Origin of the sequence: [Anoxybacillus] calidus (assembly GCF_013760845.1) — a bacterium.
GTDB lineage: Bacteria > Bacillota > Bacilli > Bacillales > Anoxybacillaceae > Paranoxybacillus > Paranoxybacillus calidus.
Genome location: NZ_JACDUU010000007.1, coordinates 1 through 57,671, shown reverse-complemented (window position 1 = coordinate 57,671; position 57,671 = coordinate 1). Strand labels below are relative to the sequence as shown.

At 40.7% G+C, this 57,671-nt stretch carries 52 protein-coding genes, 1 rRNA gene, 1 pseudogene and 1 riboswitch (1 of these 55 running past the window's edge); of the genes and pseudogenes, 12 read left to right on the top strand and 42 right to left on the bottom strand.

Features of this window, described 5'->3' with window-relative positions; genetic code table 11:
* A protein-coding gene (locus HNQ85_RS13605) for a VC0807 family protein (RefSeq protein ID WP_181538270.1) crosses the window boundary here: on the top strand, nt 1-110 show its end. It extends 541 nt beyond the left edge of the window; 110 of the gene's 651 nt are visible here — the last part of the coding sequence; its start codon lies beyond the left edge, outside the window; it ends in the stop codon at nt 108-110.
* 647 nt (nt 111-757) lie between these two features.
* Nucleotides 758-4,294 (top strand): bifunctional diguanylate cyclase/phosphodiesterase, encoded by a 3,537-nt coding sequence (locus HNQ85_RS13600; RefSeq protein ID WP_220129236.1) that lies wholly within the window; start codon nt 758-760, stop codon nt 4,292-4,294.
* 149 nt (nt 4,295-4,443) lie between these two features.
* Here HNQ85_RS13600 and HNQ85_RS13595 read toward each other — a convergent pair whose 3' ends face one another.
* From HNQ85_RS13595 to HNQ85_RS13525, 15 genes and pseudogenes are all read right to left on the bottom strand, one after another.
* A complete protein-coding gene (locus HNQ85_RS13595; RefSeq protein ID WP_181538268.1) occupies nt 4,444-4,884 on the bottom strand; it encodes a DUF2935 domain-containing protein in 441 nt (146 codons plus the stop codon).
* A gap of 313 nt (nt 4,885-5,197) precedes the next feature.
* Nucleotides 5,198-6,316 (bottom strand): nitric oxide synthase oxygenase, encoded by a 1,119-nt coding sequence (locus HNQ85_RS13590; RefSeq protein WP_181538267.1) that lies wholly within the window; start codon nt 6,314-6,316, stop codon nt 5,198-5,200.
* A gap of 162 nt (nt 6,317-6,478) precedes the next feature.
* Nucleotides 6,479-6,905, bottom strand: a pseudogene (locus tag HNQ85_RS13585) (alanine:cation symporter family protein); the annotation flags it as partial.
* 101 nt (nt 6,906-7,006) lie between these two features.
* Complete coding sequence (locus HNQ85_RS13580) at nt 7,007-8,269, bottom strand: MFS transporter (RefSeq protein ID WP_181538266.1); 1,263 nt, start codon at nt 8,267-8,269, stop codon at nt 7,007-7,009.
* A gap of 89 nt (nt 8,270-8,358) precedes the next feature.
* Complete coding sequence (mutT, locus tag HNQ85_RS13575) at nt 8,359-8,754, bottom strand: 8-oxo-dGTP diphosphatase MutT (protein WP_181538265.1); 396 nt, start codon at nt 8,752-8,754, stop codon at nt 8,359-8,361.
* 453 nt (nt 8,755-9,207) lie between these two features.
* Nucleotides 9,208-10,605, bottom strand: a complete 1,398-nt coding sequence (rlmD, locus tag HNQ85_RS13570; protein WP_181538264.1) for a 23S rRNA (uracil(1939)-C(5))-methyltransferase RlmD — start codon at nt 10,603-10,605, stop codon at nt 9,208-9,210.
* Between the two features lie 76 nt (nt 10,606-10,681).
* Nucleotides 10,682-11,608, bottom strand: coding sequence for a diacylglycerol kinase (locus HNQ85_RS13565; RefSeq protein ID WP_181538263.1), 927 nt, complete (start codon nt 11,606-11,608; stop codon nt 10,682-10,684).
* 205 nt (nt 11,609-11,813) lie between these two features.
* The gene (locus HNQ85_RS13560) at nt 11,814-12,731 is read right to left on the bottom strand and encodes a LiaF transmembrane domain-containing protein (protein ID WP_181538262.1); all 918 of its coding nucleotides are present in this window, start codon (nt 12,729-12,731) and stop codon (nt 11,814-11,816) included.
* Complete coding sequence (locus HNQ85_RS13555; protein WP_181538261.1) at nt 12,728-13,807, bottom strand: hypothetical protein; 1,080 nt, start codon at nt 13,805-13,807, stop codon at nt 12,728-12,730. Before HNQ85_RS13555 ends, HNQ85_RS13560 begins: the two co-directional genes overlap by 4 nt.
* The gene (locus HNQ85_RS13550; protein ID WP_181538260.1) at nt 13,804-14,256 is read right to left on the bottom strand and encodes an anti-sigma factor family protein; all 453 of its coding nucleotides are present in this window, start codon (nt 14,254-14,256) and stop codon (nt 13,804-13,806) included. Before HNQ85_RS13550 ends, HNQ85_RS13555 begins: the two co-directional genes overlap by 4 nt.
* Nucleotides 14,253-14,816: an RNA polymerase sigma factor gene (locus HNQ85_RS13545; RefSeq protein WP_181538259.1), complete on the bottom strand. Its 564-nt coding sequence runs from the start codon at nt 14,814-14,816 to the stop codon at nt 14,253-14,255. Before HNQ85_RS13545 ends, HNQ85_RS13550 begins: the two co-directional genes overlap by 4 nt.
* Nucleotides 14,817-15,064: 248 nt before the next feature.
* Entirely contained in the window at nt 15,065-15,379 is a 315-nt protein-coding gene (locus HNQ85_RS13540) for a hypothetical protein (protein WP_181538258.1), read from the bottom strand.
* Nucleotides 15,380-15,600: 221 nt separating this feature from the next.
* The gene (locus HNQ85_RS13535) at nt 15,601-17,169 is read right to left on the bottom strand and encodes an IS200/IS605 family accessory protein TnpB-related protein (RefSeq protein ID WP_181538257.1); all 1,569 of its coding nucleotides are present in this window, start codon (nt 17,167-17,169) and stop codon (nt 15,601-15,603) included.
* A gap of 543 nt (nt 17,170-17,712) precedes the next feature.
* Complete coding sequence (locus tag HNQ85_RS13530) at nt 17,713-19,236, bottom strand: flotillin family protein (RefSeq protein ID WP_181538256.1); 1,524 nt, start codon at nt 19,234-19,236, stop codon at nt 17,713-17,715.
* Nucleotides 19,237-19,238: 2 nt separating this feature from the next.
* Complete coding sequence (locus tag HNQ85_RS13525) at nt 19,239-19,790, bottom strand: hypothetical protein (protein ID WP_181538255.1); 552 nt, start codon at nt 19,788-19,790, stop codon at nt 19,239-19,241.
* Between the two features lie 593 nt (nt 19,791-20,383).
* Between HNQ85_RS13525 and HNQ85_RS13520 the strand changes: the two genes are divergently transcribed.
* Together HNQ85_RS13520 and HNQ85_RS13515 are read left to right on the top strand one after the other, a co-directional pair.
* Nucleotides 20,384-21,055: a hypothetical protein gene (locus HNQ85_RS13520; protein WP_181538254.1), complete on the top strand. Its 672-nt coding sequence runs from the start codon at nt 20,384-20,386 to the stop codon at nt 21,053-21,055.
* Between the two features lie 182 nt (nt 21,056-21,237).
* Nucleotides 21,238-21,645 carry a KH domain-containing protein gene (locus HNQ85_RS13515; RefSeq protein ID WP_181538253.1) on the top strand — a complete coding sequence of 136 codons (408 nt, stop codon included), beginning with the start codon at nt 21,238-21,240 and terminating at the stop codon, nt 21,643-21,645.
* Between the two features lie 217 nt (nt 21,646-21,862).
* Here HNQ85_RS13515 and HNQ85_RS13510 read toward each other — a convergent pair whose 3' ends face one another.
* Nucleotides 21,863-23,086, bottom strand: a complete 1,224-nt coding sequence (locus HNQ85_RS13510; RefSeq protein ID WP_181538252.1) for a S1C family serine protease — start codon at nt 23,084-23,086, stop codon at nt 21,863-21,865.
* Nucleotides 23,087-23,267: 181 nt separating this feature from the next.
* Here HNQ85_RS13510 and HNQ85_RS13505 point away from each other — a divergent pair, with 181 nt between their 5' ends.
* From HNQ85_RS13505 to HNQ85_RS13490, 4 genes are all read left to right on the top strand, one after another.
* Nucleotides 23,268-23,930, top strand: a complete 663-nt coding sequence (locus HNQ85_RS13505) for a response regulator transcription factor (protein ID WP_181538251.1) — start codon at nt 23,268-23,270, stop codon at nt 23,928-23,930.
* Nucleotides 23,931-23,964: 34 nt separating this feature from the next.
* Complete coding sequence (locus HNQ85_RS13500; protein WP_409994138.1) at nt 23,965-25,302, top strand: sensor histidine kinase; 1,338 nt, start codon at nt 23,965-23,967, stop codon at nt 25,300-25,302.
* Nucleotides 25,303-25,465: 163 nt separating this feature from the next.
* Entirely contained in the window at nt 25,466-25,996 is a 531-nt protein-coding gene (locus HNQ85_RS13495; protein ID WP_181538249.1) for a hypothetical protein, read from the top strand.
* Nucleotides 25,996-26,646, top strand: coding sequence for a PspA/IM30 family protein (locus HNQ85_RS13490; RefSeq protein ID WP_181538248.1), 651 nt, complete (start codon nt 25,996-25,998; stop codon nt 26,644-26,646). The genes HNQ85_RS13495 and HNQ85_RS13490 overlap by 1 nt, the downstream gene beginning before the upstream one ends.
* Before the next feature lie 130 nt (nt 26,647-26,776).
* On the opposite strand, the gene HNQ85_RS13485 is transcribed toward HNQ85_RS13490, so the two are convergent.
* The 5 genes from HNQ85_RS13485 to HNQ85_RS13465 form a co-directional block, all read right to left on the bottom strand.
* Nucleotides 26,777-26,950, bottom strand: coding sequence for a hypothetical protein (locus HNQ85_RS13485; RefSeq protein ID WP_181538247.1), 174 nt, complete (start codon nt 26,948-26,950; stop codon nt 26,777-26,779).
* A gap of 674 nt (nt 26,951-27,624) precedes the next feature.
* Nucleotides 27,625-29,055, bottom strand: a complete 1,431-nt coding sequence (gene gatB / locus HNQ85_RS13480; protein ID WP_181538246.1) for an Asp-tRNA(Asn)/Glu-tRNA(Gln) amidotransferase subunit GatB — start codon at nt 29,053-29,055, stop codon at nt 27,625-27,627.
* Between the two features lie 13 nt (nt 29,056-29,068).
* Nucleotides 29,069-30,526 (bottom strand): Asp-tRNA(Asn)/Glu-tRNA(Gln) amidotransferase subunit GatA, encoded by a 1,458-nt coding sequence (gatA, locus tag HNQ85_RS13475; RefSeq protein ID WP_181538245.1) that lies wholly within the window; start codon nt 30,524-30,526, stop codon nt 29,069-29,071.
* Between the two features lie 14 nt (nt 30,527-30,540).
* On the bottom strand, nt 30,541-30,831 hold the full coding sequence (gene gatC, locus HNQ85_RS13470; protein ID WP_181538244.1) for an Asp-tRNA(Asn)/Glu-tRNA(Gln) amidotransferase subunit GatC: 291 nt from the start codon (nt 30,829-30,831) through the stop codon (nt 30,541-30,543).
* 153 nt (nt 30,832-30,984) lie between these two features.
* Nucleotides 30,985-31,428 (bottom strand): Lrp/AsnC family transcriptional regulator, encoded by a 444-nt coding sequence (locus HNQ85_RS13465; protein WP_181538243.1) that lies wholly within the window; start codon nt 31,426-31,428, stop codon nt 30,985-30,987.
* A gap of 127 nt (nt 31,429-31,555) precedes the next feature.
* On the opposite strand from HNQ85_RS13465, the gene HNQ85_RS13460 reads away from it, so the two are divergent.
* Entirely contained in the window at nt 31,556-32,026 is a 471-nt protein-coding gene (locus tag HNQ85_RS13460) for a carboxymuconolactone decarboxylase family protein (protein WP_181538242.1), read from the top strand.
* 53 nt (nt 32,027-32,079) lie between these two features.
* Here HNQ85_RS13460 and pruA read toward each other — a convergent pair whose 3' ends face one another.
* The 8 genes from pruA to HNQ85_RS13420 form a co-directional block, all read right to left on the bottom strand.
* Nucleotides 32,080-33,627, bottom strand: coding sequence for an L-glutamate gamma-semialdehyde dehydrogenase (gene pruA, locus HNQ85_RS13455; protein ID WP_181538241.1), 1,548 nt, complete (start codon nt 33,625-33,627; stop codon nt 32,080-32,082).
* A 95-nt stretch (nt 33,628-33,722) separates the two neighbouring features.
* Complete coding sequence (locus HNQ85_RS13450) at nt 33,723-34,889, bottom strand: CamS family sex pheromone protein (protein ID WP_181538240.1); 1,167 nt, start codon at nt 34,887-34,889, stop codon at nt 33,723-33,725.
* Nucleotides 34,890-34,901: 12 nt separating this feature from the next.
* Nucleotides 34,902-36,905 (bottom strand): NAD-dependent DNA ligase LigA, encoded by a 2,004-nt coding sequence (ligA, locus tag HNQ85_RS13445; RefSeq protein WP_409994136.1) that lies wholly within the window; start codon nt 36,903-36,905, stop codon nt 34,902-34,904.
* A 16-nt stretch (nt 36,906-36,921) separates the two neighbouring features.
* Nucleotides 36,922-39,123, bottom strand: coding sequence for a DNA helicase PcrA (gene pcrA, locus HNQ85_RS13440; protein ID WP_181538238.1), 2,202 nt, complete (start codon nt 39,121-39,123; stop codon nt 36,922-36,924).
* 63 nt (nt 39,124-39,186) lie between these two features.
* A complete protein-coding gene (gene pcrB, locus HNQ85_RS13435) occupies nt 39,187-39,873 on the bottom strand; it encodes a heptaprenylglyceryl phosphate synthase (RefSeq protein ID WP_181538237.1) in 687 nt (228 codons plus the stop codon).
* Nucleotides 39,874-39,986: 113 nt separating this feature from the next.
* On the bottom strand, nt 39,987-40,301 hold the full coding sequence (locus HNQ85_RS13430) for a YerC/YecD family TrpR-related protein (RefSeq protein WP_181538236.1): 315 nt from the start codon (nt 40,299-40,301) through the stop codon (nt 39,987-39,989).
* A gap of 31 nt (nt 40,302-40,332) precedes the next feature.
* A complete protein-coding gene (locus HNQ85_RS13425; protein ID WP_181538400.1) occupies nt 40,333-41,355 on the bottom strand; it encodes a DUF3048 domain-containing protein in 1,023 nt (340 codons plus the stop codon).
* A gap of 37 nt (nt 41,356-41,392) precedes the next feature.
* Complete coding sequence (locus tag HNQ85_RS13420) at nt 41,393-43,135, bottom strand: adenine deaminase C-terminal domain-containing protein (RefSeq protein ID WP_181538235.1); 1,743 nt, start codon at nt 43,133-43,135, stop codon at nt 41,393-41,395.
* 110 nt (nt 43,136-43,245) lie between these two features.
* Here HNQ85_RS13420 and HNQ85_RS13415 point away from each other — a divergent pair, with 110 nt between their 5' ends.
* Both HNQ85_RS13415 and HNQ85_RS17965 read left to right on the top strand, forming a co-directional pair.
* A complete protein-coding gene (locus tag HNQ85_RS13415; RefSeq protein ID WP_181538234.1) occupies nt 43,246-43,494 on the top strand; it encodes a YgaP family membrane protein in 249 nt (82 codons plus the stop codon).
* Between the two features lie 204 nt (nt 43,495-43,698).
* Nucleotides 43,699-43,803 (top strand): EYxxD motif small membrane protein, encoded by a 105-nt coding sequence (locus tag HNQ85_RS17965; RefSeq protein WP_343046516.1) that lies wholly within the window; start codon nt 43,699-43,701, stop codon nt 43,801-43,803.
* Here the strand turns inward: HNQ85_RS17965 and purD are convergent.
* The 12 genes from purD to purE all read right to left on the bottom strand — a co-directional run bounded on the left by purD (nt 43,781) and on the right by purE (nt 56,560).
* Entirely contained in the window at nt 43,781-45,049 is a 1,269-nt protein-coding gene (gene purD, locus HNQ85_RS13410; protein ID WP_181538233.1) for a phosphoribosylamine--glycine ligase, read from the bottom strand. The genes HNQ85_RS17965 and purD overlap by 23 nt on opposite strands.
* Before the next feature lie 15 nt (nt 45,050-45,064).
* Nucleotides 45,065-46,594, bottom strand: a complete 1,530-nt coding sequence (purH, locus tag HNQ85_RS13405; RefSeq protein WP_181538232.1) for a bifunctional phosphoribosylaminoimidazolecarboxamide formyltransferase/IMP cyclohydrolase — start codon at nt 46,592-46,594, stop codon at nt 45,065-45,067.
* Nucleotides 46,595-46,608: 14 nt separating this feature from the next.
* The gene (gene purN, locus HNQ85_RS13400; protein ID WP_181538231.1) at nt 46,609-47,178 is read right to left on the bottom strand and encodes a phosphoribosylglycinamide formyltransferase; all 570 of its coding nucleotides are present in this window, start codon (nt 47,176-47,178) and stop codon (nt 46,609-46,611) included.
* Nucleotides 47,175-48,215 (bottom strand): phosphoribosylformylglycinamidine cyclo-ligase, encoded by a 1,041-nt coding sequence (gene purM, locus HNQ85_RS13395; RefSeq protein ID WP_181538230.1) that lies wholly within the window; start codon nt 48,213-48,215, stop codon nt 47,175-47,177. Before purM ends, purN begins: the two co-directional genes overlap by 4 nt.
* A gap of 39 nt (nt 48,216-48,254) precedes the next feature.
* Nucleotides 48,255-49,643, bottom strand: coding sequence for an amidophosphoribosyltransferase (gene purF / locus HNQ85_RS13390; RefSeq protein ID WP_181538229.1), 1,389 nt, complete (start codon nt 49,641-49,643; stop codon nt 48,255-48,257).
* Complete coding sequence (gene purL, locus HNQ85_RS13385; protein ID WP_181538228.1) at nt 49,619-51,847, bottom strand: phosphoribosylformylglycinamidine synthase subunit PurL; 2,229 nt, start codon at nt 51,845-51,847, stop codon at nt 49,619-49,621. Before purL ends, purF begins: the two co-directional genes overlap by 25 nt.
* Nucleotides 51,831-52,517: a phosphoribosylformylglycinamidine synthase subunit PurQ gene (gene purQ / locus HNQ85_RS13380; protein WP_181538227.1), complete on the bottom strand. Its 687-nt coding sequence runs from the start codon at nt 52,515-52,517 to the stop codon at nt 51,831-51,833. The genes purL and purQ overlap by 17 nt, the downstream gene beginning before the upstream one ends.
* The gene (gene purS / locus HNQ85_RS13375; RefSeq protein WP_181538226.1) at nt 52,514-52,768 is read right to left on the bottom strand and encodes a phosphoribosylformylglycinamidine synthase subunit PurS; all 255 of its coding nucleotides are present in this window, start codon (nt 52,766-52,768) and stop codon (nt 52,514-52,516) included. The genes purQ and purS overlap by 4 nt, the downstream gene beginning before the upstream one ends.
* Nucleotides 52,756-53,484: a phosphoribosylaminoimidazolesuccinocarboxamide synthase gene (gene purC, locus HNQ85_RS13370; RefSeq protein WP_181538225.1), complete on the bottom strand. Its 729-nt coding sequence runs from the start codon at nt 53,482-53,484 to the stop codon at nt 52,756-52,758. Before purC ends, purS begins: the two co-directional genes overlap by 13 nt.
* A gap of 160 nt (nt 53,485-53,644) precedes the next feature.
* Nucleotides 53,645-54,937, bottom strand: coding sequence for an adenylosuccinate lyase (gene purB / locus HNQ85_RS13365; RefSeq protein WP_181538224.1), 1,293 nt, complete (start codon nt 54,935-54,937; stop codon nt 53,645-53,647).
* Entirely contained in the window at nt 54,934-56,079 is a 1,146-nt protein-coding gene (purK, locus tag HNQ85_RS13360; protein WP_181538223.1) for a 5-(carboxyamino)imidazole ribonucleotide synthase, read from the bottom strand. Before purK ends, purB begins: the two co-directional genes overlap by 4 nt.
* Nucleotides 56,072-56,560, bottom strand: a complete 489-nt coding sequence (purE, locus tag HNQ85_RS13355) for a 5-(carboxyamino)imidazole ribonucleotide mutase (RefSeq protein ID WP_181538222.1) — start codon at nt 56,558-56,560, stop codon at nt 56,072-56,074. Before purE ends, purK begins: the two co-directional genes overlap by 8 nt.
* A gap of 105 nt (nt 56,561-56,665) precedes the next feature.
* Nucleotides 56,666-56,767: riboswitch (purine riboswitch) on the bottom strand.
* Nucleotides 56,768-56,926: 159 nt separating this feature from the next.
* Here purE and HNQ85_RS13350 point away from each other — a divergent pair.
* On the top strand, nt 56,927-57,382 hold the full coding sequence (locus tag HNQ85_RS13350; RefSeq protein ID WP_181538221.1) for an Hsp20/alpha crystallin family protein: 456 nt from the start codon (nt 56,927-56,929) through the stop codon (nt 57,380-57,382).
* Between the two features lie 194 nt (nt 57,383-57,576).
* Here HNQ85_RS13350 and rrf read toward each other — a convergent pair.
* Nucleotides 57,577-57,671 (bottom strand): 5S ribosomal RNA (gene rrf / locus HNQ85_RS13345); the annotation flags it as partial.

Sequence of the window (57,671 nt, the reverse complement as noted above, 5' to 3'; positions counted from 1 at the left end):
GGATGATGGCTGGTATCACCGTTGTTGGTTATTCATATATCTCAAAGATTATTAATCAATCGCCAGAGTTAATTGAGAAGGTAAAAAATGAATTAAACATCGCCAAATGAAGGGAACGCCTTTTGAGCAACCTATTTCCCTTCTTCATCACCATATCGTTGAATGAACCTCATTTTCGCTCTACCTAAAAATAAGCATATATCTAGTACAATAAACAAACGTAGAACATATCCCTATTTCCATTTCGAACATTTTTGTTCCACATACGATTTTGAAGAAAAGCTCTTAAATACTTCTAATAGACTTTTTTATACTGACGGCAATATTTAATGACCTACCTTCCGGATGTAACATCTTAAATGCCTCTAACTCACCTTCTGTAAACACTTTTTTATTCCGATCGACATCCCCCTCTAATCATTTATAACTACACCTCTTTGAAAAAACTCATCTACTCCCCGTGCACTTGCAATGATCATAAAAGCCGGGACAACGATACTAGGAACTTATGTCCCTCTTATTTATCAATTAAACTCATATATGTTGTATCTAAATCATTTTTTCCTATCAATTTCTTCATGAGTTTTCATCATCAAGTTTTTATAGAAATTTTTTGATGAATAATCAAATATTACCTATTTTTCGACATTTCATGACATTTCTTGGACATCTGATGACAAGTTTATTGTTTCTCTTCCATCTAGAGACATATAATGGATTTGTTATTTTATCCTTATTAGGTGGTGTTATCATAGAAGTGTTGCAGCTTAAATTTGAACCAGCCGTTGCTATTTTATCGATTACGATTTCTATATTAGGTTCATATACATCATTACAATTAGCAACTAGGTTACTTGATCAACCGCGAAAATGGAACACGTTAATCATTAGTGCCTTTTGTATGGGACTTGGAATTTGGTCGATGCATTTTACCAGCATGCTTTCTATTAAAATAAATGGTAGCGTTCATTCGTATAATTGGTTTTTAATGCTTTTTTCGTTTATCTCTGCTATTATCGGCAGCATTCTCGCCTATTCTTATATATTTTTTTGTAAAAACTCCCCATATCGTTACATTGTAAGCGGCTTATTACTAGGGATTAGCATTGCTGTGATGCATTATACGGGCATGAAAGCGATGAAAGATCATTTCATGATTACTTATAAAGCTTCTTGGCTCGCTGCATCGATTGGAATTAGTATGCTTTTAGCGATTCTTTCTATGTATGTATTTCAATACTTTCAAACAAAACATAAGTTCACCAATCCAATAAAATTAACAGCCGCTATCATAATGGGATTTGCCATATCAGGGATACAGTATACAGCCATGATGGCAACAAACCTTGATCAACTTCCTACTCTTCATCATGCTAGTGCTGGAATCAGTCAAAAGGAAATTTTTATCTTAGTTGCAAGTATCACCATCTTCTTTCTAGGGCTTATTCTTATTCGCTCATTTATTGAAGAAAGCGAACACACAAGGCAGCTCAAGATTGAAGAAGCTAAGTATCAATCTCTTTTTTTTAATAATCCTGACGGCATTATCTCCTTTGATGCAGCAGGAAACTTTATAAACTGTAATAGCAAGTTTGAAACGCTTCTTGGATATAGCATTTCTGATTTAATCGAAAAAAATTTTTTATCATATATAGAGGAAGAGGACCAGAAAATAGCCTGGAATAACTTTCAAGACGCTCTTAAAGGCAAAGGAAACGAATGCGTGGTTAAAGCTATCCATAAGGACGGCCATACAAGGGTTCTTAAAATCAAAAATATCCCGATCAGCATCGATCATAAAGTAGAAGGGCTTTATTCAGTGATTCAAGATATAACAGATAAATATACTATAGCCGAGGACTTACGCCGGACACATGAAAAACTTCAGTCATTTTTTCAAAGCACGTCCGATGCGATTAACATTACTGACTTAAACAGTATGATCCGATATGTAAACCCGGCATTTGAAACAATGTTTGGCTGGACAAAAGACGAACTCATCGGAAAAAAACTTCCCATTATCCCTTCTTCATGGAGAGAAACGAGCCATATTCTAGAAAGAAAACTTTTAAATGGAGAGCATATTACGAATGTGGAAACCAAACTGCAACGAAAAGATGGGATGCTCATCGATGTGAGCCTCTCCATATCGCCTCTTAAAAATGAAAAAGGCGACATTGAAGGATTCGTTGCGATTACTAGAGATATTAGCGAAAGAAAACAATTTGAGAAAACGTTGCAAGAAAACAAAGAGAAATATAAGCTCGTTACCGAGAATATGAGCGATTTAGTCAGCTTATTAAACATTGAAGGAGTTTTTGAATACGTCTCTCCTTCTTATGAAAAAATATTGGGTTATCCAAGCCATGTTTTGCAAGGTAAATCAGCTTTTGAACTCATTCATCCAAATGATTTTGACCAAATCATGAATTTGTTTAATGAATTCATTAAAACAAAGAAAGCGGTAACTGCACGCTTTCGTTACCGTCATAGTAATGATTACTACATTATTACTGAATCACATACCGTCCCTCTTTTTGACGAAAAGGGCAACCTGCAACATATATTAGTGACTTCAAAAGATATAGGTGAAAAGGTAAAAGCAGAACAAGCACTGCAGGAGAGCGAACAAAAATTCCGCTTAATCACCGAACATTCATCAGATTTGATTCGTATTGTAGACGAAGCTGGAATCATTCAATATGCGTCTCCATCCCATAAAACAATTCTAGGATATGAACCGGAAGAACTTGAAGGGAAATCGTTATTGCTCATTCTCCATCCTGACGATATTCCAGTCGTTCAAAAACGGCTCAAACAACTCCGCCATAAAAAGAAAGAACGTGATTCATTGGAATATCGAGCTAGAACAAAACACGGAAGTTATATTTGGATAGAATCGCATACCACATCGATATTTGATGAAAACGGCCAATTCCTCCATTATATTGCTGTAGCGCGGGATATTTCCGAGCAGAAAGCATATGAAGAAAAATTAGAACAAATGGCGTTTTATGATGGACTGACAGGAGTAGCGAACAGAAGATTTTTCCAAGAGCAATTAGTCAAGCAAATTGAACAAGCTAAACAAAATAATACCCGCTTTGCTTTAGTGTATTTAGACTGCGACCGCTTTAAATGGGTGAATGATGTTCTCGGGCATGACGTCGGAGATGAACTTTTGCAACACTTTGTCACACGATTAAAAACATGCTTATCAGAATCCGACATCATTGGCCGTTGGGGCGGCGATGAATTCACTGTTCTTTTATCCCGCGTTCAATCAAAAGAAGAAGCAGCGAGAGCAGTACAACAAATTATTCAAAGCATGCAAGTTCCATGGAACATTAAAAATTATGAATTCATCATGACTTCTTCCATTGGAATTGCCTTTTATCCGGAGGATGGACAAACGGTCGAAGAGCTCCTTTCTCACGCCGACCAAGCATTATATCAAGCCAAAACCGAAGGGAGAAATAAGTTTTATTTTTATGAAAAAACGTTGACCGAACAAATGCAACGGTTAATCTTACTAGAAAACCACTTAAAGAATGCATTAGAACAAAAAGCATTTCATTTAGTCTATCAACCGCAAGTCCAGCTGGGAACAGGAAAACTAATCGGGGTAGAAGCGCTGCTGCGTTACACCCATCCAACTTTAGGGGCTATATCGCCAATGGAGTTTATTCCTATTTGTGAGCGGTTAAATATGATTGATAAAATAACCGAATGGGTTTTACAAGAAGCAGCTAGACAACTTAAAGACTGGAAAGAAAAAGGGCTCCATATTCGAATGGCTGTGAATATCTCGCCATTAAACCTTGAAAATAAAACTTTTATCGACAAACTAATCGCCATGTTTGAAAAAAATCATTGTGATTTACATAACCTTGAATTAGAGTTAACAGAAACAGCATTAGCCAAAAATATTGAAGAAGTGAGTAAAGTGTTGGAGACACTGAGGAAAATTGGTGTTCGCATCGCTTTAGACGATTTCGGCTCAGGTTATTCTTCATTAGTGTATTTTAAAGATTTCCCTATTGATAAAATTAAAGTTGACCGCTCATTTGTAAAAGAAATTCCAAAAAAAGAACGAGACATTGCAATTATTGATAGTATTCTTTTATTGTCCAAACGGCTAGGTATCGAAGTGATTTGTGAAGGAGTCGAAACAGAAGAACAGGCTTCTTATTTACAAATGCTCGGCTGCGAATATGCACAAGGATATTACTTCAGCCGCCCGCTAACAAAAGACGAATTAGAAAATAAATATATCGCAGCAACCACAAAATAAACTAAGCAAAAGAAGCTGTCCCAAAGCAAGTGTCAGCCCCCACAACGAACAATGGATAAAAACACTATATATTGTGATAATTGGGGCCAGACACTTATGGACCAGCTTCTTTTTATTCTATCGAGAATACCCCTAGTATATCCGTTTCTTCAACATGATATATGAGGTTTACGATATAACAATGCTTGAGCAATCCCTACAAAATATTCCGATTCACGGATGATATGGTTTAATACAACCTTCGCCGTTGAATTTTTACTTACCGCTGCGCTTTCTGTTTTAATTTGTTGGCATAGCTTAATAAAATCTAAACTTTGCTGTAAGCAGTAGGATATAAGTTGCAACACTTGTTGATACAGCTGAGCTGGAATATAATAAGAGGACCGAATGACCGATTCAATATAACGAACGACTTGTTGATGTGTCGCAGAAAGGACTTCTTCCCATTTTTTCAACGCTTCGACGAACGGTTCTTCTAATCCAGCGACAAGCTCCCGAATCACAACCGTATGCTCTTCTTCTTGATGTTTCCAAAACTCCGCTTCATCCAAAATCCTTAACGGCATTTGCTCACCGTAATAAAACTGCATTCTTATCTTCTCCCCGTTATTTTTTCATTTCAATATCATATGGGGCTGAAAAACGAAATATGATGCTTTCTTCAAAAATAAAAAACCCTTGTTTCGTGAATCATCAGGAGATGTTCCGCTGCTGTTTTAACAAATATACTCTTGCTTCATACGGCTTTAACGTAAATATTTGATGATAGCTCGTTCAATCATTTTATGAGGCAGCATTCTACTTTCTATTATTTCCTTTGTTTCCATCATCATAAAAAATATTTGCTGCCATTTCCTCTAACCCAAAAAACTTTTTCACTCATTTTAAAAAGCGACACCTATGTTAGGCATCGCTTTTTCTATCATTTATTTCATAAGGCCGCTCCTGATAAAAATAATTTGGCGTAACCGTTGTGTTGTCATAATTTTTATGGAAAATGTGAGTAGTCGCTGGAGAAACAGGCGGTATGAGCCATGTCCAGTCCCCTGTTACGTGGCGGCAAGCTTGTTGTTCTTTTTGTTCAAACAGCTTAAATTGCTGCGCTGCCGTATGATGATCAACAATGCTGACACCTGCTTTTTTATAAGAATGCAGCACAGCAATATTTAATTCAATTAATGCTTTATCTTTCCAAAGCGTTGCGTTCGTACTCATGTCTAATCCCATGCAGGAGGCGATTTTCGGAAGCATATTGTAACGATCATCATCAGCAAAATTTCGCGCACCAATCTCTGTTTCCATATACCAGCCGTTAAAAGGGGCTGCTGTATAACGAATGCCGCCAATTTCTAAACTCATATCAGAAATAATCGGAACTGCATACCATTTTAATTGCAAATCTTTAAACCACGAAAACTCAGGATGTTCAATTGGCACTTCCAAAATCAGATCTTTCGGGATTTCAAACCATTTCGGCTTCTTCCCCTTTATCTGAATCACTAAAGGCAAAATATCAAAATGCGTTCTATCCCCTTTCCATCCCATCTGCTCGCATGCTTTCGTGAAAGAAATCGAAGAAGAGTCTCCTATCACACCGTGTTCTGTTTCATACCCCGCATAGCGAATCAGTTGATGGTTCCAAATTCGCACGTTCTCTCTACCCTTTTCAACCGGTTTAAACACCGTAATGGCTGGACGTATTTTCCCTTTATTTGTGGCAAACTCAATATGTTGCAGTAAACTCTCAAAAATTTCTTCCTCTGTCTCTAAATGTCTGGCATCAAAAACATGCAGTGTCTGCCAAAACAAGCGGCCAATGCAGCGGTTGCTGTTACGCCAAGCCATTCTCGCCCCATACTCTAATTCTTCGTAAGTATGCTTATAAAAACCATTTGCTTCAATTTCTTTTTTTATTTCTTGCAATCTTCGTTCAAGATCCACAGTACTTTTACCTAATTCCTTATAGCAGTTCCTAATAAATATTTCTGCTTTCTTCCACAATTGTTCCCTGTTGTTCAACATATTTCCCTCAATTCTGTCAAGGTTGTTCTAACATCCATCTTAATTGAAATCAAACTTAAAACGTTGTATATAGTTTGACAATTTTGTTAAGGAAAAAATTTAAGATATATAAAAAAGCAGAAACCTTTAATCGGTTCCTGCTTTTTAAAAGTCTATTCCATATTAAGAAACCCATTCTTCATCTTTCTTAAATTCATTTACCCAGTAGTCGGCGTTTTTCATACCTAATTTAACAGAATCAAATACCGGGTTAATCCCTTGTTTCCTTCTGCTCCTCGTCATCTTTTAACGCTTTTAGCAACGGTTTAGCAAGAATGACAATCGCAATAACATTTAACCAAACCATGATACCTAAACCAACATCACCTAATGCCCATGCAAGACTGGCTGTTTTTACTGATCCATAAAACGTGGCACCGAGCATCACGATTTTTAAAGCAAGCATCGGCCATTCGCGGGTTAAGTAAGCAATATTCGTTTCTGCAATGTAATAATAGGCCATAATCGTCGTAAACGCGAAGAAACATAATGCAATAGCTCCAAAACCAGGGAAAATGGTCTCAATTGCCGCTTGTGTATAAGCAAGGCCAGGCCAGATCTATTTTTTTAATTTTTCCAATTTGAAACTTTTACAGCGTTATTTTTCCGTCGAATCCTTTTGCTTCATGCCAATACTAATGAAGCAAACAGCTACGATGGGATTGCCTTCTCTTTCGTTTCTATTGTAAAACCAAACGCTTCCGGCTTCACTTCATCAGTTTTTGGTAAACTCCGCAACATTGGTATGATCAGCCAATAGAGAGAAATAAATAGCATGCCAAACGCTGGAATGGCCAATACGTGCGTACTCCCCCATTGGACTGCAAGCGTACCTGCTAGAAACGAAGCAAGCGGCATTGCACCAACACATATGCTTCCGACAACAGTGATGACGCGGGTAAAATAACGGCTCGGAACAATGCTTTGCATTAATGCTGAAAATAATACATTTGTGCCGCCAATCGGCATGAGTGACAAAGCGAATAGCACAACACTTACATACACATTTGGCACATATACAGCCGCTTCCCACAATACCGCCGTCAAGAAAAACATGAACACGACGACTTTCCCAAATGGAAAACGCTGAAATACCGGAGCGAATAACGAACCGATAAGCATACCAATCGACAATGACGCCAAATAAAATCCATACATCGCCGCCCCGCCGCGTTCGTCCGCATAATCGGGCAATACTGCTGTTACCATCCCAAACGCAAAATTCGCGACAACACTTCCAAGAACTACTATAATAAGCGACGAGCGAAACACAAGTCCTACACCTTCCTTTAAATCACGAACATACTTTTTGAATGATTGCTCTGCTTTGTCTTCATTTAACCGCTTAACTGGTAAACGAAGCGAGATAAAGCAAAGCATCGCTGCGATGAAAATAATGGAATCTACCCATAAAATCGTTGCTGCACCAACCCCGGTAATTAATAAGCCGCCAAATGTCGAAAACACAAACTCCATTCCGTGAAAAGCAAACGAGAACGCCGTATTTCCTTTCACAAGCTGCTCTTTCTCCAGTAACATCGGCAATAATGCAGATTGAATGGGAAAGACTAGTTGATTAATGAGCGCAAGTAACGGCATGATCACAAGAATCATCCATACCGATAAAAGGTCAAACAAGTCAGCAATCGGAATCAATAAAACACCCCCGGCCTGAAGCATTTGCGTGCCGACTAATGTTTTTTTCACCGGTAATTTCTCAACAATCGGTCCAAGGAACATTTGCAAAGCGTTCGGGAGCATCACTAAAAATCCGGCTAAGCCCGTATAAAATGTAGAACCTCCCATTTTATGAACAAGCCACATTGCTGCCACTATGTATAAACTATCTCCCGCATTGGCAAGCAGCCTGCCGATAAACAACTTTACAAAATTTGAATTATGCCAAATTGACATCTCCTTCTCTCCTATTCCTTTAATCGTTTCCAGCAGTGGGGGTCTGACCCCCACTATATTAACGCATTAATACGTTAATGTGACGGGGGTCAGACCCCTTTTAATAATGCCTCTACGGTTGGAATGTCAGCAGGTGCCCATTCAAGGGAGTGTAAGTTTCGAATCGGTACCCATTTTAATTCTGCATGTTCTTTCGCTTTCGGCTCTCCTTCAACGATTTTCGCTTTATATGTAAGCAAATGAACAATGATATTCGGATATTCATGATGAACTTCTTTCATTTTTTCATACACTTCAATGGTACAGCCTAATTCCTCATGAATTTCTCTCACCAATGTTTCCTCAGGATTTTCTCCTTCTTCCATCTTTCCGCCCGGGAACTCCCAAAAATTAGGCAGTGACATTTCCGGAGAACGCAGTGCACACAAGATTTCATTTTGCTCGTTATAAATCACCGCACCAACCACACGAACGGTTTTCTTCACTACATCTCGCCCTCTCATTCCTATATTTTCCAAACTTATTTTATCAAACAGTAGAACATGAAGAAATGAAAACGAGAAATGAATAACTAACAAATTCCTATTCATACTTAAAAGTTCCTAGAAGGACCAGTGAATCATGAGCATTGACAAGCATATGACAAAAATAAGCCCATTATCTCAGATCATTTTGGTGCGGAGATTGAATGTAGAAGGGGTATAAACATAAAGGCTGATCACCTCTCGCGCAACCATCATATATAGTACCCGTGTTATATATATGATGGTTGTGGATTCTGACACTTCGCTTGAGGGTCAGCCTATTTTTTGTAAATATATTCAACAAAATCCTCTAGCTACATTCCTTGTTTCGAAATTTCTACCTATTAAATTGAATGGCTAAATTGGTAACTACCATGCTTAAACTTAACGTTCGTTTCCATTTCATTAAAACCCTTACGAACCAAAACAACTTGTCTCTTCTTTCAACACCAGCTTCGCGACGTTTTCAACATGATTTGTATGCGGAAACATGTCCACTGGCTGCACTTCAATTGTCTTATACCCGCCATCTTCGAGAATTCGTAAATCCCTTGCCAATGTCGCCGGGTTACATGATACATACACGACGCGCTTAGGTTTCATGGCAATGATCGTTTGCAGCAAGGCTTCGTCGCAGCCTTTGCGCGGCGGGTCGACGACGATACAGTCAGCTTGGATACCTTGTTCATACCATTTTGGAATGACGACTTCTGCTTCACCGACGGCAAATTCGGCGTTGTCAATACCGTTAAGCTTGGCGTTGCGTTTGGCGTCTTCAATCGCTTCCGGCACAACTTCTACACCGTATACTTTTTTCGCTTTCTTCGCTAAAAAGAGCGAAATCGTACCGATGCCGCAGTAAGCGTCAATGACTGTTTCTTCACCTGTTAACTGTGCATATTCTAGCGCCTTTTCATATAGCACTTTCGTCTGTTCTGGATTGACTTGATAGAAGGAACGAGCCGAGATTGCGAATTTGATATCACCGATGTAATCGTAAATGTATTCGGCTCCCCACAACACTTTCGTCTCATCACCCATAATGACGTTCGTCCGTTTCGGATTGATGTTTTGGATGATGGACTTCACGTTTGGGACGTTTTCGATAATTTCTTGAACAATTTTCTTTTTATGAGGTAAATCTTCCGTGCGCGTAATGAGAACGACCATTACCTCTTTTGTCACTGCTCCATAACGCGCCATAATATGACGAAGCACACCTTTATGTGTTTCTTCATTGTATGCTTTCACACCATATTTTTCACAAATCTTTTTCACCGTTTGTACAACAACATCGTTCATTCCCTGCTGGATGAGACAGGCTTCCATATTGATGATTTCATGGCTGCGCTGCTGGTAGAAGCCAGCAACAAGTCCCCCTTCGCGCTCGCCAACCGGCACTTGCGCTTTATTGCGATAGCGCCACGGATTACCCATACCAAGCACAGGATGAACAATGACGTCTTCAATCTTCCCGATACGCGCGAGCACTTCTTTCACATGTTTATGTTTTGCCTTTAACTGTCCTTCATAGCTTAAGTGCTGAAGTTGGCATCCGCCGCATTGTTTATAAATCGGACACGGCGCATCCACGCGATCCGGGCTCGGTTCATATAGTTCAATTAAGCGGCCATAGCCGTAGCCTTTTTTCACTTTGATCACTTTAATTTTCGCCTTTTCCCCAGGCAGTCCGTTGGCAACGAAAATCGGAAACCCGTCGATTTTCGCAACACCAGCACCGTCATGTGTTAAATCTTCAAAAGTCACGTCATAGTATTCATTTTTCGCAACTGGAGCTTCTACTTTTGTCATCGTTCCTACTTCCTTTTCGTAAAAATGCTGCACTGATTGTATCATACAATTGCTTTAGACACAAAAAGAGAACAGGTTACTGCCCTGCTCTCATTTGTCTTGCTTTTTCTTTCGGTACAAATACTTCAAGGTGTTGATACAAGTTGACGAACTCGCCAGGCAATAGTCCGCCGTACTCGCCATCTAAATTAAGCTGGATTTTGTTTGGCGAGGTGACTTTGATGCGGTTGGCCTTCGTATAAATTAAATGTGGATCGTTAATGTGCTCACCTCTTGCGGCAAGCGTTGCAATGCGAATAAATTCGGCAAGATTGGTTTTCTTTAAAATAATTAAATCAAACATGCCATCATTTAACGAAGAATCGGGTGCCAATTTTTCGAATCCACCAACAGAATTCGTAAGCGAAACTAAGAATAACATAATTTCGCCTTCATATACTTTGCCGTCATACTCAATACACGCCTCGGTCGCTTTAATTGACGGCAATATTTCAATTCCTTTTAAATAATATGCCAGCTGTCCAAGCATCGTTTTTAATTTGCTTGGTACTTCATACGTTAACTCAGTTAAGCGACCGCCTCCGGCAATATTGATAAAGTAATGTGTTCTACCTTCATTTGTAACACAGCCAATGTCGATTGGCACGGCTTCACCGTTGACAATGACATCGCATGCCCCTTCAATTGTGCGCGGTACACCAATCGCCCGGGCAAAATCATTCGTCGTGCCAACCGGAATAATACCGAGTTTTGGGCGATATTCTTGATCAGCAATTCCATTCACTACTTCGTTAATTGTACCATCTCCACCAGCGGCGATAACAAGGTCAAATTCACGCTCTACGGCTGCTCTTGCAGCTTTCGTTGCATCCCCCGCCCCTGTTGTCGCATGGCAAGATGTTTCATAACCCGCCTGCTCCAGCTGAATTAATACATCAGGCAAATGCTTTTTAAATATTTCGCGTCCTGATGTTGGATTATAAATAATTCTTGCTCTTTTCATATCCCCATCATCCTATTTGTTATAAGATAAGTTACCATACCTTTTCCACTATTTAACATAATATCGAAACGAAAAGGTTGTTGCAATTTTTTCGTCTTATAAATGTCCATATTAAAGAAATATATACAACAACTGAGATATTATATCAAAATCCATCGAAAATTTTCATTAAAAAATATGCTGGTACCAGACCCCATTTAATCTTCTAGTTAATCACATGTACCGCTACACGTTGCGAATCGAAAACATAAATATGATGAGTTCCGTTTCCTAACTGAATCTTTCCTTTAAACGCTTGCGGTGGCAAGTCGTCTTTTTGAGGTCCTGTGCTTTTTTCTCTTTGCCATGCTATATTCCCGTCTTCTAAACTCTCATGTGTCACAGCTGTTACGAGAATATTTGTATTTTTATCTAATTCAATATGAACGCTCTCTGCTTTCGAAACGGTCCAATTGGCGGCAAGCTGTCGCGGATAAAGAAACACTGAATTATATCCTCCTCGTACTTCGAGCGAAAGATGTTGGGGAATCATTACGGTGGGAGTCATCGTGCTCATCGTATGGAACAGTCCTTCCTTCCGCGGCATTTCTTTTATGGTCATATACATTGTGTCCTCAACAATATTCATCGTAACATAATCTTCTGGCCTTTGGATGTCATTAGCTGAAATTGACTGGTACGTTCCAAAAATCTGGATTTCGTTACCTTTGCTTCCTTCAATCACAACGGGTTGACTTCCCGTTCTTAACACGATTCTTTTAATCTCGGAAGAAACAGATTGACGTACTTCCGGTAAATGAAAGACTCTCGTTTCCGCACTGACTGCGGTGCGAAATTCTTGCAGTATACCTGTTGACGAAAGCAATACAAATCCTACCGCTACTGAACCAAGCACTCCGATAAAGATGATACTTAGAAAATCATATTTGATAAATGTATTTTCCCTCTTTGAAAAATAAAAATGCACAAGAATTTCAACACCGAGCACCACTAAGAGAAAAGGCCACCAGCTCATAAAAATGTCTGCAGCCCCCATTCCTTTCCATTGAGAAATGAATAACACGATACCAAGTAAAATAAGGGAGGCGCCCATCGACACCGTCCCCACACGCCATTTTCTCATTTCATCTCCTCTCCCTTCTTCTCTTTACTGCCTAAAAGCAGCTTGATTCCGCCGCCAATTAATAAAATGCAAACAATCGTCGTTTGAAACAATCGTTGATACCAGTAATAGAGGTCGATTTGTAACAATTCCGATAGATATGGAGCAAACGTTGGAAGTAAGATGCTGTCAAGGAAATAATAGAGCCCCATCAACAACAAACCGACTCCAATCCATTTTTGGTGATTCACAAAGTAAGAAACAATCGGAAGGTCTTCTAGTTCCTCTTCGCCGTACTTCGACGCCTTCTGCAATGCATCAAAAAAGCTGTAAAACCAAATGAGCGGAATAAGGAAGAAAAATGCCGACAGTCTTAACACATCCATCACATAAATCGCCAGCAAAAACGCAGCCATTAATTGCAATCCTCTGCGCTGCAACCCTAAGTACATATGACCCGCGCCAGGAAATATAGAAAGGATAGTCGCAAGTGTCTTGCTTTTTCTTCCGTCCTCGCGTTTTATTTCAAAATCTTCAAAAATCGTTCGATCGACCAGTGGCTCACCATTTTGTTTTCGGTTAAGCTGTTGAATCATATCAAACATGTTGTAAATCCAAATGATCGGCAAAATTCCTAAAAAAACTAGAAAGCTACCTTCATGTGTCAATACAGCCACAAAAAATATCATGATAATAAGACCAAAGAAACTAATTAATAACGTTAACCCGCGGTTCATCAAACCAAGCTGAAAATGTCCAAGCCCTGGAATGAATGAAAGCAGAATGGTATAAAACTTTTCGTTATCTTCGTTTGACGGCAAATTCATTCCTTCCCCTTGTACAGGCGTATATTCCGGCTTTCTTTTTATGAGTGTAAGAATCATATCTAAAATACTGATTAACCAAATAAGCAAAGAAAAGAGCGTTAAAGCGAGCACGTCACTGTCATGTGTCAAAAACGCTAGACCTATCGCCATAACAATGGGCGCAAAAAAGCCAAAGCTGTAGAGCACTCCCCTTGCTCTCTTATTTAAATAAAAATGACCAGTACCAGGGATAAACGATAAAAAGAACGCGACTAACGAATTTTTGTTCATCGGCTGTTCCCTTCCTCCTTTTTGTTCGGTTTTAACCAATCAAGAAATGATAATGTTTTATCCATCCATTGTTCCGTATAGGACGGTCTGTTTTCTGATATATTTGTTCCTAGAACGGCTGCATTCGTTGCAGATTGGAAAATTCCAGAAGACATAAACCCAATCGTAATGATCGCAGCAATTCCGTAATGAAGCAGTTTTTGTTTATGCTGTGGCTTCTTCATCCGCTTCAGCTTTGCATCTAGCGCAGCTTGTTCAAGGATGACATCGGCTGAAATAGCTTTCTCTGAAGGAGTTGGCAATCCGGAAGCACTCTGTTCAATGAGCTCCATATATACCGCTAAACATTCATCACACGAATAAAGATGATTCTCCATTTCTTCTCTTTTTTCTTCTGGCAATACATCAAAAATGAATTGCCGCCATTCTTCTTTTGTGTAATGACTCATCGAAAATCCTCCTCCTTCCAATTCTTTCTTAGCCAATTGCGTGCCCTGTATAGCTTTGTCTCAACTGTTTTCACTTCGATGTTTTGTTCTTTAGCAATTTGTTGATACGATTTTTCATCAATGTAATAAGCATAAATTACCTCTCGATAGTTAGGCGGAATTGCCTCAAGACGTTGACGAATTCGCTCCCGTTCTTCCTTTTGGATAATCGGAAGCTCGACACTTTCATTCGCTTCCACCTCAATAACCTCCAACATTTCTTCGCGCTTCCGCTGCATTTTCCGCTTTACATCAATTGCATAGTTCACGGCAATGCGCGTAATCCATGCTTTAAAACCCTGTGATTGATATTGGGGGAGTGAAAGATACATTCGGACAAATACTTCTTGTGTGATATCTTCGGCATCTTTTTCATTACGAATAATCGAGTATACTGTTTTAAATAAATAATCACGGTATTTCTCGATTAATAAGCGAAATGCATGCTCGTTGCCTTTCTTTACTTTGGCGATTAAAGCTTCGTCTTGAATCTCACTCTCCCCCTTTCTATCTGCTTTCATTTATATAGACGAAACAATGGCTCATTTCCCCTACACTTTCTCGCAAATTTTTTATGATTTTTTCAATCATAGCCTAGTTATTCTTTCATGTTAATTTCTAGACAATAAAAAAACGCCTTATTAAAAGGCGCTCATTTCATCCGTAACTAAACAAAAAACGATCTCATCAATGCACACGATCGTCCTATTACGTAATAAAACGATATGTTGATCTTAATCCCCCACCTATTCGCTCACAGTTCATATTTTCATCGAGAAAACAAGTTCCCGCCTTCAAAGGGGTCATATACTTCGAATAATTTATAAGTTGGTTTCTCCTTTGTAAAGTTTTTAAGTTCGTTCTCTAATTTAGGAAACAAAATTTTATGGGCGTTTTCTGCATCATTTTTTGTATCCCAATAGTTCAAAGCTCTATATTCACCAGTTGTATCATCAAAAAAATACACATTACCTCTAAATCCGGGTAAGTTTCTATTGATTGTATCAAATTCTTTTGCCAATCTCTCTGCAACTCGTCTTTGCCCAGTTCCTAATTTATAGCAAACCAAACGAGCATAATACATTTTTATCCCTGGTTACTAAAATCTATAAAAATCGACCCATCACGATGGAACCAGGAAACATCGCTTACCGCTCAGGAAACACCTGAGTTCCATCAGGAAGGGAATCCCCTTGTCATTCACCTGCTGTGAAAGACACCCCGTGGCTCGCTGTTAGCGACGGCACCTGTCGTGCACCATTCCTTCCATCGGTCAGTACACGACAACGATGTTAGTAACCAGGTCTACACCTCCTTTAGTTGAATTTGATACTGGTTCAGCCAACAACATTTGTGCAATATATTCCATAATGACCATTCATGTTCCTCTTTGAAGTTCTCTATCTTTTTTAACATCATACCTAGATATTGTCGTTGTTTTGTTCCGCTTTTTGATTGCTTGTAGGATTCTTCCATCGACCCTAACATGGCAATCAAATGGCGTTTCACGTTCGTTTTGATGGTGTCAATGAGTTCTTTTGGCAATCGTTCATGATACCCTAATCCCCGTCTGCCAATCACCAACGCCGCACTTTCATGAACGGATAACCCGTATTTTTTCATATACTTGAAACGACCGATAACGCTGGTATACGCTGGATTCACTTTTTTGATGTGAAACCCAAGCCGTAAGCCCCGACGAAGAATCGCTTCTGTTAGCTTTTTCTTTTTGAAATGGTGTGTCAAGCGATTGAATCGTTTGTCTGTATCGTGTTGCTGTCTTAGTTGAATGTTTTCGATGACCACTGCGCCCACGTTTTCTTGAAGCAACCAATCGTACACATTGCGCACGGTTTCTCCAACGATGTTGTTTCGTTTATTCGCTTTCACATATTCGAGTTCATGACAGTAAAACACTTTCGATTTGATGAAGTTTCCTTGTCGAGAAATAATGGTCACCGCAATTCGGTCAATGTTGATGTCAATCCCTGCTATTTGTTCCCCTTGAATCAGTTCATCGTAGGTAAGTTCTCTACCATACACTTCTTCCTCATAAATGAGATGTAGATAATACTCTCCGTTTTTGCGTTTGATTTCAACCGTGTATGGCTGGTAGTCGATGATGGGCTTCCCTTTTGAATTCACACCCGCCTGCTCGCCCATAACGACATCGATGACTTCCTGTTCATATTTTTCAGGAACAGACACAGGGAATCGTAAACGGGGAGCAGGTTTGCTTTCCTGTTGCCCAAACGGATTGGCGATTTCCACATAACATTCATAGGTGTTATCGTCATACACTAGGCGAATATTTAAGTTTCCTTTCTTGCTTTTATCTCCCCGAGCGTACAACTGATTCGAGCGCAAATCTTTCCATTCTTCGTTCGTGATTTTTCCTTTCAAACGCTTATAAAAGTTTGGTTTTCCACCAAAAATCACGCTTGGAATCGTCCCTTGTTCCAGATGATGCGTTAGCTCGGCTTCTTTCGCCTTTAACTTTTCTAACCGTTGGCGCAATCCTCCCAAACATGTTAGAAGATCGACATTCTTCGGTGTTTTTCGTCCATGTTGATACTCATCGATTTTCTTTTCGGTTTTTTCGATTTTCGCCTGCACATCCTCTATCCGCATCGGAAGTAACTCACGTTGAGAAGTAATCAGCGATTGAGCAAGCAAGACCGCATCTTCGGCATACCGTTTGTTGAGCGGAAATTGGTGCGGAAGATGCTTGATGATTTCTTTTGCGTTCCTTCCCTCCAGTAAACGGTTGAACGCATATCGCTTCGCTGAACAAAAGACGCGCAATAATTCATCCAATGAACGAAGTTGTGATTCATCATTAGAAACGATTTTTATCACCCGAACCGTTTTCATCTCCTTGCCTTCCCCCTATGTTTGGATTCTTCAGAACATATATTCGCTAAATCTTCTTCATTTCCTTTTACATGAGGAAGGGGGAGATCATTTTTTATCATAAGACAGGAGACGATGGAAAAGATGGAGAATATCCATCCCTCCACGTCCAATAATAGAAGATATTTACATGATTTCATATATTTTTATAGATGTTTAACAAACTGCTTATACCTCCCGTTTTGCAATATTGGTTTACTTATAAATATATGAAATTTACATTAGAAAGATGACGGAGGGATAGAAACATCATGATCTATTACAGCACCAGCTTTTACGATGCAACTTCACCCTAAAATACCATTATAAGGAAAACAAAGAAAATCCTTATTTGGAGCAGTCCGTCAATTAAACAAAACCCCACCTTTTATGTGAAGTCATGTATTCTATTATGAAAAAAGAGCGTCATAGAGTGATATTAAAGATACAACCAACATTCCGTTAACCTCCAATAAAAAGCTGTCCTGATGTTTTTCATCAAGACAGCTTTCCCGTTGTATTTCACTATTCTTCGTTCGCTTTCTTTTGTTCAGCGATTTCCTTCGTTAATTGGTCAATGCTGTTTTTTACATTGCCTTTTCCTGAGAAGTTCTCAAGCAATTCTTTCACATCAATGCCAGAAGAGGCTTTAAGTGATTCTTGCAATGTGGCCATTAAGTTTGTCGCATAGCTAGTGACTTTGTTTGCTCCGCTACTCGCATCGCTACTTCCTGTATCGACAATTGTAATCTTATCGATGTTCGCAAGCGGGCTTGCCACTTGTTTCGCATATTCAGGAAGCATTTTTAAGATCATGTCGAGAATCGCCGCTTTGCCGTATTGTTCGAACGCTTCGGCAATCTTTTGCTTCGCTTCGGCTTCCGCCAGACCTTTCAAGCGTATCACCTCGGCTTCGGCTTCCCCTTTTGCTTTTTCTGCTTCCGCTTTTGCGAGTCCGTCGATGCGTACCTTTTCCGCTTCGGCTTTTGCCATCGCTTCGATGCGATATTTGTGAGCATCTGCTTCGGCCATTTGCTTTACTTTTTCCGCAGCGGCTGCTTGCTCGACGGCATAACGGTCCGCATCTGCTTTCTTCTTCACTTCAGAATCATATTGACGCTCGCGGCGTAAAATTTCTTTTTCTTCGAGCTCAATTTGCTTTTGACGCTCAATAATTTTAATTTGCATCTGCTGCTCAGTTACTTCTTGTTTTGCTTTCGCTTCTTCTAAGTGATACGCTTGGTCCGCACGCGCTTTCGCGATATCTTGTTCACGACGGAACTCTGCTAACTTAAGTTGGTTGATTTTTTCTGCTTCCGCAATTTCCGTCAATCGTTCTAATTCCGCTTTTCTCGCTTCTTTATCTGCTTCAGCACGTTTAATGCGCGTCTCTTTTTCCGCTTCTGCTGTAGCAATATCGGCATCACGCTTCACTTGAGCGATGCGCGGCTTACCTAAGGAATCGAGATAACCATTTTTGTCACGTACATCTTTAATCGTGAATGATACAATGACTAATCCCATTTTCGCTAAATCTTGTGAAGCAACGCGCTGTACCTCTTGTGAGAACTTATCGCGGTTTTTATAAATTTCTTCTACTGTCATCGAACCGAGAATCGAGCGGAGATGACCTTCTAATACTTCTTTTGCCTCGTTTTCCATGTCTTGTCTCGTTTTTCCTAAAAACTGCTCAGCGGCTGTGGCAATTTCTCCAATCGAGCTGCCAACTTTAATGATCGCCACGCCGTCCGCCATGACGGGAACGCCTTGCTCTGTATATACTTCCGGCGTTTGTACATCAAGTTTAATGGACAGTAAGCTAAGCGGCTGGGCTTGCTGGAAAATTGGCAATACAAACGTACCACCGCCGCGAACAATTTTGATCTTGTTTCCAGATTCATCAACATGGACATTTTTGCTGCCAAGATAGCTTCCTGTGACAATGAGCGCTTCATCAGGACCAACAGTGCGATAACGTAAAATGAAAAGTGCCACCAGACCGACAAGCAAAAAGACAACAACACCAATGACAACAAGCAACGGCATCATTCCTATTCCCCCTTATAATCAAATTCGAAATCATATGGATTATATTTCGCTACTTTCGCAAAGCCTTTTGTCATCTCCACGATAACCACTTCCTTCCCAGATGGAATTTCTTCATTTTGAATGCTTTGAGCCGGCTTCGAAATAGCACCGCTTTTACTTTGAATTAAAATCTCACCAAATCCGTCTTTTGGAAGAGTCACAATCACTTTCGCAATACGCCCTTCCAAATCCGCTTCCGAATAATTAAGCGATGTTTCTGCCGATTTTAACGGAATGAATACAAAAAAGTGCAAAATTATTACAATAATCAAGCCGATTCCAACGCTGGTAAGGCTGATTAACACATCAGAAAATTCAGTATATTTTCTGAACAAAAATCCAGAGGCACTGAAAACAGTAAGAAAAGATAAAATCAATTGCGGGCTTAAAAAGGTAAAGTCGGGAAAATCAAAAATTCCATCTAACACATCGCTTAACACAATATAAATGAGGGTTACACTGCCACTGACAATGAGCATAAATAAGTAAATGGTTTCAAGCGGATATCCGAACATCTCCATCTTCCCCTTTCAGCCCGTGTTCGATTAATAATACGAACTAAACCACAAGATGTTTCATAATTTTTCTATTTAGGGAAAAATTTTTAAATGTTTCTTTAGCTGAAGAAATAAGACAAAAATGATTCAAATGCTGTTATCGTACCAAACACTAAAAATTTTTGTTTGGAAAAACCGCAGCATTCCCTAAACAATATACGAAATGTAAAATAAAGACACTGTCCTAAAGAATAACGGGTTCGGTTTTCTAGTACAAAACATTAAATAGTACAGCAATTATCAGTCCAATTCGCTTAGAATTGGACTGATTCATTTTATTGATATGACGAGGTTTTTGGGAAAAATGGAGGTAAAATGGCACCCTAATTCGCACCTTATTTAGCAAGGTGACAGAAGTTATTGTCATCCTGCGAATTCATATGTTAAAACAATTGCCAATTACTTTGCTAAATTTCATATTTATAAAGAAGGTTTACTGGATATTTATGTTAAAATTAAGATGACCGTTCTTCAACTAACGGGGCAGTTTAGTTGAATAAGCCTAAATGATAATATAAAAGAAATAATGGCGAATATAGGGGCGATTCAAAATGGATTACTGGAGAAATAATACGATTTGGTTTGACGAAATCCCCGATAATCTTTATCTTCATCTAGATTTAAAAGAAGATAAATTAAAAGAAATGATACCTCAAGATATTGAGTATTTAATCTTATGGCATCATAAAAAGAGTAAGCTGGGTAACTTTGTTGATATTCCTGAAAATCTCCTCTATCTAGAATTAAACAGGTCCAATATACAAGATTTCCTTGGGATAGAAAAAATGAATAAATTAAAGCGTTTAGAATTACATTATTGCACTAAATTACAATACGATTATGGTTTATCAAAAGTAGCTGATACCTTAGAACATTTGCATATTAATCAATCAAAGAAATTCGTTCCAACCGAGGAGTTATGTTCACTTAAGAATCTCCGAGTTCTTTGCCTTAACTCTTGTGGCAATCTTGAGAATCTGTCTTTTTTAAATCACTTCCCTAAGTTAATTGATTTTCGATTTGTTGATACTAATGTTATGGATGGTGACTTATCACCAATATTAGAACATCCAACAATTAGAAGCGTCAGCTTTCTAAATAAAAGGCATTATAACATCAGTGATAAAGAAATGGACTCTCTTTTAGAAGAAAAAAATAATGGTGAAGAATATAAATCTGTTATAGAGAAAGGGAAATTTCAAACTTTTAGATATATCTATTAACTAATGGATACCTTGTTGAACTAACGGGTGCTATCCTCTAATAAGGATATCCGCCTTTTTTTATTTAATTAAAGAGGCAGAATAGTTTAAGAATGCAATCTATAACTTATAGTATTGATAAAATTGACAAGCAATGTGGGGAAATGTGGAAATTAGTCAGAAGTGAAAAGGAGTGAGGAAGAATGAGTTTGGCAAGCTATATTGGTTGTAATGTAGAGATACCGCTCAGTGATGAAGATTCAGATGATTTGATTATAATTGGTGATTGTTTCTCGAATAAGTATCATCGAGAAAATGTAAAGAAACGTCAGTTTACTACTCCTTATGTTTATGAGGTATCAAGTCATTGGGGGATTGAAATTTCGAAGCATATGAGTCCAAAATTGCTTGCTGAATCGAAAGAGAAACTACTAGAACTATGTAAAATTATGGACAGTCATCTTCAAGAAGGTGATTTTTTTGAATTGTATAGTTGTTGGGTGGGGGAAGAAACTGAAAAGCGAGTAGGTGAAATAACTCTTAGAATCAATGACTTTGACATTGATAATATTGAAATACCTGAAAAAACGTTGGTAAGATTTTGGAAATAAAGTCTTGTTCAACTAACGGGTGCGTTAGTTCAATAAGCCAATGGAAAAAAATCGCTCAGAGCTCTTATGCCCTGAGCAATTTTTATGGCAATTATTGTGTTAATTTGCTTGTTAATTCGAGTGCTAATTTTACTGTGATTTTAGCCGCTAATTGCGATTTTGTACTTCAAAACCGAACCCGTTACCTAAAGAAACAGTGTCTTTTATTTTATAGACATCATTGACGCTCCTGGCGTTCGCTCAATTTGAGAGAGACATTCATTTGTTTTCCGTTACGGAAAAGCTTTAGGCTAACTTGTTCGCCAATTTTTGTTTTCGTATAAAGATATTTTCTTAATGCACTGATACTATCGATCTTGGTGTCATTTATAGATACGATGACATCTTTTGCTTGGAGTCCCGCTTCCGCCGCTGGAGAAGAAGGTTCAACGGCTGTAATGATGACTCCTTCTGTTACATTTTCCGGCAAATTTAACTGTTCAAGACGAATCGCTGACGGAAAATCGCTGACATTTCGCAATCCTACTCCAAGATAGGGCCGCTTCACTTCTCCGTACTGTAATAAATCTTCCACAATCGGCTTCACATCTTCACTTGGAATCGCAAATCCTAATCCCTCTACACCAGCCTCTGAAATTTTAAGGCTATTAATTCCAACAACTTGTCCGGCGCTATTAATCAATGCTCCGCCGCTGTTTCCCGGGTTAATCGCCGCATCGGTTTGGATAACGTTTAAATCCCACTCTCCTTCTGAAGTAGAAACGGAAATCGTTCTTTTGCCGCTGACAATCCCTTGCGTAACCGTACTTGCTAAATCGAGTCCTAATGGATTGCCAATCGCCGCTACTGGTTCACCGATGCGAAGCTTCGATGAATCTCCGAAGCTGGCTGTCTTTTTCACATATTGACCATCGATTTTTAATACGGCTAAATCTGTTAATGGATCGGCACCTACCATTTCTGCCGGAATTCTCTCTCCGTTAGCAAGAGATACTTCTACCTTATTAGCTCCTGCAATCACATGGTTATTTGTAACAATGTAAGCATCATTTCCTGATTTTTTAAAAATAACCCCTGATCCTGTACCAGCTTCTTGTTCTTGAGACAGAGATGAGTAAACATTCGTTTGCTGCTGAATGTTGATGATGCCGACAACTGCTTCTGTTACATTCGCAATCGCATTCATCATGTTGTCTGTGCTATTAGAAGTGGCCTGAATCGGAAGCGTATTTTCAGAAGTTTTCGTCCCCGCTACGATGGCTGTTTTTTCATTTTTCATATTGTGAATAAATGAAATGAGTTCATTCCCTTCGAGAACAGGAGCGAAATAAAGGGTCACAGCGCTTCCTAAAACCGCTCCTGTTACTGAGGCAAACAAAAATGGGAAAAATCTTCTTTTTTTACGTTGAGCGTTTGTATTTTCATATTCTTGTAAGTTCATCTTATATCCCCTCTTTCATTCGTTTTCATTTGTCTGGCCTCATTCTAAAAAACAACGGTGAAAATACGGTGAAAAAGAAAAAGAATAGAAACTATACTTGAGTACATTTTCACTTATTTTTCACGAACATTTGCTATGATGATTAATAAGTAGAAGAAAGAAAGAAAGGGAGAACGAACGAATGAAAATTCTTCTGGCAGAAGATGATTTATATTTAGGGGAACTGATTGTGCATATGTTAAAGAAAAAAGGGGTCGACAAAGTCGATTGGGTTGAGGAAGGCGAAGACGCATACGAATATGCACTTGCTTCCTTTTATGACGTCCTCATTTTAGACTGGATGCTGCCAAATGGCGATGGTGTAACGATATGCAAGCGTCTCCGCCAAAAAGGCTATTCGGGAGCGATTTTAATGCTCACCGCGAAAGATGCTGTTCAAGACCGCGTTGAAGGACTAGAAGCAGGAGCGGACGATTATCTCGTCAAACCATTTGAAATCGATGAACTCATGGCGCGCTTAAAAGCATTGTCCCGCCGCACGTTTGTGCCGATTCAAGAAGAAACGATTCACTTTAAAGATTTTGTTCTAAATCGGACAAGCCATACACTCCATCGCGGTGATAAAGAAATTTTTCTAACACCGCGCGAGTTTCAACTTCTTGATTTGCTTTTACAAAATAAAGGGCATGTATTATCTCGAGAGGTCCTTCTCGATCGCATTTGGGGATATGACGCGGACGTTTCGATGAAAACAATTGATGCAACGGTCAAACTACTTCGAAAAAAACTAGATGCTGACATTATTAAAACCGTGCGTGGGGTGGGGTATAAAATTGAAGAATAAATTTCTTTCGTTCATTTTTAAAAACAAGCAAGATATGTTTCGCCTCACCCAATGGCGTTTAACCACACTTTACAGCGGGATGCTGATGATTTTTCTAACGTTTTTTATCATTATCGTCTATTCTCTGTTTTACGTCATTATAACCAATGACCAAGAGCGACGAATTATGAGCCTTGCCGAGCAGGAAACGAAAGCGATTAAAGACATCCTCCTTCAACAAACAGTTCCCGGCTTTATCGAGAATCAAAATGTTGTATTTTTAAGCGAAGACCAATTCTTTTTTTATGTTACCAATTCGCGCGGGGAGCTCATTATGGGCGATGAAGTGAACAAAAAATTACGGCCATTTCTTCTTGAGACATTGAACGATTGGACACCGGAAGAAAATGAGCTTAAATATGTCGAAGTTCATATCCCTCGGCATATGCATGAGTTTTCGCGATTTCGCTCCGTTGACTTAAAGCTGCTTACCGTCGCCCGTCCGATTATCATAGAGAACCATTTTGTCGGCGTGTTATATATCGGGATGGATATCACGTTTTTTTCAAAAATTTCTAAGTGGCTGTTGATCCTTCTCATCGGGCTGACGGTGTTATTTATCGGTTTTGCCGTTTTCCTAAGCCATTTGATGTCAAAACGAGCGCTCGTTCCGATTCAAGAGGCTTACAACCGTCAACGTGAGTTCGTTGCGAACGCTTCCCATGAGCTGCGGACACCATTAAGCGTTATTTTCTCATCGGTCGAAGCGTTGGAAATGGAAGAAGACATCATAACAAATGATTTTAGTAAAAAAATCTTGCACCGATTGCGAGACGAAGTGAAACGAATGAAAAAGCTGATTAACGACTTGCTGACACTCGCCCGAGCCGACTCGGAACATGCGTCACTTGAATTGATGAAGGAAACGTTTGATTTCCGTCCTCATGCCGAGAAAACGCTCCAATCGTTAGAAGAGCTGGCTTTGAAAAAGGAAATCCTCCTTCATTTCGACTCTCCTGAATCCGTCATCGTTTCTGGAGATGCCGATAAATTAACACAGCTATTATACATTCTCTTAGATAATGCTATTAAATACACACCAAATGGCGGCGAAGTTTCCGTAAAACTTCATATCGAATCATACAAACAGCGACGTTTGCTAATCATCTCTGTCAAAGATACAGGAATCGGCATCCCGCCTGAAGATGTCGGAAGAATTTTTGAACGCTTTTACCGTGCCGACAAAGCGCGCACCCGCCAACACGGCGGACACGGCCTCGGCTTATCGATCGCCAAATGGATCGTCGACGCTCATAAAGGACAAATCGATGTCTATAGTGAAGTAGGCAAAGGCACAGAGTTCATTGTAAAAATTCCTTTTTCTCTATCGTAACCTCTTATTACATCCAAGGCACTTTTCACAGCGAAAAGTGTCTTTTTCTTTTTAGAAAAAAAATTTTTTCAATCCCCCTGCTTTTTTCACCTAATTTTCTCTTTTCTTCCCTACAATGCCAAGTGTAAACAAGCTCACTAAGAAAAAAGGAGGTGAAATACGAATGAAAAAGAGAACCGTGATCCTATGGCTTTTGCTTTTCGCCATCATTGCTTATGGTGCTGTTCGCAGCGGATTTTTCATGAACATGGGGTTTGCTGGACGCTATAACGGAATGCCAATGATGGACATGCCTCCTCATCATGGACACGGTGCATTTGAACACCACCGCTTCGCCTTTCATCATGGTCCGCACAGAGGCGGAATGATGCCTCCAAACGGCTGGATGATGTTCGGATTCATCCCTCTTCTTTTCCAGCTGGCGATGATTATGACCGGATGGGGAATCTGGAAAACAGCTAACCGTTCTCGCGCTTGGAAATGGACAGGACTGGCGTTCATGATCATTGGATTCGTGGCGCTTTTACCAAAAATCTTGCTCATTCCATTCGCACTATTCGCTACCTACGTCATGTATAAACAAACGAAACGCCCAGTGTTCAATGAGGAGCTGCCATCATTGACAACTCCTATCATGCAGCAACGTGATTTTTTAGATGAATGGGAAAAGAAAATTCAAAAGGAGGAAGAATAATGGGACTTTTTAAACGGGTCAAAAATGTGATGCTCGCCGATTTACATGACTTTGTCGATCGATTAGAAGACCCTATCAGCATGACAAAACAATACCTTCGCGAGCTCGAAGACCAAATCGAAAAAGCACAGCTTGCTCTATCACAGCAATTTGCCGTTGAACATCGCTATGAACAGCTGATTCAACAAGCAAAAGAAATGATTGAAAAAAGAGCGCGCCAAGCGAAACTGGCCGTAGAACGAAAGGAAGAAACCATCGCTAAAATGGCGCTACAAGAAAAAATTGTATACGAGAAAAAACTTGCTTCCTATCAACAACAATACGAAACATTGAAAGAAAAAACAACATACTTAACAGAACAATTAAAGCAGCTGAAAGAAAAGTACGAAGAACTAAAAGTAAAGCAGCTGGACTTAATTGCCCGCGCCCATGCGGCTAAAGCAATCAAAGACATCAATGCATCGCTCGTTTCTTTTAGCCCGGACCATGCCCTTAAAGGCTTCGCAAGAATGGAAGAGCGCGTATTTGCTCTTGAAGCCGAAGCAAAAGCAAGCAGCTATGTATACGAATCAACCAAACCGCTTCACTTCGACCCTCTGCTGCAAGAGGAAGTCGAAAAAGAACTAGAGCAATTAAAAGCGGCCCAATAGCTACCTAATCCCCCCCTTTTTATATAGATTCCCCCCTTGCGTGGAGCGAGGGGGATATTCATATATGTGAACTGCAATATGTATTTACTTACAAATATTAGAAGTTTCTCTGGATAAACTGAGGAAACTTCTAATGTTTAATCAAAAAACCATAGATCAGTAAGGCATTCATAAGAACCATATATAGTATAAACTGAAAAATCATAATAGACGCTACTTCTTTAAATTTCTCAGCCAAGAAAAAAACAGCTAAGCCCCCTATAAGAAACTCAAGCATTGGAGCCCATACGATCAACCATTTCATATATTCTCCTCCACGTTCATCTTTGATGTCTCATATTTATTCATACGCAACTTCTTTACAATATACTTTAATCCGAAAGAATTCACATAGCAATCTATAAAAATCGAATTACCTCTAATTTGGACACATTCTATCTTATTTTAGGCTATTCGTAAAATTTCTCGTTTTTGCTTGGCAAAGAAAAGATAAAATCTGCCTTATACTCGAACTTCTTTAATCATTATTAACACTTCTGTTTTCGCTATTTTATAGAATTAATTCTTGCGGCAGAAGATCGAGAATAATCGAATGAATCCTCCGTTCATTATAAAGCCGCAGTAGCTTGATAAGCCTCCTCATAGCTGTCAAACACCATTCTCCCTCGACATTTTTCCTTCAGTAAACGGTAAAACGCTTCAATATAGGTATTCCTATTCAGTGTCCACGATAAAATCCCGTTCATGCTCGATTTAAAATCTCTCACAAGCAGCTTCAAAGGTATGTGAGATGAATGGCAGTCCATTATCGGTTCGTATCACAAGTTTATCCTTAGCTCAATTAGCTGATGCTTGAATAAGGCACATTGAAGAGTCTGTACCACATCGTTTCTTGAACAACTTAATCCTAATATGAAATTTTCGAAAAATAAAATCAAAAAACGCCGGCTGCATATCGCATACAGCCAGCGTTGATCATTAACGTTTATTAATTTCTTCTAATAACAATTTATTGACAAGCGGCGGGTTGGCTTGTCCTTTTGTTGCTTTCATAATTTGGCCGACTAAGAAGCCAATCGCGCGGTCTTTTCCGTTTTTGAAGTCTTCCACGGATTGCGGGTTCGCATCGAGCACTTCGAGAACGATTTTACGCAATGTAGCTTCGTCAGAAATTTGAACAAGTCCTTTTTCCTTGACGATTTGTTCTGGATCTCCGCCTTTTTCAACAAGTTCTTTAAACACTTTCTTCGCGATTTTTGAAGAAATCGTGCCATTTTGAATGAGCTTAATCATGCCAGCAAGGCTTTCTGGTGTTAACGCGATTTCATGAAGCTCTTTTTGCTCTGCGTTTAAGTATCCAGATACTTCAACCATGAGCCAGTTCGAAGCCAATTTCGGATCAGCTCCGTTAGCTACTGTCGCCTCAAAGAAATCAGCCATTTCTTTCGTGAGCGTTAATACTTTCGCATCGTACTCCGGCAAACCAAGCTCTTCAACATAGCGTTTTTTGCGTTGGTCTGGAAGTTCTGGAATGGTTGCTCGCACTCGCTCTTTCCACTCATCATCGATGTAAAGCGCAACAAGGTCTGGTTCTGGGAAGTAACGATAGTCTTCAGAACCTTCTTTTACACGCATCAAAATCGTTGTTTTTGTTGCTTCGTCAAAGCGACGTGTTTCTTGTTGAATGACACCGCCAGAAAGAAGGATTTTCTCTTGGCGCTTCGCTTCGTATTCAAGTCCAGCGCGAACGAAGTTGAAAGAGTTTAAGTTTTTCAACTCTGTTTTTGTACCGAACTTGTCTGAACCGATTGGACGAAGGGAGATGTTGGCGTCGCAGCGAAGCGAACCTTCTTCCATTTTACAATCGGACACGCCTGTATATTGAATAATGGATTTTAACTTTTCAAGATAGGCATACGCTTCTTCCGGTGAGCGGATATCTGGCTCGGATACAATCTCAATGAGCGGCGTACCTTGACGGTTAAAGTCTACTAATGAATAACCGTCGCCTGTATGCGTTAACTTACCGGCATCTTCTTCAAGGTGAATGCGCGTAATGCCGATTTTTTTCTTTTTGCCGTTTACCTCAATTTCAATCCAACCGTTTTTGCCGATTGGTTGGTCATATTGCGAAATTTGGTACGCTTTCGGGTTGTCTGGATAGAAATAGTTTTTACGGTCGAATTTTGTATGTGTCGCAATTTCGCAGTTTAATGCCATTGCCGCTTTCATGGCAAATTCCACCGCTTGTTTGTTTAAAACAGGGAGAACCCCTGGATAACCTAAGTCAATCACGTTCGTTTGTGTGTTTGGGGGTGCTCCGAAGTCAGTTGGACTGCTTGAGAAAATTTTCGACTTTGTTTTTAATTCGACGTGGACTTCAAGTCCGATGACCATTTCAAAGTTCATTCTTCTTACCCCCTTACAGTGCTGGTTTTTGTTTATGATAGTCGGTTGCTTGTTCAAACGCGTGAGCAACGCGGTAAATTGTGCTTTCGTCGAAGTGTTTACCGATAATTTGCAATCCTAGCGGCAAGCCGTTAGAGAATCCGCACGGAATCGAAATTCCCGGAACACCGGCAAGGTTCACCGGAATCGTTAAAATGTCGTTTGCATACATCGTTAATGGATCACTTGTTTTTTCACCAATTTTAAACGCTGGAGTTGGCGTCGTTGGTCCGATAATCACATCGTATTTTTCAAACACTTTTTCAAAGTCTTGTTTAATTAACGTACGCACTTTTTGCGCTTTTTTGTAGTAAGCATCATAATAACCAGAGCTTAGCGCGAATGTTCCAAGCATAATGCGGCGTTTTACTTCGTTGCCGAATCCTTCGCTGCGTGTTTGCTTGTACATATCAATTAAGTTTTTCGCATTGTCTGTGCGGTAACCGTAGCGAACACCGTCAAAGCGAGCAAGGTTCGCTGACGCTTCTGAAGATGATAATAAATAATAAGTTGCAAGCGCATATTTTGAATGTGGAAGCGATACTTCTTCCCAAGTTGCGCCAAGGCCTTCTAACACTTTTAATGCATCTAATACAGACTGGCGAACTTCCTCCGATACACCTTCACCTAAATATTCTTTCGGCACAGCGATTTTTAAGCCTTTAATGTCGCCTGTTAATGCGGATACATAGTCAGGAACATCGATGTTCGCAGATGTGGAATCCATTGGGTCAAGACCTGCGATCACTTGTAAAAGGTACGCGTTATCTTCAACTGTACGCGTAATCGGTCCAATTTGGTCAAGTGAAGATGCGAAGGCAACAAGACCAAAGCGAGATACGCGGCCATATGTAGGTTTTAATCCAACAACACCGCAGAATGCTGCTGGTTGACGGATCGAACCACCTGTGTCAGAACCTAACGCAAACGGGACTTCCCCTGCGGCAACGGCTGCGGCAGAACCACCGCTGGAACCGCCCGGTACGCGCTCCAAATCCCAAGGGTTGCGTGTTGACTGGAAGCCGGAGTTCTCTGTAGAAGAACCCATCGCAAACTCGTCCATATTTAATTTACCGATTGTAATCGCATCTGCTTCATGTAAGCGCTGCATAACCGTCGCATCGTAAATTGGATCAAAGTTATAAAGGATTTTACTTGCGCAAGTAGTACGCAGCCCTTTTGTTACGATATTGTCTTTAATTCCAATCGGCATACCGAAAAGTAAGCCAAATTCTTGTTCTTTCGCAAGTTTTTCATCTAGCTCTTTTGCCTTACGGCGAGCGTTTTCTTCATCTAATGTTAAAAACGCTTGCACTTTATCTTCTACTTCGGAAATTCGTTTAAATGATTCGTCTACTAGGTCGGAAACGGAAATCTCTTTCTTATGTAACATGCTATGTAGTTCGGATACTTTATGATCAAATAAAGACATCTATTCTTCCCTCCTTACTCAAGAATCGCCGGCACGCGAATTTGTCCGTCTTTATGGTCCGGTGCGTTTTTCAACACATCTTCAACAGGAATACCTGGTGTTGGCACATCTTCACGCATGACGTTTTTCATATCAAGCACGTGCGAAGTTGGCGGAACGTTTTCTGTATCTAATTCGTTTAATTGCTCGGCAAATGTAATAATCGCATCTAATTGTTTCGTAAACATTTCTGCTTCTTCATCTGTAATCGCTAAACGCGCCAAATGAGCCACGTGTTTGACTTGTTCAATAGAAATTCTTGACATACCCTTTCACCTCCGAGAGTTTCGACCTTTCACAATATAATGATGATACCAAACTTTCGCCCATTAAAGCAACATTTGCCACTGGGATTTGTCGAAAGAAAGCGGATGTTCAAATCGTTATGACAATCCCTCATTCATGATGATGTTAAACCTTCATAACGGTTCTAAAGAACTATTTTTTATTTTTACTTCTGACAAAATAATATGGGAAACAGTCCCAGCATAACTGATGACTTCGTTAATAAATTCTTCTAATTCATGTAACGCTGCTAGACGCAGTTTTACCATATAACAAGCCCTTCCAGCGATTCGATAACAAAAAACCGCACGCGAATCACGCTCTATAAACCTTTTAAACCGCTCGTACTCTCCATTTTTAAGGGTGACCTCTACTAAACATTCGATACCTAGCCCTAATTTTTTATAGTTTATATTCACAGTATATCCTTCGATAATTCCTTCACTTTCTAATTTTCTAACCCGTTCCGCTACGGAAGGAGCTGAGAGATTTACCTTTTTTGCCAGCTCTCTCATCGATAATCTTGAATCGTTCAGCAACTCTAGTAAAATACGGCGGTCAATCTCATCTATTTTCATTTGAATCCTCCAAACAAAAATTATATGTCATTTGTAAAGATATTATCAGAAATCAATTTCATAAGAAATGGGATTAAGCGGTTTTATCCAATAAAATGAAAATAGTTGATTAAAAGGAGGATTGAGCATGCCGCGTATTGCACTTTCAGAACGTGAAGGAACGAATTTTGAAAAAGCATTATCAAAAGTCCCAACATTAAAATCGCTTTATGATGAGCTTTATCACTTTCTGTGGAACGACCGTCTATTGTCCAAAGAGATGAAGGAAAAAATCCGGTTGTATTTAGCTTATATCAACGGCTGTGTGACTTGTATGAGCCTTTCATACATTGAGAATGAGGAGTTGAACACAAAAATCGCCGAAGCCATTCGGAACAATGACTTCTCACATTTTTCACCGCTTGAACAAAAGTTATTTTCGTTCATTGAACAATATCGGATATCTCCGCGTTCCATTACAGATCAGGATGTCGAAGAGTTACGACATCATTTCACCGATGATCAACTCATCCACGTATTAGGTCTCATTAATTTATTTGACAGTTTTCATAAACTAATCGTTAGTTTAGATTTATACGACTTTTGCTCACGAAGCTAATGTTCAATCCAGCGAAAAACCCTCTCTTTCATGGAAGAGAGGGTTTTTCTATATTAAAACATTTCTGACGTTGTTTTTGCTTGCATGTGAAGAATCAAGTAGTCAGGGCCGCCTGCTTTAGAGTCTGTACCAGACATGTTGAAGCCACCGAATGGTTGGTAACCAACGATCGCGCCTGTGCAGCCGCGGTTGAAGTAAAGGTTACCGACATGGAATTCTTCACGAGCTTTTTCAATGTTAAAACGGTTTTTAGAGATGACCGCACCTGTTAAGCCATATTCCGTGTTGTTGGCAATTTCAAGCGCATGATCGAAGTCTTTTGCTTTTGTGAAAGCAACAACTGGACCGAAGATTTCCTCTTGCATGATGCGAGCTTGAGGATCGACATCGGCAAATACAGTCGGTTGAATGAAGAAGCCTTTTGAATCGTCTCCTTCGCCGCCAGTCATTAACTTCCCTTCTTGTTTACCGATTTCAATGTATTCCATGATTTTGTTGTAAGCAGACTGGTCGATGACAGGACCCATGAATGTGCCTTGTTCAGCTGGGTTGCCGACTGTTAATTGTTTTGTCAATTCCACAACGCGATTTAATACTTGATCATATACTTCTTCAAGCACGACAGCGCGAGAGCATGCTGAACATTTTTGACCTGAGAATCCGAATGCAGATGCAACGATGGATTGTGCCGCTAATTCAAGGTCAGCATCCTTATCTACAACGATTGTATCTTTACCACCCATCTCCGCGATGACGCGTTTTAACCAGATTTGACCTGGATGTACTTTCGCCGCGCGTTCGTAAATGCGGATACCAACATCACGAGAACCAGTGAAGCTGATGAAACGAGTACGTGGATGGTCAACTAGGTAGTCACCAACTTCAGCGCCGCTTCCTGGAATGTAGTTTAATACGCCTGCTGGAAGACCTGCTTCTTCAAGCACTTCTACAAACTTGTAAGCAACAACTGGTGTCGCGCTTGCCGGTTTTAAAAGAACAGTATTACCTGTTACAAGAGCGGCAACTGTTGTACCTGCCATAATCGCAAGCGGGAAGTTCCAAGGTGAAATAACAACGCCAACGCCAAGCGGAATGTAGAAGAAACGGTTAAATTCATTTGGACGGCTTTCAACAGGAATACCGTCTTTTAATTTTAACATTTGACGGCCATAGTACTCTAAAAAGTCGATGGCTTCTGCTGTGTCAGCGTCCGCTTCTTTCCATGGTTTTCCTGCTTCTTTTACAAGCAATGCGGAAAACTCATGTTTACGGCGGCGCAAGATGGCAGCTGCACGGAATAAAATGTCCGCACGCATTTCTGGTTTTGTTTTGCTCCACCATTTAAATGCTTCATCTGCTACTTGCATTGCTTTTTCTGCAAGCTCTTTATTTGCCTTAGAGACGCGTCCAATTACTTCGTTTTTGTTTGCCGGGTTAATGGAAACGATTTTGTCTTCTGTAGAAATGCGCTCTCCACCAATGACTAAATCATAATCTTTGCCAAGATATGATTCTACTAGCTTCAAAGCATCTTCAAATGCTTTTTTATTCGTATCGACCGTAAAATCTGTAAATGGTTCATGCTTGTAAGGTTGTACCATCTTTTGTGCCCCCTTTGTTGAATTGCAAAAGCGTTTACAAACTACACTTATCATTCTAACTGATAATACAGGCTTATTCAATTTTTTTAACAATTCTATTGGTATATATGCACAAAAGGCTGCTCCTCATTTGCTTTGCGGATAATTAAGCTTTCCGGACCGCTTGCAGAAGAAATATAAACATTTACGTTAATATAGTCTGGAAAATGTTCCATCACAAGTCCTGTAACGTATTGAGTAAACCCTATGACTTCTGCTTCCCCGTAAAACTGCATCGTAATGTTAATTGTTAATTGCTGCAGTTGGTCATCACGATAAAATGCTCTACCGATTACACCTGTATAGTTCGGGAAAAATTCATCAATATCAGATTTAAAGTTTAAAAATTTCATCATATCGTCACGATGGTTTTCCTCAGCTTCATCGGAAGGGAATAAATAATATTGTTCATTCACTTCTTCCCAGTCATCAATAGACGAACTTCCTTGATCGACATGAGTAACTGCAAAGAAATGCCCCGGAATAATCGATGTTGCCGGCTGTTGTTTAAACAAGGCAATCGTAATTGGTACTTCTTTTAATCCTTTTATTTTGCGCAAGCGCGAAAGCACTTCTGCAGCGATTCGCTTGCCCTCCCGTTCAATGACCTCCTGCTCAATTTCCACTTCGCGCGGATAGCCTTCTTCTGTCTCATAATAGTGGACCGAATTCATTGCTAAGCCAATGACGACCCCGCCTAATTGCACTTTCTCATCATTATTTTTCACTAAGTAGTCATGTTCCATAATATGAGCTAAATAAATCGGGCTTTTTTTGTTTTTTTCTTCATTTGTCCCTTCATCGCTCATCATCGGATTTAAGCCAACGTTTTCCGACTCGTCCATCTTTTTTTCTTTCAATTGCTCTTTTGTCAGTTTTCGTTTAAGCCAGCTTTCAACCGTTTTTTTGTTTAAATATTGCCCTTCTTGGAATAAATAGTCTTTTGGGGAAAATCGTTCTTGGGCAATACGCATTAAGCCAGATTCAAATTCGGCAACATCCAAACGAGTATTTAAGTTTTCAACAACAAGCCCTCTTGCCTCCCCTGGGCTGAACGGCAAAATCGTTCGATAGTAGGAGTCGGAAATGTTGTATTTCGGAATAATCGCTTTCTGTTGCTTATTATCCGTCTGTTGAACAATTTCCTCTTCCTTTTCAAATTTTGGTGCACATGCGGAGAGAATGAGCATAAACACGGAAAGTAGAACGGCTATTTTTTTCATCTCATTCGCCCCCTATCGTTCAATTTCTTGAAGAAAGCGAGCTTCATCCCAAATTTCAATATTTAGCTGCTGCGCTTTCGTTAATTTCGAACCTGCATCCGCTCCAGCAATGACTAAATCAGTATTTTTGCTGACGCTTCCTGTCACTTTACCGCCAAGCTGCTCAATTTTTTCTTTCGCTTCGTTTCGTGATAACTTCTCAAGTTTTCCCGTTAAAACAATCGTTTTTCCGGCAAAATAAGAATCCGTGTCCGCATTGTTCACCGCTTTTGGTCCTTTATATGCCATGTTCACGCCATATGAACGTAATTCATTTATTAATTCGATAGCTTCCGGTTTAGCAAAATAGGTGACAATCGAATCGGCCATTTTTTCGCCAATCTCATGAATCGCCATCAATTCCTCTTTCGTCGCCTGACTTAGGCGCTCCATCGTTTCAAATTGCTGTGCTAAAATTTTCGCTGCCTTCGCACCGACATGGCGAATACCTAAGCCAAACAGCAACCGCTCTAATGAATTTTCTTTCGACGCTTCAATTGCATTCAATAAATTGGTTGCTGATTTTTCACCCATTCTCTCAAGGTTCATAAGCTGCTCTTTTGTTAATGTATACAAGTCTGCGACATCTTGAACAAGCCCCTCTTTAAATAATTGGGCAATCACTTTTTCACCAAGTCCCTCAATGTTCATTGCATTGCGTGAAACAAAGTGAATTAAGCCTTCACGAATTTGCGCTGGACATTTTGGATTAATGCAGCGCAATGCCACTTCCTCATCCAAACGGACAAGCGTACTTCCGCACTCTGGACAATGAGTCGGCATCTTAAACGGTTGTTCCTCACCTGTACGGCGTTCCGGCAACACATTGACAACCTCTGGAATGATGTCGCCAGCTTTTTTCACAACAACGTAGTCACCAAGTCTAATGTCTTTTTCGCGAATGAAATCTTCATTATGAAGGGAGGCACGTTGCACGGTTGTTCCTGCTACACGAACAGGTTCTAAAATGGCAGTTGGTGTGACCACTCCTGTACGTCCAACGCTTAGTTCAATATCAATTAGTTTTGTAACTACTTCTTCAGCCGGAAACTTGTAGGCAATTGCCCAGCGTGGACTTTTTGCCGTTGCTCCAAGCTGTTCCTGCTGCTCAAAAGAATCCACTTTAATAACCATGCCATCAATTTCATAAGGCAATTGCGCCCGTTTTTCATGCCATGACATGACAAATTGAATCACTTCATCGATATTCGCACATACGCGGCGTTCTGGATTTGTTTTAAAACCCAACTCATGCAAATAGTCCAGTGCTTCACTGTGCGAGTCAATGCCAAGTTCCTCCGCATTAGCGAGGCCATACACAAACAAATCTAAATTGCGGGACGCTGCAACTTTTGGATCGAGTTGGCGCAAAGAGCCTGCCGCAGCATTGCGTGGGTTAGCAAATAATTCTTCGCCGCGTTCACTGCGCTGCTGGTTTAAAATTTCAAACGACTTCTTCGGCATGAACGCCTCACCGCGCACTTCTACCGTCACGTTTTCTTTTAAACGAAGCGGCAGAGAGCGGATGGTTTTTAAGTTTTCTGTGATATCTTCACCGATTAAGCCATCACCGCGCGTCGCCCCTTGGACAAAATATCCGTCTTCATAACGCAGGGAAACAGCTAAACCGTCAATTTTTAACTCGCAAACATATTTCACATCCCCTACTTCTTGGCGAACGCGGCGATCGAAGTCCCGTAAGTCTCCTTCATTAAACGCGTTGGCGAGACTGAGCATCGGCATGTGATGCTGCACTTTCACAAAAGCGTCCAATGCTTGTCCGCCAACACGCTGTGACGGCGAATCCTTTGTTTTTAATTCAGGATATTGCGCTTCAAGCGCAATAAGTTCCTGCATTAAGCGATCATACTCTGCATCCGGCACCGATGGCTTGTCTAACACATGATATTCGTAGTTATATTGATTTAAAAGACGATGAAGCTCTTCTACACGCGCAATCGCATCCTGTTTATCCATCACTTCCATCCTTTCTTTACACTTTTGTGATTGGCGCAAATTTCGCTAACAAGCGTTTAATACCGATTGGACTTGGAAAGGCGATATCTAACTCTTTATTGTCCCCTTCGCCTCTTACACTGACAACGGTACCAATTCCCCATTTTTTATGTTCCGCTTTGTCGCCCACTCTCCAATCAATGGCTTCGCCGCCTGTTACTGTTGCAGCAGGGCGCACCATCGTTCTTGTCTGTTGTCGCGCAGTAAACGGAGAATTTTTCCGCAACGTTTCGTTAAGATTGTCAATTAGTTCATCTGGAATTTCGCTAATGAAACGGGAAACCGGATTAATGCCTGTTCGGCCAAATAATGTACGCATTTGCGCGCTTGTTAAAAACAGTTCTTCTTCCGCACGCGTAATGCCGACATAGGCCAGACGTCGTTCTTCTTCCATTTCTGCTTCATCATCCAGTGAACGGCCGTGCGGGAAAATTCCTTCTTCCATCCCGATAATGAAAACAACCGGGAACTCCAACCCTTTTGCAGAATGCAGCGTCATGAGCACAACGGCATCATTTTGATTATCTTCTTCGGCGTCAAGCTGATCAATGTCCGCTACTAACGCTAAATCCGTTAAGAATGCAATAAGTGATTTATCGTCATTTGTATTCTCAAAATGTTGGGTAACAGATAAAAACTCGTCAATATTTTCTAAACGACTTTGTGCTTCTAATGTTTTCTCCGCACGAAGCATATCACGGTATCCAGACTTGTCTAATACTTCCTCAACAAGCTCTGTTACCGATAAATACTCTTGCATCTGTCCCCAATGTTCGATTTGCTGACGAAATTGAACAAGCGGCGTGACAATTCGTGAACTTAACCCAATTTGCTCAATTTCCCCAAGCGCCTCAAAAATGGATAATCCGTTTGCCGACGCATAGCTAATAATTTTATCAAGCGAGGAAGCGCCGACACCACGTTTTGGTACATTAATGATTCGTACTAGGCTAATATCATCATTCGGGTTGGCAATTAAGCGTAAATACGCCAAAATATCTTTAATTTCTTTTCGGTCATAGAATTTAATACCGCCGACAATTTTATAGTTAATATTGGATTTTAACAATACTTCCTCCATCACCCGCGATTGTGCGTTGGTGCGGTAAAGAATCGCAAAATCAGAATATTTCCGTTTGCCACTGTCGACATATTCTTTAATTTTGCCGGCAACAAATTGCGCTTCATCTGCTTCGTTCATCGCTTGATAATAGACAATTTTGTTTCCTTCCGGATTTTCCGTCCATAATTTTTTTGGTTTACGATTCAAATTGTTTTCAATGACCTCGTTTGCCGCCTGCAAAATTCTCTTTGTCGAACGGTAATTTTGCTCAAGCAAAATAACGGTCGCATTTGGATAATCTTTTTCAAACGATAAAATATTTTGGATATCCGCACCGCGCCAACGGTAAATCGACTGGTCAGAATCTCCGACAACGCATAAGTTTTTAAAACGTTCCGCCAATAGCTTCACTAAAATGTATTGCGCGCGGTTCGTATCTTGGTACTCATCGACATGAATATATTGGAATTTGTATTGATAATATTCAAGTACTTCCGGAACACGTTTAAACAACTGAATCGTTGTCATAATTAAGTCGTCAAAATCAAGCGAATGGTTTCTAAGCAAACGTTTTTGGTATTCCTCGTACACTTCGCTGACGACTTTTTCATAATAGCTTCCTGCTTGTTTCGCGTATTCTTCGGGTGAAAGCAACTCGTTTTTCGCGCTGCTAATAGTGCCTAAAATAGCGCGCGGATCAAATTTTTTCGGATCGATATTTTTTTCTTTTAAAATCGTTTTTAATACAGAGAGCTGATCGGTTGTGTCTAAAATGGAAAAATTGCGGTTAATACCGATTCTGTCAATATCGCGGCGTAAAATACGCACACACATCGAGTGAAACGTCGAAATCCAAATCTCTTCCGCCGCGCCACCGAGAAGATTTTGAATGCGCTCTTTCATTTCACGAGCCGCTTTATTTGTAAACGTAATCGCAAGAATATTCCAAGGAGCGATATGCTTTTCCGCCATTAAATAAGCAATGCGGTGTGTTAACACCCGCGTTTTACCACTTCCCGCCCCCGCCATGATTAGCAGCGGTCCTTCCGTTGCTTTTACCGCCGCCTGTTGCTGTGGGTTTAGGCCGGCTAACAATTTTTCCGCTAAAAAGTTCATAAAAAAATCACCACCAAAACAAACATATGTTCTATTTTATCGTACTTTTCCAAACAGAACAACTTATCCTTTTACCGCAGCTACCGTTTTTAATGCCGCTTGCAAATCAGTGTAAACTAAGTTCCCAACAATGACGGTATCGGCAAACTGTGCCATTTCCTTTGCCTGATGTTCATTTTGAATGCCACCACCATAAAACAATCTCGTCTGATTTAATACCGACTTCACTTTTTGCACTAGTTGCGGATTGCCGTATTGACCGCTATATTCCAGGTAAAAAATCGGCAGATGGTACATATGCTCAGCCACTCGAGCATATGCAACAACATCTTCATCATCAAGGCCCGTATTGGCCTCTGTCAGCTTTGCTGCCTTACAATCTTGGTTTAAAATGCAATAACCTTCCATAAATATCTCGTTCCAATTCATTAATTCCCCAAACTCTTTCACCGCTTTATGATGCAAATCGATCATCCATTTTGTGTTGCGGCTGTTTAATACAGTCGGAATAAAGTAAAAATCAAACCCCGGTGTTACTGATTCAATATTCGATACTTCTAACACACACGGAACAGAGAAACGACGGATTCTCGCCATTAAATCAAGGACGTTCTCTAATGTGACTCCATCCGTTCCTCCAACCATTACCGCATCCGTTCCTGACTCGCATACCAGTTCTAGATGCTCATCTGTCATTTCTTTATTGGGGTCTAATTTGAACACATGGCGCCACTCACGAATGTCATACATCCAATAAACCTCCATTCTATTATCCATTTTTTCATTATAACAAATCCTCTTTCATTTCCGCTAAAAAAGAAAAGGAGCTATCTCTGATTAGAGATAGAACTCCTTTGCTCTTGTTATTCTTTCGTCTGCTTTTCCTCTTCTTCCTTAATGCGATCAAGTGCCATCGCATAAGCATCGTTTCCATAGTTTAAACAACGCTTCACCCGAGAAATCGTCGCTGTGCTTGCACCCGTTTCTGTTTCAATTTTATGATAAGTGTAGCCTTCGCGCAGCATTCTTGCCACTTCTAAGCGTTGGGCAAGCGATTGAATTTCATTGACTGTACATAAATCATCAAAAAAGCGATAGCATTCTTCTAAATCGCGAAGAGAAAGCACAGCTTTAAAAAGCTGGTCTAGTTCTCTGCCTCGTAATTTTTCGATTTGCATTTTTTCTCACCCTTTCCTTTACCTTTAAAAATTATTGATAATGAACAATGGACAGTTTCGGAACAATGTTAATCCAAGTTTTTCCCGGTACAAACCCAATCGGTATTCCATTTTCATAAGGCAAAATTCTGCCCTCGACGTTTTTCCATTCAACTTCCCGTACGACTCCCTTTTGAAATAAATACCCTTTTCCGCCAGATATTAAGTCAATATCACGGCGGCCGGTTTCATCAACAATTGTATGTTCCATTTCAACGATAAACACATTGTCTATTAACACAGGCTGCTCTGTATCATAATCAATGGTCTGTTCCCCACCGCTATAGCGAGCATACTTTTGTTGAGCATCGTCATATTTGTACTGCACTTGAGCATAAGACCGCTTGGAATAAGAAATGTTGATTTGCTGCGCTGCTACGCCTTGTAGCTCAGAAGTAAAAAATGGTAAAGGTTCAATTTCATCTTCAAGTGAAAATCCTTGCTGCTGTGCTCCTTTTTCAATGTTAGTAAACGTAATATATGAATTATGTGGCGCTTTGCGGAAGGAAGCGCGTTGAAATAACGTTCCATCGTAAAAAAGCCCATTTAAATAATCAACTTCACCCGATTCAAGCATTTCTTTCGCTTCTGGACTCCACCCATGACAAATATATAACGCATCGTACCCTTTGCTCAACTGGATATAATAATCACGTGCACTACGAACAGGTCCTATCTTTTTCGGTTTTTCGCTCTGATACAAAGCCAAAAAGCGGGTAACATCTCCTTCAGCCAGAACTTCGTACACAATGTCCGCCTTAGGCAGCCCGGATTGCGGTCTCGCTTTTGGATGGTTGTTAATCATTACAGCGACAACGCGATGGTTTGGTTTTTGCTCTGTTTCTATTCCTGTTAACGGAAATACGGACGGTTTACGTACAGGTGCTTCTTCTTGTTCCACCTTTGTTTGTTGATCGACTGCCTCTTCCTTCGCCGCCCGTTCCTTTTCTGCTCTGGTGCAGCCACTCCCAATCAGCAGGAATAAGCTACATACAACAATAAACCATCTCTTCAAAATTGTCACAACCCTTTTCTCTTTTTACTTTTATATTTTAACGCATTATTGATGGAAAGAGTATCATTTTGTTCATCACATCATAAATTCCCCGCGGCGTAATGCGGATATATGGCAAGTGGGTCGATAATAGAAATAATAAAGAATAAATCGGATCGACAAATTGATAGCCCCGATCTCTTAAAAGTGCTGCTAATGTTTTTTCTTCTTCTATGAGAACTTCAACTTTCTTTATTGACATCATTCCGTGCAAGGAAAGGGAAATTTCATGAATAACTTCTCCATTTTCTACAAGAACAATGCCGCCACCAATTTCTTTCATCCTCTGAAACGCCGTATACATATCTGCTTTCCGTTTTCCGATTAAAATAATATCTCCTGTATTCGAATAAGAGCTGACTAACCCATGTACACCCGTTGCAAAGCCTTTTAATATCGTATTCACTCTCCATTTTCCGTTCCGATCCACTAACATTAAAAAGTTTTCGTCGTTATCAAACGGCAATTCATCGCGCGACGTATCAATTGTAATGGAATAAGGCTTCATAATCACAGCATTTGCCATGTACAATCCTAATGGCATGGAAAATTGCAAATCATCCATTGACAATTCCCAGGATAAGTTAAGCGGGCGAAAATCATGCGCTTCCCAATCAAATGAGCCGAATTCATTCGTCGAAATGCCGTCGCGCTTTATCCAGCATCCTTTTGCCAATACGGAAACCGGTGTCGGATTGTCTTTTTCTTTTAAGAAATTAATGTTTGCCACTCGTCCGGTTGCAATGCTTCCATGCAGATGGTCGATTCGATAATAACGCGCCACATTGATAGTTGCCATATTGTATGCATCAATCAGAGGAACACCCTTCTCAATAGCGATGCGAATCATTTCATCAATAACCCCTGCTTCATAAAAGGAGGGTGTTGAACCATCTGTTGTAAAAATACAACGGTCATATTGCTCAATTCCCAACTGTTTCATTTCATCAAGTAACTTTGGCAAATCAGGACGAATCGATGAATAACGCAAAGAAACTGTATATCCGTGCAAAAGTCGCTTATAAACGTCTTCTCCTGTCATCGCTTCATGATCACAATCAGCACCTAAAAGCATCATTTTTGTAAGCGTTTTCTCAGAAGCACCAGGAAAATGGCCTTCAATTTGTTTTTTCCGCCTTTTAGCCTCTTGAATCCAATGAAGCATTAAATCATCGCCATCAAGCAGTTTCGGCCATCCAGTCAATTCTCCGGCTTGCAGCACTACATCTTGCTCGAGCCATTCTTGGATATTAGCATTAGAAAAAACTTCTTCCTCATTTTCAAGTTCTGTTTGTGAATCAAGGCGGCACCACCAAAACATCGTTGCTGGTATGTTATTCATTGCTCGCAAAAAAGAAAACGCTTTCTTTTTTGGTAATTGTAAAACGAGCGACAAATTATCATTAATGAGAGTTGTCGTTCCGTATTGTGATGCATATTCAGCCAACGAATGGGGATTATATAACTGAAATGGATGAGCATGTGGTTCAATATAACCCGGTACGAGAAAATAGTCGCTGCAATCAACAATTTCACATCCTTCAACAAAATCGGGCATTTTCTCGCCAACATAAATAATACGATCCTCGTATAGCCAAATATTAGCCTTCATCCATTTACGCAAATATGGATTTAAATAAGTAGCGTTGATTAACAACTTCGTTGGCGTTTTTTTGCCATCGATAATGGAAAGATGCTCACGCAATTGATTCGTTTTCCAACGATAACGCTGTTCTAACATATGAGGGCCCCCGTTCTTTGTTTTTCCTAAATCATTCCATATATAACATTTTAACGCATTAAAATTTTTTATACAAATCAAAAATATCAAAAATATACGAGGAGGAAACAATGAGACCAAATATCGGCATCGTCAACGCCCTCGTTCGTATTACTTTCGGAGCGACAATACTCGCTTGGGCAACAGCAAAAATGGTCAAACATCCTTGGCGCGATTCTTATATTTTCATTGCCATGCTGGCGGCAATGAAAATGGCGGAAGGAGTTACCCGTTTTTGCCCGCTTACTGCTTTATTTGAAAAATATCAAGAACAAACCGCAGAAAAAGAAATAGAAACAACAGTCATCAATCCTACGTAACAATAAAGTGAAACTTCATCAGCGGTCCCCACTGATGTTAGTTGAACTTATTGGGTTTTTAGCGTTCGTTATCTCCTACCTGGAGAGGTGGGAGTCTTACGGACGATTAAAACAGGATAAATAAGGCTGACTCCATAAAGGTACACCCATTCATAAGAGGGTGGTACCGTTAGGAGTCAGCCCTTCATAAAGGAGAGAAAAAAGATGTTTTTTGAATATATGACAGATATGTTATATGTGTTAGCATCACTCATTGGCGGCATTATCGCTCTTATTTATGTGTACGTTAGAAAGAAGCGCGCAAAATAGCTTTATTGCCAATATCTTTGCGATAGAATAAGCGATCGCATTTGATTTTCTTAATTTCTTCATATACGCTTTGTTGGGCTTGTTGCAATGTGTTGCCCTTGGCTGCAATCAACAATACACGTCCACCATTTGTATACAGCTTTCCGTGTTCTTCTTTCGTTCCTGCATGGAAAACGAACGCATGTTGCTGCAGATCATGAATCCCTTCAATGACATAGCCGCTTTTATAGGAGTTTGGATAACCTTCTGACGCAAGCACTACACCAACAGTCGCTTCGTCTGACCATTGTAATTCAATCTCGTTTTGCTCAAGCAAATCAATGATTAATTGAATAAAGTCATTCTCAAGGCGTGTCAGGACAACTTGCGCTTCAGGATCGCCAAACCGGGCGTTAAATTCAATCACTTTTGGACCTTGTGCCGTTGCGATTAACCCCGCATAGAGAATTCCTGTGAATGGACGATTTTCCGCCACAAGAGCCTTCACGATTGGATGAATAATTTGGTCAATGGCTTGCTGTACGATATATTCTGAAATCTGTGGAACCGGCGAATACGCTCCCATGCCGCCTGTATTTGGGCCTTCGTCGTTATCAAACGCCCGTTTATGGTCTTGGGCAATCACCATCGGATATGCTTTTTCGCCATTGACAAAAGCCATTAACGAGAACTCTTCACCCTCTAAAAATTCTTCAATCACAACTTGCTGGCTTGCCTCGCCAAATTTTCCTTCAACCATCATTTCATGTAAAGCATTTAGCGCTTCTTGCAGCGTCATCGCTACTGTTACGCCTTTTCCTGCAGCTAATCCGTCCGCCTTAATCACAATTGGCGCACCTTTTTGTTCAACATACGCTTTTGCCGCTTCATAGGAAGTAAATGACTCATATTCTGCTGTCGGTACACGATATTTTTTCATTAAGTTTTTCGCAAACGCTTTGCTTCCTTCAATAAATGCTGCCTCTTTGCGTGGTCCGAAAATACGAAGCCCTTCCTCTTGAAAACGATTGACAATTCCGTTTAGAAGCGGCGCTTCAGGACCAACAATCGTTAAATCAATACCTTCTTTTTTGGCAAACTCTACAAGTGCTTCTGTATGATTTTCATCAATGTGGACAAGCTCAGCAATCTCAGCGATTCCTGGATTGCCCGGTGCTGCGTACAATTTTGTCACAAGTGGACTTTGTGCTGCTTTCCAAGCGATGGCGTGCTCCCGTCCGCCGCGGCCAATAATGAGTACTTTCATTTTATTCACCTCGTTTTAATGTTTAAAATGGCGCACCCCTGTAAAGACCATGGCAATCCCGTACTCATCCGCTTTTTTTATCGAATCGGCATCACGAATCGAGCCGCCCGGCTGGATAATCGCCGTTACACCTGCTTTTGCTGCTGCTTCCACTGTATCGTCCATCGGGAAAAACGCATCCGATGCCAAAGCAGCTCCTTTCGCCTTTTCTCCTGCTTGTTCAATCGCGATTTTCGCGGCACCAACACGATTCATTTGTCCAGCGCCGACACCGACCGTCATATGGTCTTTTGCCAGAACAATCGCATTTGATTTCACATGCTTCACAACTTTCCAAGCCAGTTTTAAATCTTCCCACTCTTGCGCTGTTGGCTCGCGTTTTGTCGGAATCGTGATATTCGCATCGTCCAATGTATACACGTCTTCATCTTGAACTAATAAACCGCCTTTGACGGAAACAATAAATGTTTCTTTCTTTTTCTCTGCTTCAAAATCGACGGTTAACAAGCGGATATTTTTCTTCTGCGTTAAAATTTCAAGCGCTTCTGCACTAAACGATGGCGCAATGACCATTTCCAAAAAGATTTCATGCATTTTTAACGCCGTATCGCGATCCACTTCTCGATTGAGCGCAACAATACCGCCAAAAATTGAAGTTGGGTCAGCTTCATAAGCTCTCATGAATGCCTCATAAATATTCGTGCCTACTCCAACGCCGCACGGGTTCATATGTTTTACTGCAACAGCAGCCGGCTCGGTAAATTCTCTAACGATTTGTAAAGCTGCATTGGCATCATTAATGTTGTTATAGGATAACTCTTTCCCATGAAGCTGTTTGGCAGCGGCAATCGAAAAAGACGATCCTAACGGCTTTTGATAAAACGCTGCACTCTGATGCGGATTTTCTCCGTAGCGCAAATCTTGTTTTTTCTCAAACGTGATTGTCAATGATTCCGGATATTGTTCGCCTGCGATATTCGTTAAATATTCAGCAATCATCGCATCGTAAGCCGCTGTATGACGGAATACTTTTGCTGCCAATCGTAAGTTGGTTGCTTGGGAAACAGCACCGTTTTCCTTTAACTCTTGTAAAACCGTTTCATAATCCACTGGATCGACAACAACAGTGACATACTGATGATTTTTTGCCGCTGCACGGAGCATGGTCGGACCGCCAATATCAATATTTTCAATCGCCTCGGCAAATGTCACATCACTTTTGGCAATCGTTTGTTGAAACGGATATAAGTTAACAACGACTAAATCAATTGGTATAATTTGATGTTGTTCCAGTTGCTTACGATGATTTTCATCTTCTCGAACGGCCAGCAAGCCACCATGAATCATCGGGTGAAGTGTTTTCACACGTCCATCTAAAATTTCTGGAAACCCTGTTACCTCTGAAATGCTAATGACTGGTATACCGTGTTCTTCCAGAGTTTTTTTTGTACCGCCTGTCGAGATAATTTCAACACCTAATTCCGCTAATTGTTTGGCAAAAGAAACAATTCCCTCTTTATTCGAAACGCTAAGTAATGCACGCATGTTTCTGCTCCTTTCTAGAGATGCTCAAGCAATTTTTTTAATACTTCTGGATAGAGCTCATGTTCAATAGCATGAATTCTTGCTTCGACGCTTTTGAGCGTTTCACCTTCATAAATCTCTATTGCCCGCTGTGCGATAATCGGTCCTGTATCCATCCCTTCATCAACATAATGAACCGTTACTCCCGTTACCTTGACACCAGCACGATACGCTTGGCCGATGGCATCCTTTCCCGGAAACGCAGGCAGCAGTGAAGGATGAATATTCACCATTCTCCCTTCATACGCACGAAGCAGCGTTGGACCAATTAAACGCATATAACCAGCCAACACAATGAACTGAATCTTTTTTTCTTTCAACTGTTGTAAAATTTCTTGCTCAAAATCGGCTTTTGACGGATAATCTTTCGGGCGAAAAACAAACGAAGGAATTTGTTCTTTCTTAGCTCGTTCGACCACTTTTGCTTCGGGGCGATCGCAAACTAATAATGCGATCTCTGCCTGCAAATCGCCTTTTTTGACTGCATCAACAATTGCTTGAAAATTCGTTCCGCTTCCCGATGCGAAAATGGCGATCCGCTTCATTCCATTTTACCCCCGGCAAATAAAACTCCTTCGCCTTTTTTTACGCGTCCAATTAAATATGCTTTTTCGCCAAATTGTTCCAGCTGATAAATGACCGGTTGAATCAGCTCGCTATCGACAGCGAGCACAAAGCCGATTCCCATATTAAAAATGTTAAACATTTCTTTACGATTGAGTTGTCCTTTTTCTTGAAGCAAATCAAATATAGGTGGAATGGGCCAGGAACCGTAATCGATTTCCGCACATAATCCTTCTGGAAGCATGCGTGGGATATTTTCGATAAAACCACCGCCCGTAATATGCGCCATTCCTTTGATTTCAAACTGTTTCATGACTTCTAAAATCGGTTTTACGTAAATGCGGGTCGGCCGCAGCAATTCTTCTCCAAGAGAAACCGTTAAATTTCCGTACGTTTCGTGAAGATTTAATTTTTCCTCTTCCAGCAAAATTTTACGAACAAGCGAGTAACCATTGCTGTGAATGCCGTTGGAGGCTAATCCAATCAGCGCATCACCTTCTTGAATAGTTTCCCCAGTTACAAGTTTGGACTTTTCTGCAATCCCAACAGCAAATCCTGCGACATCATATTCGTTTTCTCCATACATTCCTGGCATCTCAGCTGTTTCTCCCCCGATGAGAGAACAACCAGCCTGAACGCATCCATCTGCTATTCCTTTGACAATTTGTTCGATTTTTTCAGGGACCGCTTTGCCACAAGCAATATAATCAAGAAAAAACAATGGCTCCGCCCCCTGTACAACAATATCATTCACACACATGGCGACACAGTCAGTACCAATGGTATCATGCTTATCCATCGTAAAGGCGAGCATCAATTTCGTGCCGACCCCATCTGTTCCAGAAATCAGCACTGGTTCTTTATATCCAAGCTGTGACAAATCGAACATTCCGCCAAAGCCGCCAAGCCCACCAAGCACTTCAGGACGAACTGTTTTTTGCACATGCTTCTTCATCAAAGAAACCGCTCTATATCCAGCCTCAATATCAACGCCCGCTTTCTTGTATGCATCCGCCACCTCAAGTTCCCCCTTTTACTGTTTTGCCATTAGTTATGATCACTCTTGAAATGTATTTAACGGATATTTTCCGGTAAAACAAGACATACATTGTCCGCACCATGGTGAGTCGCTCGGACGTCCAATCGCTTCAATCAACCCTTCTAGACTTAAAAATGCGAGTGAATCTGCTCCAATGAGTTGTCGAATTTCTTCGACAGAATGTGAGGCAGCAATTAATTCCTCTCTTGTTGACATGTCAATTCCGTAAAAACAAGGATGTGTAATCGGCGGTGAACTAATGCGAACATGAACTTCTGTTGCTCCTGCTTCCCGAAGCATGTTCACAATTCGCTTACTCGTTGTTCCTCGAACAATCGAATCATCAACCATGACAACCCGTTTACCTGCAACCACGCCGCTCACAGGGGAAAGCTTCATCTTGACTCCCTGCTCTCGGAGCGACTGGGATGGTTGAATGAATGTACGTCCGACATAACGGTTTTTAATTAAGCCAAGCTCATACGGAATACCTGTTGCCTCAGCATAACCAATGGCAGCAGAAATACTTGAATCTGGCACACCTGTCACAATATCGGCTTCAACAGGGGCTTCAAGCGCAAGACGTTTGCCGAGGTTCTTGCGCGCTGTGTGAATGTTAATTCCATCGACATTGCTGTCAGGACGAGCGAAGTAAATGTATTCCATACTGCAAATGGAACGCGGTCTTTTCTCCGCGAAACGTTCTGAATGAACCCCTTCTGCATTAATGATAATGAGTTCGCCCGGTTCCACTTCACGTTCATATGTCGCACCAACGACGTCGAATGCACACGTTTCTGACGCAACAACGTAAGCATTGCCGAGACGGCCAATTGATAATGGTCTAAATCCATTCGGGTCAAGCGCAATATATAACTCTGTTTCCGTCAATAGAAGAAACGCAAATGCCCCTTCTAAATAGTTGAGCGCGATTTTTATTTGCTCTTTTAACGTTGGCGCCATACTGCGACGAATTAAATGAGCAAACACTTCTGTATCTGAAGTTGTTTGAAAAATGCTGCCTTGCTGTTCAAGACGAATCTTTAACTCTGTGGCGTTGACTAAGTTCCCATTATGCGCTAAAGCAATGCTGCCGCTTTGCGATCGGAATAACAGGGGCTGAACATTTTCATAGCCCCCGCCGCCGGCTGTTGAATAACGAACATGACCGATCGCTGCCATTCCATTTAACTTTTGCAGTTCGCCGTTGCTAAACACTTCCGTCACTAGTCCAAGCCCTTTATGCCCCTTTAGCGATTCACCATCTGCGACAACGATTCCTGCTCCTTCTTGTCCGCGATGTTGTAAACTATGCAAGCCGTAATAAGTTATTTGTGCTGCTTCAGTATGCCCCCAAATCCCAAAGATACCGCACTCTTCATTTAAGCCTTTGATTTCAGCAAGCATGGAATAGCCCCTTTCCAAACGCTTCTCATTTGTTCAACTGGGAGACGTACGACTTTCTCTCCTTGTTCGTTTTCAATATGAAGCAAGGCATTAGCGGTTACTTCACCAATAAGTTTTGCTTCTACTAATTTTTCAAATTCAGCTTGATGTTCTTTTTTCACAGAAACAATGAAACGGGATTGTGTTTCGCTGAACAACTCTGTCACTGATTCACCGTTAATCGTTACTTTTGCGCCTAATCCATTTGCATTCATGACACATTCAGCTAATGCAACTGCAAGACCGCCTTCTGCAATATCATGGGCGGAAGCAACGACACCTGCTTGAATGGCTGCAAGCAATTCTTTTTGGCGTTTTGCCTCTATCTCTAAATCTAAACTTGGTGCTTTTCCAAAAATGTCCCCGCTCAATAATTTTTGTAATTCGCTACCGCCAAATTCTGGTTCCGCCTCACCAATTACATAAATAAGGTCACCAGCTTGTTTAAACTCTTGTGTTGTAATGTGATTAATATCTTCAATTAAGCCAACCATACCGACAACAGGAGTCGGATACACAGCAACACCGTTCGTTTCGTTATAAAGCGACACGTTTCCGCTAATAACTGGTGTTTCTAACGCACTGCACGCCGCACTCATACCATCAACTGCTTTTTCTAACTGCCAGAAAATCTCCGGTTTTTCCGGGTTTCCAAAATTTAAGCAGTCTGTAATCGCCAATGGTTTGGCTCCAGAACAAACAACATTTCTTGCCGCTTCAGCAACCGCGATTTTTCCACCTGTTTCCGGATCTAAGTAAATGTAGCGAGAGTTGCAGTCCGTTGTCATTGCTAACGCTTTTTTCGTACCACGAATTCGTACAACCGCCGCATCAGAGCCAGGAGCAACGACCGTATTGGTACGTACCATGTAATCGTATTGATCATATACCCACTCTTTGCTAGCGATAGTTGGTTGCGCTAATAAAGAAAGTAATGTTTCTTCATAGTTGTCCACTTGCGGAATATAAAGAGCCATCTCTTGAAACTCACGATAATAAGCCGGCTCTTTCGATGGCTTATGATAGACCGGTGCATCTTTCGCTAAAGCATCGACCGGAATTTCTGCCGCTACCTCACCGCGGAAATAAAGACGAAGCATTTTATCGTCTGTTACTTTGCCGATCGCTTTTGCTTCAAGTCCGTATTTCGCAAATAAATCATAAATCTCTTGTTCTCGTCCTTTTTTCACAACAAGAAGCATACGTTCCTGCGATTCGGAAAGCATCATTTCATACGGCGTCATTCCTGCCTCACGTTGTGGCACTAAATCAAGATTCATTTCAATGCCATAGCCAGCCTTGCTCGCCATTTCTGCCGATGAGCTTGTTAAACCAGCCGCTCCCATATCTTGAATGCCGACTAATGCATCCGATTTTACTACTTCTAAACACGCTTCAAGCAGCAGTTTTTCCATAAACGGGTCGCCAACTTGTACGGCCGGTCGTTTTTCTTCAGATTGTTCTGTCAATTCTTCTGAAGCAAACGTTGCACCGTGTATGCCATCACGGCCTGTTTTCGCACCAACATACATCACCGTATTGCCGACTCCTGAAGCTATCCCCCGCTGAATATCCTCATGGCGAATAATCCCGACACACATGGCGTTTACCAATGGATTTCCTTCATAAGCAGGGTCAAACTGCACTTCGCCGCCAACGGTTGGAATGCCGATGCAGTTTCCGTATCCGGCAATACCGGCAACAACATTTTCAAATAAATATTTCACACGTGGTGAGGTTAACTCTCCAAAACGAAGAGAGTTTAAAAGTGCAATTGGACGCGCTCCCATGGAGAATACATCGCGAATAATACCACCAACGCCAGTCGCCGCTCCTTGATATGGTTCAATCGCCGATGGATGGTTATGGCTTTCGATTTTAAACACAACCGCTAATCCATCACCGATGTCAACGATGCCAGCGCCTTCTCCTGGACCTTGAAGCACTTTTTCTCCTTTCGTCGGAAATTTTTTTAATACAGGCTTGGAATTTTTGTAACTGCAGTGCTCCGACCACATCACTGAGAAAATCCCTGTCTCCGTGTAGTTTGGCAAACGGCCGAGAATTTTCTCAATCATCGCAAATTCTTCATCCGTTAATCCCATTTCACGATAAATTTTTTTCTCTTTAATCATGGTTGGATTTGGCTCAAGCATTAACGACATGTGCTTCCCTCCAGTATTTCACGATTGATTGGAACAATTTTAATCCGTCTGCACTGCCAAGCAGTTCATCAACGGCACGCTCCGGATGCGGCATCATACCAAGGACGTTTCCTTTTTCATTGATAATTCCAGCAATGTCCTCTAAGCTGCCGTTTGGGTTTTCGTTATGATAGCGAAAAACAATTTGACGATTGGCGATCAACTTGTTCAATGTTTCCTCATCACAATAATAGTTGCCTTCCCCATGGGCAATCGGAATCGTAATAATTTCTCCCTTTTCATAAGCCGATGTAAACATTGTTTCGTTATTTTCTACCCGCAGTTCTACAGGGCGGCAAATAAACTTTAAGCTGTTATTGCGGCGCATTGCTCCCGGCAACAGCCCTGCTTCAAGCAAAATTTGAAATCCGTTGCAAACCCCTAAAATCGGTTTCCCTTGTTCAGCCGCTTTCATAATGGCCTTCATGACGTTTGAAAAGCGAGCAATCGCTCCAGAGCGGAGATAATCGCCGTAGGAAAAACCACCGGGAAGAAGAATCCCATCAAACTCGTCCAAGTTTTCAGCATCATGCCAAACGTATTCGACTTCTTCACCCAACTCATCTTTCATCGCATGGTACATATCGACATCACAGTTCGAACCAGGAAAAACAATAACAGCAAATTTCACTGTGTCACTACCTCCTCAATTTCATAACGGTAGTCTTCAATCACCGTATTTGCTAACAGCTTTTCGCACATTTCGCGCACAAGCTCATCGATATTTCTCTCGCTTTTCTCAATGGTAAGTTCCATAAACTTTCCGATACGAACATCTTGTACTTCATGATAAGACAAGCTGTGAAGTGCTCCCTTCACCGCTGTTCCTTGAGGATCTAATACACTTTCTCTTAAAGTGACATATACTTTTACTTTGTACATTCTGATCTGCCTCCTAGTCTTTGAAAAATGATTTCATATGCATCTGTTAAGTTACCTAAATCTCGGCGAAAAACATCTTTGTCCAATTTCTCATTTGTATCCATATCCCATAAACGGCAAGTATCCGGGGATATCTCATCTGCCAATAAAATTTTTCCTTCTGAGTCAAAACCAAACTCGAGCTTAAAATCAATTAATCTTACATGACATGCCTGGAAATGTTGGGTGAGGATCTCATTGACTTTTAAAGCGGACTCCTTCAAAATAGCAATCTGTTCAGAAGTAGCCAGCTTTAAAATGGCAATGTGGTCTTCCAACAAGAGAGGGTCGCCTAAGTCATCGTTTTTATAATAAAATTCAATAAGCGTTTTTTCTAAACGTGTTCCTTCAGAGAGGCCAAGACGCTTCGCAAGACTACCAGCGACGTAATTGCGGACAACAACTTCAAGAGGAATAATCGTTACTTTTTTAACAAGCTGTTCTGTTTCAGATAGTTTTTCAATAAAATGATTGTCAATTCCAACACTATGAAGTTTAGAAAACAATAAGCTTGTAATTTCGTTATTTAAACGCCCTTTTCCTGAAATGGTTGCTTTTTTTTCACCATTAAAAGCAGTTGCGCTGTCTTTATATTGAATCCAAAGCACGTTTTCTTGATTCGTTGCATATACTTTTTTCGCTTTGCCTTCATAAAGCAACTCCATTTTTTTGACCATGTTGCGGCCTCCTAACACAGAATATTGGGAATTTTTTTGTTTCATAGGGGCTGACTCATAAGTATCTGACCTCACGCGCAATACACAGTATTGAATTCCCTACCGTATATTGTAGTTGTGGGGTCTGACACTTAGTCTTAGGTCAGTCCCTATGTAATCATTACAATCCTAAACGCTCGAAAATCGTATCCACATGTTTTAAGTGATAGTTATAATCGAAGCAGTCAGCGATTTGCTCTGGTGATAAGCGGCTTGTAATTTTTTCTTCTGCTTCAATAAGGGAACGGAACGGAATTTGTTTTTCCCATGCTTCCATCGCTTTTGGTTGGACTAAGTCATATGCTTCCTCACGCGTCATGCCTGTATCGATCAAAGCAAGCAACACGCGCTGTGAATAGATAAGGCCTAATGTGCGGTCCATATTCCGTTTCATATTTTCCGGGAACACCGTTAAATTTTTGACGATGTTCGTAAAGCGATTGAGCATATAGTTCAATGCAATCGTTGCATCCGGCAAAATAATGCGCTCTGCGGATGAATGCGAAATATCACGTTCATGCCAAAGCGGCACGTTTTCATACGCTGTCATCATATAACCGCGAATAACACGCGCCATTCCCGTCATATTTTCTGAACCGATTGGATTACGCTTATGCGGCATCGCAGAAGAGCCTTTTTGTCCTTTTGCGAAAAACTCTTCGACTTCACGAGTTTCGCTCTTTTGCAGGCCACGAATTTCTACAGCAAATTTTTCAATCGACGTAGCAATTAGAGCTAAAGTCGCCATATAATGCGCGTGACGATCACGCTGTAATGTTTGTGTCGAAATTGGTGCCGGTTCTAAGCCAAGTTTCTCACATACATATTTCTCTACAAATGGGTCAATATTTGCATACGTGCCAACAGCTCCGGAAATTTTCCCAACACGTACCGTTTCCGCTGCCTGCTTAAATCTCTCTAAATTCCGCTGCATTTCCGCATACCAAAGCGCCATTTTTAGTCCGAATGTAGTCGGCTCAGCATGAACACCATGCGTGCGCCCCATCATAACCGTATACTTATGCTCTTGCGCTTTTTCTTTCAATACTTGGATAAAATTTTCAAGATCGCGAAGTAAAATTTCGTTTGCCTGCTTTAGTAAATAAGACAATGCTGTGTCAACAACGTCTGTAGACGTTAAGCCGTAGTGCACCCATTTCCGCTCTTCGCCTAATGTTTCGGAAACAGCACGCGTGAATGCAACAACGTCATGGCGCGTTTCTTCTTCGATTTCTTTAATGCGCTGAATATCAAATGACGCATTTTTACGAATTCGTTCAACATCTTCTTTTGGAATGACGCCAAGTTCCGCCCATGCCTCACATGCTAGAATTTCTACTTCCAGCCAGGCTTTAAAGCGGTTTTCTTCCGTCCAAATCGCACCCATTTCCGGTCTTGTGTAACGTTCAATCATGTTTGTTGCAACCTCCGATCATTCCAAATTTGCAATTCGTCGATTTTTTGTAATGCAACATCAACATTTTCAGCTAACACCGTCAAATGGCCCATTTTTCTCTTCTTCTTTGCTTCCTTCTTTCCATAGAGATGAAGATGCGCATCGGCAAGCTGTGAAATGTTTTCCACAATTGGCTGTACATGCTCACCCAAAATGTTGACCATCACTGCTGGTTTCAACAGCTCTGTGCTCCCTAGCGGCCAATTGCAAACAGCACGAACATGTTGCTGAAATTGAGATGTTGCACAAGCATTTATTGTATAATGACCTGAGTTATGTGGTCTAGGGGCAAGTTCATTAATATAAATATCTCCATCTCTCGTCAAAAACATTTCCACAGCTAATGTCCCGACAAGACCAAAATGCTGAGCAAGCGTTTTAGCATACGCAATCGCTTTTTGTTCGACAACCGATGAAATTCTAGCTGGAACAATCGTTTGGTGTAAAATGTTATCGACATGAATATTCTCTGCCACTGGAAACGTTTTAATATCTCCTAGGCCGTTCCGCGTCACAATAACAGATAACTCTTTATCAAAAGAAAGCCATGCTTCTAACACACAGGAGCCCGATTGCAACAACGCCATTGCCTCTTGGCAATCCTCCTGTTTGCGAATGACGAATTGCCCTTTTCCGTCATAGCCACCACGGCACGTTTTTAATACGCACGGTATACCGATTTTCTTTATACCATCTAACAAGTCTTGCTTTGAGTTTATGACCAGATAAGGCGCTACTGGGAGCCCTGCCTCGGTGATCGCTCTTTTTTCAGTAGCACGATCCTGAGTTGTTTTTAATAAATCGCTGCCTTGAGGCACATAGGAATGCTGGGAAAGCCACCTTAATGCAGCCGCATCAATATTTTCAAATTCGTACGTAATGACATCGCTCACACTTGCTAATTGTTTGATTGCATCTAAATCGTTGTATTCCGCCGTTATTTCAATATCTGACACTTGACCGCACGGAGAGTTGGGCATTGGATCCAATACCGCAACATGAAATCCCATTTCTTTTGCGGAAATCGCCATCATCCGTCCAAGCTGTCCTCCACCGATAATACCAATGGTTTGTCCCGGGACAATCGTTTTTTTATCCAAGACGATCACTGCTTTCTAACACTTCTTGACGAATTTTTTCTCTTCTTGCTTTTAAAGCTTGCATAATCTCAGGATAGTTGAGCCCTAATATCGATGCTGCCAAAAGACCAGCATTTGTCGCTCCTGCTTTACCAATCGCAACAGTTGCAACCGGCACTCCTCCAGGCATTTGCACAATTGATAAAAGGGAATCCAAACCATGCAAGGATTTCGATTGGACGGGTACACCAATGACAGGTAAAGTTGTTTTCGCAGCAACCATTCCCGGCAAATGTGCAGCTCCTCCCGCTCCAGCAATAATCACTTTCAATCCTCTTTCTTCAGCTGTTTCAGCATATTCAAACATATAATCCGGAGTTCGATGGGCGGAAACCACTTTTTTTTCAAAAGGAATACATAATTCCTCTAACACTCGACATGCATGTTTCATCGTTTCCCAATCTGATTGACTTCCCATAATGACACCAACAAGCGGCTGCACTCATCTTCACCTCTTTGTAACAATATAAAAACCCAGGAACAGATGTTCTCCAAACAAGGGAAAGCATCGTCCTGGGCATACCTCGACCATTATCAGCGAAGAAACCAATCGGATCCTTTCCCTCATAGTCCAATAATTTACGGTTATTGGGTAGAGACTTTTGGGCCATATTCCCAAAATTATATGAGGGTCACTATTAATTTAACATTATCATACCAATGTTTTTTACGAAATGTCAATATAAAATCGAACATTAACAGAAAAGAAATTTATTAATGTTCGTGTTTTCCTACTATTCTATTCACCTCACAAAATCCGAATGTGTACATATGATGAAATAGCAGCGATATGAGGAGGGACACAAAAATGATGCCAACCAGCCCATTTAACCAATTTAAAGATTGGAAAAAACAATGGGAACACTTTTTTAACCAGGATTTTTGGAATAACTTTGAACCATTTTTACAAGCAAATAAGCAGTCTCCATCTTCTTTGGGGGTAAATATATACAAAAAAGAAGAGAACGAACTACTAGTTGTGATGAATATTCCAGGTCTAGAAGATGTTGAACAAGTGGAAGTCTATACTGATTACAAAACATTAGAGATAAAAGCGGAAATTAACTTACAATTTAAAGAGTTTGAATTAGTCGAAGAAGGAATTTTTCAAGGGACATTTGAAAAAATTGTTCCCCTGCCATTTGCCGTTAAAGAAGATCGCATTGAAGCCACTTACCATAGCGGGTTATTAATGATCCATCTACATCGGTTAATTCCAGACGATACAAAGAAAAAGATTAAAATAAAAAAAGCAGAACTCTAAGCGATTTCTAAGCGGAATTTCTCATTCTTAACAATGCACACAAAAATATAAAAAATAAGAACTAGCCATAGTGGCTAGTTCTCGAATCTTATGGGGGAGAGGATTTTTAATGGCGTTATATAATAAAACGCTATTATAGTTGGACAAAAAAAGTTAGAGAACAAACGAATGATGTTCTCTAACTGTTTATGTCCGCCTGGCAACGTCCTACTCTCGCAGGGGCGCTGGCCCCAACTACCATCGGCGCTGGAGAGCTTAACTTCCGTGTTCGGGATGGGAACGGGTGTGA

Coding starts and splice junctions, on each gene's coding strand:
- HNQ85_RS13505 (WP_181538251.1), top strand. CDS start 23,268: ATGAAAATTCTTCTGGCAGAAGATGATTTATATTTAGGGGAACTGATT.
- HNQ85_RS13465 (WP_181538243.1), bottom strand. CDS start 31,428: ATGAAAATAGATGAGATTGACCGCCGTATTTTACTAGAGTTGCTGAAC.
- HNQ85_RS13550 (WP_181538260.1), bottom strand. CDS start 14,256: ATGAGTCATTACACAAAAGAAGAATGGCGGCAATTCATTTTTGATGTA.
- HNQ85_RS13555 (WP_181538261.1), bottom strand. CDS start 13,807: ATGAACAAAAATTCGTTAGTCGCGTTCTTTTTATCGTTTATCCCTGGT.
- HNQ85_RS13540 (WP_181538258.1), bottom strand. CDS start 15,379: ATGTATTATGCTCGTTTGGTTTGCTATAAATTAGGAACTGGGCAAAGA.
- purB (WP_181538224.1), bottom strand. CDS start 54,937: ATGATTGAACGTTACACAAGACCGGAAATGGGTGCGATTTGGACGGAA.
- HNQ85_RS13515 (WP_181538253.1), top strand. CDS start 21,238: ATGAGTTTGGCAAGCTATATTGGTTGTAATGTAGAGATACCGCTCAGT.
- HNQ85_RS17965 (WP_343046516.1), top strand. CDS start 43,699: ATGTTTTTTGAATATATGACAGATATGTTATATGTGTTAGCATCACTC.
- HNQ85_RS13590 (WP_181538267.1), bottom strand. CDS start 6,316: ATGTTGAACAACAGGGAACAATTGTGGAAGAAAGCAGAAATATTTATT.
- purD (WP_181538233.1), bottom strand. CDS start 45,049: ATGAAAGTACTCATTATTGGCCGCGGCGGACGGGAGCACGCCATCGCT.
- HNQ85_RS13595 (WP_181538268.1), bottom strand. CDS start 4,884: ATGCAGTTTTATTACGGTGAGCAAATGCCGTTAAGGATTTTGGATGAA.
- HNQ85_RS13420 (WP_181538235.1), bottom strand. CDS start 43,135: ATGTTAGAACAGCGTTATCGTTGGAAAACGAATCAATTGCGTGAGCAT.
- gatC (WP_181538244.1), bottom strand. CDS start 30,831: ATGTCAAGAATTTCTATTGAACAAGTCAAACACGTGGCTCATTTGGCG.
- purS (WP_181538226.1), bottom strand. CDS start 52,768: ATGTACAAAGTAAAAGTATATGTCACTTTAAGAGAAAGTGTATTAGAT.
- rlmD (WP_181538264.1), bottom strand. CDS start 10,605: ATGACAAAAGTAGAAGCTCCAGTTGCGAAAAATGAATACTATGACGTG.
- purN (WP_181538231.1), bottom strand. CDS start 47,178: ATGAAGCGGATCGCCATTTTCGCATCGGGAAGCGGAACGAATTTTCAA.
- purL (WP_181538228.1), bottom strand. CDS start 51,847: ATGTCGTTAATGCTTGAGCCAAATCCAACCATGATTAAAGAGAAAAAA.
- HNQ85_RS13460 (WP_181538242.1), top strand. CDS start 31,556: ATGCCGCGTATTGCACTTTCAGAACGTGAAGGAACGAATTTTGAAAAA.
- HNQ85_RS13495 (WP_181538249.1), top strand. CDS start 25,466: ATGAAAAAGAGAACCGTGATCCTATGGCTTTTGCTTTTCGCCATCATT.
- gatA (WP_181538245.1), bottom strand. CDS start 30,526: ATGTCTTTATTTGATCATAAAGTATCCGAACTACATAGCATGTTACAT.
- HNQ85_RS13535 (WP_181538257.1), bottom strand. CDS start 17,169: ATGAAAACGGTTCGGGTGATAAAAATCGTTTCTAATGATGAATCACAA.
- HNQ85_RS13530 (WP_181538256.1), bottom strand. CDS start 19,236: ATGATGCCGTTGCTTGTTGTCATTGGTGTTGTTGTCTTTTTGCTTGTC.
- HNQ85_RS13565 (WP_181538263.1), bottom strand. CDS start 11,608: ATGAAAAGAGCAAGAATTATTTATAATCCAACATCAGGACGCGAAATA.
- HNQ85_RS13510 (WP_181538252.1), bottom strand. CDS start 23,086: ATGAACTTACAAGAATATGAAAATACAAACGCTCAACGTAAAAAAAGA.
- HNQ85_RS13490 (WP_181538248.1), top strand. CDS start 25,996: ATGGGACTTTTTAAACGGGTCAAAAATGTGATGCTCGCCGATTTACAT.
- HNQ85_RS13450 (WP_181538240.1), bottom strand. CDS start 34,889: ATGAAAAAAATAGCCGTTCTACTTTCCGTGTTTATGCTCATTCTCTCC.
- ligA (WP_409994136.1), bottom strand. CDS start 36,905: ATGGATAAACAGGATGCGATTGCGCGTGTAGAAGAGCTTCATCGTCTT.
- HNQ85_RS13560 (WP_181538262.1), bottom strand. CDS start 12,731: ATGAGAAAATGGCGTGTGGGGACGGTGTCGATGGGCGCCTCCCTTATT.
- pcrB (WP_181538237.1), bottom strand. CDS start 39,873: ATGTATGACATTCGTGAGTGGCGCCATGTGTTCAAATTAGACCCCAAT.
- purH (WP_181538232.1), bottom strand. CDS start 46,594: ATGCGTGCATTACTTAGCGTTTCGAATAAAGAGGGAATTGTTTCTTTT.
- HNQ85_RS13415 (WP_181538234.1), top strand. CDS start 43,246: ATGAGACCAAATATCGGCATCGTCAACGCCCTCGTTCGTATTACTTTC.
- HNQ85_RS13525 (WP_181538255.1), bottom strand. CDS start 19,790: ATGTTCGGATATCCGCTTGAAACCATTTACTTATTTATGCTCATTGTC.
- HNQ85_RS13520 (WP_181538254.1), top strand. CDS start 20,384: ATGGATTACTGGAGAAATAATACGATTTGGTTTGACGAAATCCCCGAT.
- pruA (WP_181538241.1), bottom strand. CDS start 33,627: ATGGTACAACCTTACAAGCATGAACCATTTACAGATTTTACGGTCGAT.
- HNQ85_RS13430 (WP_181538236.1), bottom strand. CDS start 40,301: ATGCAAATCGAAAAATTACGAGGCAGAGAACTAGACCAGCTTTTTAAA.
- HNQ85_RS13545 (WP_181538259.1), bottom strand. CDS start 14,816: ATGAAAGCAGATAGAAAGGGGGAGAGTGAGATTCAAGACGAAGCTTTA.
- purF (WP_181538229.1), bottom strand. CDS start 49,643: ATGCTTGCTGAAATCAAAGGCTTAAATGAAGAGTGCGGTATCTTTGGG.
- gatB (WP_181538246.1), bottom strand. CDS start 29,055: ATGAACTTTGAAATGGTCATCGGACTTGAAGTCCACGTCGAATTAAAA.
- HNQ85_RS13485 (WP_181538247.1), bottom strand. CDS start 26,950: ATGAAATGGTTGATCGTATGGGCTCCAATGCTTGAGTTTCTTATAGGG.
- HNQ85_RS13350 (WP_181538221.1), top strand. CDS start 56,927: ATGATGCCAACCAGCCCATTTAACCAATTTAAAGATTGGAAAAAACAA.
- pcrA (WP_181538238.1), bottom strand. CDS start 39,123: ATGAACTTTTTAGCGGAAAAATTGTTAGCCGGCCTAAACCCACAGCAA.
- HNQ85_RS13580 (WP_181538266.1), bottom strand. CDS start 8,269: ATGTCAATTTGGCATAATTCAAATTTTGTAAAGTTGTTTATCGGCAGG.
- HNQ85_RS13500 (WP_409994138.1), top strand. CDS start 23,965: ATGTTTCGCCTCACCCAATGGCGTTTAACCACACTTTACAGCGGGATG.
- purC (WP_181538225.1), bottom strand. CDS start 53,484: ATGGTCAAAAAAATGGAGTTGCTTTATGAAGGCAAAGCGAAAAAAGTA.